This is a genomic window from Labrys sp. F242 (assembly GCF_057813875.1).
In genome coordinates, this window is sequence record NZ_JBVASG010000009.1 from 1 (window position 1) to 57,671 (window position 57,671).

A 57,671-nucleotide genomic window follows, 5' to 3' on the forward strand; every position below is an offset into this window, starting at 1 on the left:
TCTTTCGGCGAGCGGTCTAACCTCGAAGCGAGGAATTTCCAGAGGAGCAGGTCCCAGTTCGCGAACCCGTGTCTCGAAGTCGCGTTTTGACACGACTCCCTACTTCAAGCCGAAGCTGCGCCGCATGCCGGGGATCGCCAGCTCGACGTCGTTCAGCTTGCGCATCAGCGTCTGGCGGGCCACCCGCGGGAAGCGCAGTACCTGCGCCATCTGCATCTTCACATGCACGGCGCGAAACCAGCCGGTGCGCATGATGTTGGCGATCCGCGCGCGTCGTTGCGGTCTGTCTTGTTCGGCATGACGATGCTTGCAATTGCCTCGAGCACGCGGCTTGCCTCGTTCTGCGAGCAATCGTCCCTTTTATTTAATCGGGCGCTGTGATTTATGTTGTTCCCATGAAGATGCGTGGCAAAAAAAGTGAGATATCTCCTGATCTTACGCTGGATGGCGTTGGTGCACCGCACCAGCAGATCGAGCGTGCGATCCGGAGCAAAATCCAGACCGGCGCCTGGCCGCCAGGATATCGAATTCCGCCGGAGGAAGACCTTGCGTTCACACTTGGTGTCTCTCGAGCGCCGCTGAACAAAGTGCTGAACAATTTGGCGAACGCCAAGATCATTGTCCGGAGACGGCGTCTGGGAACTTTTGTCAGTGAACGCACGGACAATCATGCAGTCATCGGCGTCATCGATATTCGTGACAAGATCGAGAGCGCAAACAAGACCTACAGCTTCGAACTGCTCGAACGCGAGGTCGTTGACGCTGCACAGGCCTATGGATGGCAAGAGGCGGTCGAGAACGAACGTCTGCTAAGGCTTGAACTCGTCCATCAGGCCAACGGCACCAACGAGGTGTTCGAGCAACGATTTATCCGCATCTCGGTCATTCCCGAAGTTGAATTCGAAGCGTTCGATGAGGTACTGCCGAACGAATGGCTGTTAGCGCGGCTACCGTGCACGCGGCTGATCAACACGATCCGGGCAACGAATGCAGATCGCCGAATCGCTAAGGCGCTGGGGCTCGCGCCCAACGAACCGCTGCTCGTGTCGGAACGGCGGACATGGGCACACACCGATGCATTAACCTGGGTGAAGCTGTCTTTTCCCGGCTATCGCAACGAGTTCATTGGAGAATTCAGCCCGCTCCAACCTTTCGCAAGTCTAGGCTGACCGGTCAGCCGGCTTCGGGGATTACCACAGTGAACGACGCAGACAGCAACATGGACATGATGGTTCTGGCGACAGAGCTAAGGACCAAGGTGTTCGCGGAAGTGCCGCACGAGGTTGCATTGATCGTGTCCTCCGACACGATCAACAAAAGCTATCTGTCCGGCTATGTGAGCATGGCGCACGATCTGGCCCCAACTTATCGATCCGCAGTGCTTGCTTCTCGCGACGAGGCATCGCTGGTCGCAAGCGCTGCCGATGCAGGCCCTGCGCTCGACGTGCTGGGCGATCCCGGTCTGCTATATCGGTACGGTGTTTTCCATTTCGTATCGGCAACCCTGGGACCGGCGGGCTTTGGCCGACCGGCAAGCGTGGGTTTTGAGGAAGCCCTTGCCGAGGCCCTGAGAGCATTAAGGCCAACGAGCGGCCTCATCGGCGTGGACCGCGCGAATGACGATCTGGTCTGGACCATGTGCCGCGAGATATTCGGTGAACGGTCCGTTATCGACGTCACGCGGGACATTGCACGGGCACGCGCCACGAAAACGGCCGGCGAATTGGCGCGCCTGCGAAAGGCAGCGCGACTGATCGAGAATGGCTTTCGATGGGTGATCGAGAACGCTCGCGCCGGCATGACCGAATTCGACATTGCGGCAGGGCTCACCGGTACTATCGTCACCGGCGGAGGAATTCCGCGCTTTGTTTCCGTGACATCAGGGCCAAGGTCGGCACTGGCGGATGCCTATCCCACCTGGAGGGTGATCGCCAAAGGCGAGATGATCCGTATCGATGCTGGATGCACCGTCGACGGCTATTGGTCCGATATAGCCAGAACTTTCGTTTTCGGCGAACCGGATGCCCGACAGCGCAGGATTTACCAGGCGCTGCGTGTGGGACTGGACGAGGAACTCGCGGCGGTGCGTGCGGGGATCGCAGCCAATGAGCTCTTCGGAGTGGCAGTGGAGGCCGTTCGCACCAACGGCTTGCCCGAGTACAGGCGGCAGCATTGCGGCCATGGCATCGGGCTGCGGTCTTATGACTCGCCGCTGATCAACCCTTCCGACACCACCCCGCTCGTCGAAGGGATGTGCCTCTGCCTGGAAACACCCTATTACGAACTCGGCGTGGACGGCATGATGGTCGAGGACACCGTCCGCGTTACGGCGACGGGACATGAGTCGCTGACCACGATGCCTCGCGAGCTTTTCGTCCTGCCGTGAACGACGCTCAACCGGCGATCCCGGCACACAGACCATACAACGCATCGCCGGTTGCGGTGAGTGCGGGGAATCTCCGGAAGATCACGATGCCGTCGGCACTGAAGCGGAGTTCGAGCGGTTTGGCTAGCGGCAGGCCAAGCGGATGCAGATATCCTGCCGGCTCCCCGCTTTTGACGGGGTTGCCGATCTTTGCGATCGGTTCGAAAAGACCGTCTGAGGGCGCGTAGATCGAGGAGGCGGGCGGCAGCATTTTCAGCCTGCGGGCAGGTTGGGCTTCCGGCGCCGAAATCTCCGGCGCGATCCCCAGTTGGCGCAGAACGCGGCGGATACCGGCCTCCGCCAGGTCGGCGCCGGCCGGCGACAGTCCCGGTCCGCCGCCGAGCTCCGTTGTCAGCGCCGCCAGTCCGTGTGCGACCGCCGAAGCGTAGAGCGTCGCCGCTCCGCCGCCACCCTTGCCATCGGTGAGAATGCTGTTTGGCGCACGGAAGGCATCGAGCAGTTCCTCGATCCGCCGCTCCTGTTGCGGCGTGCGGCCGCGATGTGCGAAGGCCACGGGCATGTAGTCCAGCGAGCTTCCGCCCGAATGAAGGTCGAGCACGTAATCGGTCAGCGGAAAGAGGACCTCGGTCACGTAATGCGCGATCATGGCGGTGGGACCGCCCGTGGCGTCGCCAGGAAACAGCCGGTTGAGGTTTCCTCCATCCAGCGGCGAGTTTCTGCGCCCCGCGATGACCGCCGGACGGTTCAATTCCGGCAGGATGATGACCCGGCCTTTGACTTTCGTCTGCGTAAGGGCGTGGGCGATCCTGCGCAAGGCGATCTGCCCTTCATACTCGTCGCCATGCGTCCCCGACGTCAAAAGAACGGTCGGGCCCTCCCCCCCGTTCACGCAGATCATCGGAACCGGGAGCCAGCCATAGGCTGATGTATCGGATGAGTAGGGAACCCGGGCATAGTCGGATTGAACGCCATGCCTTTCAAAATCGATGGTGGACCAGACCTGACTAGCCATAAAACCTCTCCATTGTCTGTCGGGCGAAGCCGCCGTAACCCCTTGTCCTGTTCCGTTCACGTCCGTTTCAGACGAAACTCCGCCGCCGTGGGAGTCATGCCGGCAAGGATCGCGGCCAGCATGCAGATGACCGCAGTGGCGATGAGAATCGGCGTGATGCCGATGATTGCCGACAAGGGCGCGATCGCCGACAGGCCCAAAGGCGCCAGGCCATAGGATACGATGAAATCCAGCGAGGAGACGCGCGCGAGCTTTTCGCGGGCAATACCGTCCTGGATGGCGGTGAACCAGATGACGTTGAACAATTCCATGCCAAAGCCGGCAAGAGCATAGGCGGCCATCGGAAGCCAGAACGTCTCGGCCGCCAGGAGGCTGAGCGGCACCAGTGCGTAGCTGCCCAAGCCGGCGAGCGCCCACCACCCCCTCTTGGCCGGCTTCCAGCACGAAATCACAATGGCGCCGACCAGCGCACCCGACATGTATGCCGTCACGCTGCACACCAGCAGCGTCACGTCGCCGAACACCTCGGCGCTGATGACGGGCACAAGTACATTGGTGACGGAATAGCCTGTCGCCACGACGGCGCAGAGGGCTGCGAGCGCGGCGAAAAACCAGGGATGGCGCCGCGCTTCGCGATAGCCCTCGGCAAAGTCTGAGGCGAAGAGCCTCAAAAAGGCCGACTGCAGTGTTGACCCGTCAGCCTGCTTGCGAGGCTCCGTCGGCCAGGGCGGCAGCAGGGCGCTGACTGTCCAGAGTACCCCGATCGCGAGGAATGCAGCCGCAACGCCAAACATGGTGGCGATCAGCGTGGCGGTTGCAGGTCCGACCAGAATCGTTCCTCGCACCGAGAGGCTGAGCGCCGCGTTGGCGGTTTGGAGGTCCGCTTCAGGTACGACGCGTGGCATGATCGACTGATAGACAGGCCTGGAAGCGCCCTGCCCGATACCCGACAGGAGCACGCCCGCTCCGGTCAGCAACGAGGCTGCCTGCGCATCCCAGGCAAGCTCGATGCAGATGAGCAGGGTCCCGCCGGCGGCGATCAGGCTTGAGGCAAATATGATCCTGCGGCTTCCGATCCGGTCGGCCATGACACCGCCGATCGGCACCGCGGCAAGAAAGCCGAGCGAGCGGAGCGCGAGGAAAAGGCCGAGATCGATCGCGGACAGAATGTTTTGCGACACGGCGAAGCCGAGCACGAAAGGCAGCGCCCAGGTGGCAATGCCGCAAGCGGTATTGCCGGACCAGAGCCGGAGGAAGGGTAGTGAGCGGACGCTGGACACCGGCTTGCACAGGCCTTTCAGCAAGGGTCGAAGGTGCTTTTTAAAAGCGGGCCTGGCGCTAGGCTCTCCGGATTTCGTCCAGGATGCGGATCCAACTGCGTACGCCTTTGTGAAACCGCTCGATGTCATAGCGCTCGTCAGGCGCGTGTATCGCGTCATCGGGCAGGATGAAGCCGATCACGATGCAATCGATGCCGAGCATGTCCTTGAATTCCTGCGCGAGCGGGATCGATCCGCCGGAGCCCTTCAAGACAGTCGGGCTTTCCCATTCCCTTGCCAATCCGCGGGCCGTTGCTTTCACGAATGGATTGTCCTCGGGCAAGGTAACCGCGCTACTGCCCGGAAACCCTTCGAACTCCACCGTGCATCCCTCCGGCAAACGCGACCGGACATGACGCTGGAAGGTCTGGCGGACATGCTCCGGAGCCTGCCCCTCCACCAGGCGGAAAGACAGCCGCGCGGTGGCGGAACCGGGGATGACGGAGCGCTCCCCGGGTCCTTGGTTTCCGCTGGTGACCCCGTTGAAATCGATCGTGGGCCGGCCCCAGATGGCTTCAAGCGGCGAATAGCCCTGCTCGATGGTCCCGCCCGTCAGATCGACCTTGTCGAAAAGATCGGATTCATCTGAAAGAGCGCGCCATTGGGCGCGAAGCGTCTGCGAAATCTCCTTCACACCATCGTAGAAGCCCTCGATGGTCACGCGCCCGGCCTCGTCGTGGATGCCTGCAAGGATCGAACCGAGGATGCGGATCGGATTTGCCGCGACCGCTCCGAAATAGCCTGAATGCAGGTCGCGGTTCGGCGCGAAGATCGTGACCTTTTCGTGCAGCAGGCCTTTCAGGCGCAGGCTCAGTGCCGGCTGCGTCGGGGACCACATGTCGCTATCGCAGATGAAAGCTATGTCGCAGGCCAGTTCATCCCGATGCGCTTCCAGGAAGGCCGGCAGGCTGTGGGAGCCGGACTCTTCCTCCCCTTCCAGCAGAATGGTCACCTTGCCCGCGAAGCCGCCATGGACGGACTTCCATGCGCGGAGCCCCTCGATGAATGTCCATAGCTGGCTCTTGCTGTCCGAGGCGCCCCGTCCGTAGAAGCGGCGAACCCCGTCTTCCTCGATGATCTTCGGCTCGAATGGCCTATGCCGCCAATCCTCCAATGTGCCGACCGGCTGCACATCATAGTGACCGTAGAAGAGCAATTTCGGCCGGCCGGCCTGGGGGTCGTCCGTCGAGTGGGCCAGCACGAGCGGGTGCCCCTCGGTCTCCACCACGCGTGCGTCGAAGCCCAAGCCGGAAAGCTCGTCGCACAACCAGCGCGCCGCCTGTTCGATGCCGGGCTTTCCTTCCGGATCGCTGGAAACGGATGGGATCGCTATCAGATCAAAGAGCTTGGCGGTCGCGGCCTGCAGATTGCGGTCCGCTTCCAGAAGGGCATTCTCGAGGTTGGACATGGTCTCGCCTGTCTGTTGATTCCGGCTGCCGGTGATGGTCGCCAGGTCGGCTGCGCGGTCCTGCGGATCAGAGCTCGAAGCCGTATTCGCGTTTCAGGTAAGCCCGCAGCGACGCCAGATCCGCTTTCGCCATAGACACCTGCAGGGATGCCGTGGGTTCCTTCAGGCCGGTCGAGCAGCCCATCACGACCACCGGCCCATCGCTCTCGAGATCAGGAATATCCTCAAGAGCGGCAAAGGCGGCGCTCGAAGAGACTTCCTGCCACAGTCCTTGGCGAGCCATGACCGCGTGCGCGGCAAGCGCCGCATCGTCGTCGACCAGCAGCGGGATGCCCTTGCTTTCACGCATTGCGACGACGGATCTGTAGCCATTCACCGTGGTGGCGGTCCCGGATTGTATCGTCGGATTTGCAGCGACCGTCGTCGCCGGCAGGCCTGCCTTGATGGCATGGTAGAGGGGGCCGCGCGCCGCCGGCTCGACCGATACGAGTTGTGGTGTTCGATCAATATGTCCCAGCAGCCGGGCCTCGTTGAAGCCTTTGTAGATGCCGTACAGCATCTCGCCGTAGCCCGTAGGCACCACCACGGCCGCCGGAACCAGCCCATCCAGATCGGCGAGAATTTCATAGGCGATGGTCTTGTAGCCTTCCGGCCCCCACGGGTGCCCGGTGTGCACCGTCGTGAGATTGCTGACGGGGTAAGTTCCGGAAACCTGCTGAAGCAGCCGCATTGCCGGCCAACGGTCTTCCGCCGGCAGGAATATGGGAAATGCGCCATAGCCGAGGATCATGTCCCGAAAGGCCGGGCTGACTTCAGGCATGGTGAGAACGACGCAATTCAGTCCCGCACGTCTGGCCATCGCCGCCGCCGATACGCCGTGATTTCCCGACGAAGCCACGATGATGGTCGATGCTCCTTCATAGAGGGCAGCCGAAACCGTGAAACGGTTCAGCCGGTCCTTATGGCTCCAGGTCGGGTTCCGGCTTTCGTCTTTCACGAACACGCCGCGCGCGCGGAAGCGTTGGGGCGCGACGCCTGACACGTCCACCAGCGGCGTGCCGCCGACCGGCATGGTCATTTTCGGGTGCAGCGGCGGCAGAAGTTCCTGCCAGTCGTTCCAGCCAGAGCCCTTCTTGAAGGAGACGCGGGTCACCGACGCGTAGTCATAGGCCACCTCGAGCGGATACTGCATGTCCTCTTCCGAGGAGACGGGGCATCCTGAAAGCAGTGCCGGCAGCAGGGGGAATACGGGGTTCGTCGGGCCGAGCGAACGTTGCTCCGTCGCCAGCGACAGTGTGTTAGCCACTAGATTCATTTCTTATTGCCTACGAAATTGCTTGGATTCTTGGTCGATCGTCGTGCCCGGCAGGCACCGGGCCGAGACTCAGTGGAGAATCTGCTCCAGAAATTGCTTGGTGCGGGCTTCGCTCGGATTGCCGAAAAACACGAAGGGCGGCGCCTCTTCGACAATCTTCCCCTGATCCATGAAGATGACGCGGTCCGCGATCCTGCGGGCGAACCCCATCTCATGGGTGACGCAGATGATGGTGATCCCGTCATTTGCGAGATCGGCGAGCGTCTCCAGCACCTCCTTCACCATCTCGGGATCAAGGGAGGATGTCGGCTCGTCGCAGAGCAGGATTTTCGGCCTTGCGCACAGCGATCGCGCGATCGCCACACGTTGTTGCTGGCCTCCCGACAGTTGGCGCGGGTACTTGCCCGCCTGTTCAGGAATTCTGACCCGTGCCAGATAGTGCTTCGCAAGATCTTCGGCTTCCTGGCCCGGCATTTTGTGGACCCACCTTAGCGCCAGAGTACAGTTTTCGAGGACCGTGAGATGGGGAAACAGGTTGAACTGCTGGAAGACCATGCCGACATTCCTGCGGACGGCATCGAGCACCCTTGACTTTTGCGACAAGGCGATACCGTTCACCCTGACCGCTCCGCCCTGGAATGGTTCCAGCCCGTTGATGCAGCGGATCATCGTCGACTTTCCCGACCCCGAAGGCCCGCAGACGACGATTTTCTCGCCCTCCTTCACGATCAGATTGATATCGGTCAGGACCTGGAAATCACCGAACCACTTGCTCATGCCTTCGATTTCGACAGATCTTGCATAATCGTTCTCGGCCATTGCCGGATTCCTCTCATGTGGAGCATCGTTCGAGCGCGCCATCACAGCGCCCCGATCCGATCGCGGCCGGAAACGGCGACCAGCGAAAAGACCGCCGAAAGAGCGACGCGGGTAATGATGGTGATGCAGATGTAGATTGCGCCGGCGCTGAGCAGCGGCTCATAGACGTCGAGCGTGCGCGAGCGGATCTCGTTGGCGAACCCCATGACGTCCATCACCGTAACGGTGAAGGCCAGCGCCGTAGACTTGCAAAGCATGATGACTTCGGTGGTGTAGGCGGCAAAGCCGTTTCGCAGCATGGCTGGAAGAATTGCCACGCGGAATGTCTGGAAGCCGCTCAGGCCGAGCGATTTGGCGGCTTCGAGCTGCTCCCTCGGGGTTTGAAAATAAGACCCCCGCATGATCTCGGACGTGTAGGCCATCTCGACGACGGACAGGCACAAGACAGCGCACCAGAACGGACTTGAGAACACGTCCCAGAGAAATGTGTCTCTGATGATCGGGAGCACCGGGAAGCCGTAATAGATAACGTAAAGAACGAGCAGCATGGGCACGCCGCGAATGCAGAACATGAGGTTCCACACGCCCCTCGACAGCAGCCCGCCGAAATAGATCTGGATGAAGGCGGAGGCAGCAGCGAGCAGGAAGCCGATGACGAGCGAGATGATGAACAGCGCAAGGGTCGTCGATAGTCCGCCCAGGATTTCCTTGCCGTAGGTGATGATGAGGTCCATCAGATCTCTCCCATGGACCGGCGCGAGCGCTTTTCCAGCCTGTGGAACAGCTTGGCCGAGGCGAAGGCGAAAACGATGAAGATGGCGATCGCGATGCCGTAGAAGGTGAATGGCGCTCCAGTGGAGCGGGCCCCGATGGAGGCGGTGCGAACGATGTCTGAAATGCCGATGATGCTCAGGAGAGCGGTTTCCTTCATGCTGATCAGCCAAAGTGAACTCAGATACGGAATCATCTTCCGGTAAACCTGAGGGAGAATGATCAGGGCAAGAGATTGGAAAGCAGAGAGGCTCAGCGCGCGTCCCGCTTCATTTTGTCCGGGTGGAATATCTGCCCAACTAGCCTTGAAGAGTTCGGTCGAATAGGCGCCGAGAACAATGGAGGTCGACATGATGCCGGGGACCAGTGGGTTCACGGTGAGGTGGGACATGCCCGGGATGGTTGCCAATGCACCGTTGATGATCCCATCCACTGTGTAAAAGATCAGGAGCAGTAGGAGGATGTCGGGCAGGCTTCTGAAAATGTAGGTGTAGAGCTTAATGATCGCAGCCGCGCCCCAAAGCCTAGATCTCGCGGTGATCGTAAGCGCAATCCCGATGAGGATGCAGAATGCGAAGCTAAGAACCGCGACTGTCAGGCTGACGCCAAAAGCTCTAGCGAATTGCCAGCCCCAACCCGCTTTCAAATACTCAAGCATCCAGAACTACCTTTAGGAATTGATCAGACGAAGATCCCTGCGCCGCAAACGGAACGAGCGGCTTTCGCGCCGTTGTTCCGGATGCCGGGCTGGCGGGGGATCGATGTTTGCGGGAGCCGATTGAGGGTCGTCCGCCGTGCTTCGAGCAGCGGATGGCCGTCTTGAAGCCTGACGCCGTTGTGAGGATGTCCGGCGACGCTTACTTGATCGGCGGGCCCCATTTCTTGGCAAGCTCGGCCCACGTGCCGTTGTCGCGCAGTGTCTGCAACGCCCGGTTGAACTCATCGCGCAATGCGGCGTCGTCGGGGCGGAACGCCATGCCGATGCCTTCGGAGACCTCTACTGGGTCGCCGATATTGACCATCTTCGGCGTTTCGCCGCCCTTTGCGAGGAATGGCTCGATATCGCCCAATACGACGTCGACGCGCCCTGCTTTCAGGTCGGACACCAATGCATCCATGGACGGATAGCGCCGAATTTCGATGCCGGGATATGTTCTTTCGACATAGGCGGCATTGGTCGTCCCTTGCTGGACGCCGATCACTTTGCCTTTCATGGTTTCGGAGGTGATGTTGAATTCCTTGCCTTCCACCACTCCGAAATATGAATAGGTGCGAGCATAGGGTGCGCTGAAGATGACGCGCTTTTTTCGCTCTTCCGTGATGCCCATGCCGCCTATTATGACATCGAATTTCTTAGCCAGTAGGGCGGGAATGATGCCGCTCCATTCGTTCGTCACGAAGCTGCACTTCGCCTTCATGATCTCGCACATTGCGTTGCCAAGATCGATGTCGAAACCCTGAAGCGTTCCATCCGCAGCCGTCATGTTGAAAGGAGGGAATCCACCCTCGTTTGCAATTGCGATCTCCCGTTGTGACTGTGCTTGTGCGCCGGTCAACGACGCAATCAGCAGCGTTGTCGCGAGAACGCGGGATGAAAGCGATCTCATTGATTCCCCTCATTTTCATTTGTAATTACAAATGAACGGTACTTGAGAGGTCGGCGGATTGTCAACGGGCAAAATCGCCGCCGCGCTAAACTCCGCAGCCCGGACCGTATGAGCCGCGCTAGGATTGCCAGAGGTCTTTTGGTTTGAGTCACGTCGCGATGGCAAATTTGACTTTCTCAAGCCCGGCAACGGGCTTCGGCCGGCCACCCCGGGCGCGACGCCGAGCGGTGTTTGAGTGGCAAACCAGTTGGGTCGACCAGTGTGGAAGGCCATCAACACCTTGCACTTGCGCAGTCTCCATGAGACGGACAAACCAGCGGGCCGGGCCGTATCGCATTGTTGATCGTTGGCGACGATGAAGCCGACAAGGCAAAAGCCATCCGGCTCTTCGACGACTTCGGATTTGATAGCATCAGCGCTGGCTGGCTTGATGAGTCCTGGCGTTAGCAGCCTGGCCGGCCGCTATACGCTGCCAATCCCGATGCAGGAGGTGTCTGCAGGGCGCGTTCTGAGGAAAGCCCCGAGCGCAAGCCGGAGGTGCGTGGGACTCCGAGCCGCAGCCCCGGCAAGGGGCGTACTCCAAAAAGAGCGGACTCATAAAAAACCGCCCTGATGTTCAAATCAGGACGGTAATTGATTTATGACAGAATTGGTTGCGGGGGACCGCCACCAAGCCTTACGCCGTGACGCGCCACAGTGTCCGAAACCGGTATTTCTCGCGAGGGACTACGATGTTGGTGATTGGCGAACCCCTCCATGCCAAGCCTGGCTTCATGCCTCCTATGCCGAGTATCTCATGTGGTTCGAGCCACATGTGATAGGCTACGGCTAACTCTTCTCCGCAGGAGTATAAAAGTGCAGGAATAGGTCGATGCCTGTTTCGATCTGGATGTCGATCTCTCGCCGGCTGGGTTGGATCTCCGGCAGTAGCAGGCCCCGAATGTCGAGGTCGCCTCTTACAGTGCTGAGGAATTGGTTCGCGGCGAGAGCCGGATTCTGAACATTGAGCAGGCCCTTTTGGTGTGCCTCAGTCAGGAACTTCGCCAAACGCTCTGTCATGGCCTTAGGTCCCGCGTTGAACATGGCCTCACCGATCGAGGGGAATCGAGGCACCACCCCGACGATGGCGCGTCGCAAGAACATGGCGCGTTCCGACAGAAAGATCTCGACGAACTTTTGCGCAACGTGCCTGAGGACGCCCCGAACATCGTCGTTATCTGGCGCAATCTGCCATATTTCCGCAGATATGAGGTTCGCTTCATCCACCATGACCGCAGTGAACAATTCCTCCTTGCTCGCAAAATGCGCGTAGAGCGTCGCCTTCGATACCTGGGCCTGTCGCGCGACCATATCCATCGTGATCGTATCGAATCCATGATCCAGGAACAGCTCACGGGCGGCGGCCAGGATAGACGCGATCTTGCGATCTCGCTGCGTTGACGCACGACCTCCCGCATTTTCCTGCGTTGCTTCCTTTGCCCGCGGCGGACTCATAGCTATCCATACCCCAAAAACTGAACCGTTCAGTTTGAACTTGACACGAGCGGCCATATTCAGCAAATAAAAAAACTGAACGGTTCAGTTTAGTTTTAAGAATGGATGACCGATGCGGAGGCCGCTTCGTTTCCCTCGACAATCAACCCCTTTCCTTTTCAGCGTGCTCGCCCTGGCATTGAGCGGATGCGGCGACAAGGAAAGTTCCCCCGTACCCGCGCCGATTCCCGTGAAGGCTGAGATCGTGACCGCGTCGCAACACATCCAATCAGTTGCCCTGACTGGAGAACTCAAGGCGCGTGTTCAAAGCGACCTCGCGTTCCGGGTCACAGGCAGGCTCGCCGAGCGCTTTGTCGAAGTCGGCGATCATGTCGAAGCCGGCCAGATGCTGGCGAAACTGGAGCCTCAGGAACAAGAGGCGGATGTTGCCAGCGCGATAGCGGGCGTTCAGTCCGCCGAAGCGACCTTGCGCCAGACAACCGCTGCCTTCGATCGCCAAAGGACCCTGCTCGCCAATGGCTTCACGACCCAGGGCAGTTACGACAATGCCTTGCAAGCCCTTCAAGCGGCTCGCGCGACCCTCGACTCCGTTCGCTCCAATCTCGGAACAGCGAAGGAACAGCTTGGCTACACGACGCTGACCGCCAGCGCGTCGGGCATCGTGGTCTCGCGAGGTGCGGAGGCGGGGCAGGTCGTCGATGCAGCGCAGTCGGTCTTCACTATCGCACGCGATGGGGAGCGCGATGCTGTCTTCGAAGTCAACGAAGGACTTCTGTCGCACCGGCCGGCTGACGGCTCGATCGCGATCGCCCTGATCTCCGATCCCACAGTCACCGCGATCGGCCATATCCGCGAGATTGCCCCTGCAATTGATCCTTCGACCGGCACAGTGCGGGTCAAATTCTCGATCGATGCTCCGCCCGCCGCAATGACTCTCGGCGCCGCCGTCACAGGGACGGGTCGGTTCCAGCCCGGCCAAGCATTCGCTCTCCCATCAAGTGCGTTCTTTACGCAAAACGGCAATCCCGCCGTTTGGACAGTCGACCCGCAAACCCATGTTGCGACGATCAAGCCGATTACCGTCGATCGCTACCGAACCGATGAAGTGCTGGTCAAAGACGGTCTGCAAAGCGGCGATATCGTGGTGACGGGCGGAACACAATTGCTTCATCCCGGCCAGACGGTGACCCCGCTGATGCCGGCAATACAGGTCAGCGGGGAGGCCGCGAAATGAGGCGGGCTCCGTTGTTTGTCACGGCCGCCGTCCTGGCTGGCGCGCTGGCGGGTTGCAATTCCAACGGCGAGGATACCCAGGCACCTGCGCCTCCAAGACCCGTCGTCACCATTCTGGCCAAACCTCTCGAGGACCAGTCGGCCGGGTTCGCCGGCACCATCCAGCCCCGTTTTCAAACAGATCGGGGGTTTCGTGTCCTCGGTCGCCTGGTTTCCAGGAATGTCGAGGTCGGGGACGTCGTATCCCGAGGGCAAATTCTGGCTCAGATCGACCCGCAATTGCTGGACCTTGCAGTGCGGGCGAGTGAGGCCGATCTGGCCAAGGCTCAGGCGGCCCTCGCGAATACTTCCGCTGCGCAGAGCAGGATTGGCGCGCTGTTGGCCAAGCGAGTCGCCAACCAGGCTGATTTCGACACTGTTCAGCAGGCGCGTGAAGCGGCTGCCGCCACGGTGAAACAGGCCCAGGCCAGCCTTGCCAAGGCCCGTGAGCAGCGCAGCTACGCCACTTTAACGGCGGACGAGGCTGGCGTCGTCACGAGCGTGGATGCGCAAACCGGCCAGACTGTGATTGCCGGCAACAAGGTCATGACGATCGCCCGAACCGACATCAGGGAAGCCGTCGTCGATGTTCCCGATGAGACGGCGAGAAGCCTCAAGCAGGATCAATCATTTACGATCCGGCTCCAGGCGGATTCCTCTGTCATTGCCACCGGAAAACTCCGCGAGATCGCACCGCAGGCCGATCCGTCGACACGCACGCGCCGAGTGAAGATCACACTCGATCAGGCCGTCGATGCCTTCCGGCTCGGCGCGATGATCACTGTGTTCCCGAAACAGCAAACGACGTCCCAGCAGGCGTTCGAGATCCCCGCCTCCGCGCTGCTCGACCGCAGCGGCGCTGCCGTCGTCTGGCTGCTCGACACGCAGACCAAAACCGTACGCACCGTCTCTGTCGAAGTCACGGTCCGAGGCAAAACCAAAGTGCAGGTCGCGGGCCAGGCGCTGGCCGGTGTCCGGATCGTGACTGCCGGCGTCCATAGCTTGTCCGAAGGGCAAAAAGTCGAGTTTGATGAAAGGATCTCCCCGTGACGCGCTTCAATCTTTCCGACTGGGCGCTCCGGCACCGCTCCCTCGTCTGGTATTTCATGCTGGTGGCGTCCCTGGCCGGGCTGCTCTCCTATTTCAACCTCGGCAGGGCCGAAGATCCTGACTTCACCATCAAGACGATGATCATCCAGGCACGCTGGCCGGGCTCCACCGTCGAGGACATGACCGCCCAGGTCACGGATCGGATCGAAAAGAAACTCGAGGAACTGGACAGTTTCGACTACGCCAAGAGCCTCAACACGCCGGGCATGACGACGATCTTCGTCAATCTGAAGGATACGACCCAGGCCAAGGACATTCCCGCGACCTGGGTCAAGGTTCGTAACATGATCGGCGATATCAAGGACCAGTTCCCCGATGGGGTGATCGGCCCGACATTCAACGACAGCTTTGGCGATGTCTATGGCAACATCTACGCCCTCACGGCCGATGGCTACAGCCAGCGCCAGTTGCGCGATTACGCGGAAACCATCCGCGCCAAGATCCTGGCGGTGCCGGATATTGGAAAGGTCGATCTGATCGGAGCGCAGGATGAGGTCATCTACCTCGAATTTTCGACACGCCAGGTTGCAGCGCTTGGCCTGACGCAGCAGTTGATCGTCGACAGGCTGCGGGCGCAGAACGCGATCGCTCCCTCGGGTACGCTCGAAGCGCAGGCTGAACGCATCAGTGTGCGTGTCGGCGGTCAGTTCACCTCCGAAGAGAGCCTGCGGACCATCAACCTGCAAATCAACGATCGTTTCTTTCGCCTGGGTGACGTGGCCACCATCAGCCGCGGCTACATCGATCCACCGACCGCGCTTTTCCGCGTCGGCGGAAAACCGGCGATCGGGCTGGCGATCGGCATGAAACCAAAAGCCAATCTGCTTCATTTCGGCGAGGCGCTGAAGAAGCAGATGGCGAAGATCGAGTCCGAGCTTCCGATCGGGATCCGTGTGCATCAGGTCTCCGATCAGCCTGCCATCGTGGAGGAGGCCGTCGGCGGTTTCACCAAGGCACTGGCCGAGGCCGTCGCCATCGTGCTGGTCGTCAGCTTCATCAGCCTCGGCCTGCGGGCGGGGCTGGTGGTGGCCATCACGATTCCGATCGTCCTCGCCATTACCTTCATCGCGATGGAGCTTGCCGGCATTTCGCTGCAGCGAATCTCCCTGGGTGCGCTGATCATTGCCCTTGGCCTATTGGTCGATGACGCGATGATTGCGGTCGAGATGATGGTGGCGCGGCTGGAAGTGGGCGACACGCTTCGCAAGGCTGCGACCTATGTCTATACCTCGACGGCCTTCCCGATGCTGACCGGCACACTGGTGACGGTCGCCAGCTTCATCCCTGTCGGGTTGAACAACAGCGCGGCGGGTGAATTCACCTTCACGCTGTTCGTCGTCATCGCAGTCTCGCTTTTGGTATCCTGGGTTGTCGCGGTCCTGTTCGTTCCGCTCCTTGGGGTAACGCTGCTACCGAAGACGATGAAGCAACATCACGGGGAACCTGGCCGGTTCACCCGCCTGTTCGGGCGTCTGCTACGCTTTTGCGTGCGTTGGAAGTGGCTGACCATCGCCGTTACGGTGCTCGCATTTGGCCTCTCCGTCGGAGGAATGCGCTTCGTTCAGCAACAGTTCTTCCCATCATCCGATCGGCGCGAATTGATTATCGACTGGACCGTTGCGCAGAACGCCTCGATCACCGAGACGCGCGCTCAAATGGATCGCTTCGAAAAGCTCGCTCTCGAAGGCGATCCCGATGCCGAACACTGGTCTTCCTATGTCGGCCAGGGCGCGATCCGTTTCGTGCTGTCCTATGACGTGCAGCCGTCCAGTCCCAACTTCGGTCAAATCGTCATCGTGGCCAAAGACATCGAAGCGCGCGACCGGCTTCATGCGAAGTTGCGCGCGGTCATTGCGCAAGACTTCACAGGCACCGATGCCTATGTCCACCTGCTCGACATCGGCCCTCCCGCCGGTCGCCCGGTGCAGTACCGCATCAGCGGCCCGGACCTGCAGATCGTGCGGAATTTGGCGCAGAAGGTTGCGGCTACGCTCTCAGCCAATACCAATCTCAGGGATATCGTCTATGACTGGAACGAGCCCGGCCGCGTGGTGAAGATCGACGTCCTGCAGGACAAGGCCGCACAGCTCGGCATCACCTCCGAGACCATTGCCACCGCACTCAACGGCATTGTTGGCGGCTCGACCGCAACGCAGGTTCGCGACAATATCTATCTGGTGAATGTCATCGGCCGAGCCCGCGGCGGGGAGCGCTCCTCCATCGAGACCCTGCAGAATTTGCAGATTCAGACGAGTGCCGGCAAATCAGTTCCCCTCGCAGCGGTCGCCAACTTCCGCTACGAGTCCGAGCAACCTTCAGTCTGGCGGCGCGGTCGACTGCCGACGATTACCGTCAAAGCTGCGATCGCCACCTCCGTTCAGCCAGCCACCGTCGTTGAAGAGCTGGCCCCTCAGATAGGCGAGGTCACCAGCACACTGCCGGCCGGCTATGGCATCGTCGTGGGTGGATCCGTCGAGGAAAGCGCCAAGGGTCAGGCCCCCATCATCGCCATTGTGCCGGTCATGCTGTTTGCCATGGCGACGATCTTGATGATCCAGCTCCAGAGTTTCCAACGCCTGTTCCTCGTTGTGGTTGTCGCGCCTTTGGGATTGATCGGCGTAGTGGCGGCGCTCGTCCCGAGTGGAGCGCCGCTCGGCTTCGTCGCCATCCTCGGCGTGCTGGCGCTGATCGGCATCCTGATCCGCAATTCCGTCATCCTCGTCATCCAGATCGAGCAACTCCGCAGCGAGGGGAAGGACGGATGGACGGCGGTGGTCGAAGCGACGGAGCATCGCATGCGTCCGATCATGCTGACAGCGGCCGCTGCAAGTCTGGCGCTGATCCCCATCGCCCGCGAGATCTTCTGGGGACCGATGGCGTATGCGATGATGGGCGGCATCATCGTGGGAACGGTGCTGACGCTCCTGTTCCTGCCCGCGCTCTACACCGCCTGGTTTCGTTTCGAAGAACCGAAACATGAGGCTGAGCTGCCAGCCGCGCAAATCCCGGCGACCTAGAGCAAAATGCGTTCGAGTTGAACCGTTCGTTCGGCGTAACACACTGGGAACATAAGCATTTTGCGATTCCTGGTGATTCGACTCGAAGGTAAAACGCTCTAGCAAAACCTTACGTCGCCGGGGCTGAAGTGCTTTGCTCCAGATCCCGGCGCCTTCTCCTCAAGGTCATGGGCGCAGATCGAGATGATCGACCTCTTTGTTGCCGTCGGTTCTCGACGGATTTTCGCAAGGCACGACTGCGGCAAGGCGGCCATTCGCGATCTGCGCCCGGCACGAGTGCTGTTGCTCTTGATCCCTCTTCTGCTCTCGACCGCCTGCGCGACAAGGCCGGAAGAAGTGCTTCGGCCCGTGCCGACGAAAGCGCCAGGTACTAGCCAGATCAACATGCTCGTCGTCACAACGCGCCAGGCCGTCCAGGATCCAGGCCAACTTTATTCGGGCGAACGCGGGCAAGCGATTTCCTTCGACAGCATTGAAGTCTCGATCCCGCCGGATCGCAACCGCAGGATCGGAGAGATCCAATGGCCGAGACATCTCAAGGCAAATCCCGAACGGGAATTTGCCGTCCTCGGTATTCGGAAAGCGGCCTCCGAGCGAGAAGTCCTTGAATGGTTTCGTGGAAACCGCAATTCGAAGAGGCAGGCGGTCATCTTCATCCACGGCTTCAACAACACCTACGCCGATGCCGTGTTTCGCTTCGCCCAGCTCAAGCACGATGCGGGTATCACTGCGGCACCGATTCTCTTCACCTGGCCCTCTCGCGGGAGCGTTTTCGACTACCTCTATGACAAGGAGAGCGCCAATTACTCACGACGTGCCCTGGAAGACCTGATCATTCAGGCGGCAAAGAGCCCGGATGTCGGTGAGATCACGATCGTCGCTCATTCCATGGGAACCTGGCTGGCCATGGAGGCTCTACGCGGCGTAACCATGCGCCAAGGCAGTGTTCCCGGAAAGGTCAACGATGTCATTCTTGCGTCTCCGGATATCGACGTCGACGTGTTTCGTCGGCAGATGATCGAAATGGGACCGAAGCTCCCCCGTTTCACGATAATCGTGTCAACCGCAGATAAGGCTCTTGCGATGTCTCGCTGGCTTTCGGGCGGTATCAATCGCGTCGGCGGAGCGGATCCAACGCCCTATGCCGATATTCTCAAGCGTCTGGGTATCACGGTGATCAACACCAACGGTCTCGAGTCCAAGGACGCGCTCGGTCACAATGCTTTCGCCGACAGCCCCGAAATCGTGGGCTTGCTGGGTCGCCAGGTTGCCGGCCAGTCGCTGCGGCCCAATCAAACAGGCTTGGCCAATCGAATAGAAGGATTCGCCAATTTTGCCGGCTCAGCAACCCGGGCGGCCATTTCGCTTCCGGTCGCCATAATCGATCACGAGACGCCCAATGTGTTGAGCCCAGAATCGACAGGGACAAAGCCTAAGATCACGGGTGGCCAAATTGCCTACTGAGCAGCTCCTGGCTTTAGATAGAGACAGGCTGGCGCCTGCAATGCCTGCGGTATGTCGATCCACTCTTCCCGAACTTCCGCCCGGAACAGCGTAAGCGGCAATTGGATATCGCCTGTCCAGGGCAACGGAGCATCATAGACTTCCGTCGTTTTCAGCGTCCTTTCCAGTTGGGTGCGCTACAGCATCCTGGCCGGCGCCACCCTCGCCTTCATCGCTTCTTTCGATGAAGTGGTGATCGCCATCTTTGTCTCAGGCTCCCATGCCACGACATTGCCGAAGATGATGTGGGATGGTGCCACCAATGAGGTAAATCCGACCATCTCGACGGTTTCGGTCATCATGATCATGATTTCGCTTGCAGCCCTCGCCCTCGGAAGTGTGGCCACTCGCCGCGTTAAACGGCCTCGATGATCCGTCTGGCGCAGGAGGAGAGTGTCACTCTGCAAAAAAATGGTGGCGAAAACCCGCTGACGGCAGGATCCCCACCCTGACTGAGCCATTGGACGCCCGGCAGGTATGGCACGAACGCCTCAGCTGCCATGTGGGGTAATGGGCCGGATTTCCTGACTTGCTGCGGACCGCCAACCAATCATTATATAAAATCTATGGACTTTATTTAATCATTTAGTACTGTGGTTAGCGCCATACAACATAGAATGAATGTATTTATGAGTTCCCTGCAGCCAATTCCGCTGGGCATCGTGCTCTATCCTTCGGGCCACCATGTCGCGGCGTGGGCAGATCCACGCACCCCGGCCGATGCCGCGGTCGATCCAGGCCATTACATCCGCAGCGCCCGGCAGGCGGAAGCCGCCAAGCTCGACTTCGTCTTCGTCTCCGATCGCCTTGGCATCCCCGATGCTGCTCCGGATGCTCTGGCAAGGGTCGATGAGTGGTCACACGGCTTCGAAGCTCTGACACTCACAGCCGCGCTTGCAGCCGCAACAAGCCGGATCGGCCTGATCGCGACGGCTTCGACGAGCTTTACAGAACCCTATTTTCTTGCCCGCCAGATCGCCTCGCTGGATTTGATCTCAGCTGGGCGCGCCGGCTGGAATCTCGTCACTTCGTCCTTGCCGGCCGAGGCTCTCAACTTCTCATCGAGCCTGTCGTTCGATCATGCCGCCCGCTATGAACGTGCCGAAGAGTTCCTCGACGTCCTGCTCGGCCTGTGGGACAGCTGGGAAGAAGGTGCATTCCTGCGCGATCGTGACAGCGGCTTGGTGTTCGATCCCGCACGCCTCCATAGGCTCGATCACGATGGCAACTATTTTCGGTCCCGTGGCCCCCTCAATGTACCGCCATCGGCCCAACGGCGGCCCGTGATCGTTCAGGCCGGTTCGTCCGATCCCGGCATTCGGCTGGCTGCACGGGCTGGCGAAATCGTCTTTACGGCCCAGCCCGACCTTGCCAAGGCCAAGCTTTTTCGAGCGGAAATCAAGGCGCAGGCCCGTGCCTTCGGCCGCAACGCTGATGACGTCCTGGTGCTGCCGGGGATCTTCCCGGTGATCGGCAGCACCGACGCCGAGGCCCGGGACGTCTTCGAAGAGCTCCAATCCCGTATCTCTCCCCAGGTCGGCCTGTCGCTGCTGGAAACCTATCTGGGCGACGTCGATCTTTCCGGCGCCGATCTCGATAGCCCCTTGCCGCCTCTGGCCGAGTCCAATTCGATCAAAAGCCGCCAGGGCCTGCTGGTCGCGCTGGCCACCCGCGAAAACCTCACGATCCGGCAGTTGATCAAGCGTGTCGCCGGCGCCCGAGGTCATTGGCAGATCGTGGGGACCGCCCAATCCATTGCCGACCAGATGGAAGAGTGGGTGCGCGAGGGAGCTGCAGACGGGTTTGCCGTCTTGCCGCCGACCTTCCCGCAGGGCCTCTCGGCTTTCGTCAACGAGGTCGTGCCGGAACTGCGGCGCCGCGGACGCGTGCGTGAAGACTATGCCGGCGCCACCCTGCGCGAGCATCTGGGTCTGGCACGCCCCCTCTCCCGCCATAGCCCCGAAACGCTCAGGCATTCGGCCTAGGCAATCCCATCCTACCAACGGAAGATCGACCATGCATAGTTTCAACGTTGCCAGCCTCGCACTATCGGCAATCCTTGTCGCCGGAGCCGGGGCACAGGCCGCCACCATCACCATCGCCGACCCTGGCTATGCGACCGCACAGGCAACGGCTTTTGTCGTGAAGGCCGTGCTGGAGGACAGGCTGGGCACGGACGTCAAGATCGTCAATGCCGCCTCCGTTCCGGTGATCTGGGAGGCCCTCGCCCGCAACACCGGCGACATCGACGTCTGGACGGACGTATGGCTGCCGAACCAGGCCGCCCCCGTCGAGCAATATGTCACCAAGGCCGGCGCGGCCAAGCTCTCGCCTCTCTTCTATGCCGGCACGCAGGGCTATTGCGTGACAAAGAGCGCTGCTGAGCAGGGTGTCAAATCGGTCTATGATCTTGCCGATCCGGACAAGGCCAAGCTCTTCGATGCCAAGGGCGATGGCAAGGGCCAGATCTGGCTTGGGGCCTCCGGCTGGCTGTCGACCCAGATAGAAAAGGTCCGGGCTCGGGACTACGGCTTTGCCGACTTCTTCGACCTGGAGACGACCGACGAAGCCGTAGCGACTGCTTCCCTCGACAAGGCCTCCAAGGATGGAAAGGGCTGGATCGGTTATTGCTACGGCCCGCACCAGAATTTTGCGCGCTACGAGCTGGTCCATCTGCAGGAGCCTGCCCATGACGACAAGACCTTCACCTTTGTGAACCCGAAGGATGATCCCGCCTGGTTCGAGAAGTCCGCGGTCAAGTCGGCCTATAAAGATGCCGAGATCCATATTGCCTACAGCAAATCGGTCGCCGACCGCGCCCCCGAGGTCGCCAAGCTGCTCGAACGCGTTCAATTTGACACCCAGACGGTGAGCCAGCTCGCCTTCGAGATCGCCGTCAAGAAGAAGACGCCCGACGAGGCCGCCCGCGCATGGGTGAAGGCCCACCCCGATCTCGTGGCCAAGTGGCAGGCGCCTTGAAGCGCAGATGATCGAACTCAGGAACCTCTGGAAGATCTTCGCCGCGCGGCCAGAGCAAGTCCTCGCGGCCGCCCGCGAGGGCAGCGCGACGAAGGATGAACTTCGCCAGCGCTTCGATGCGGTGATCGGGGTGGCCGATGCGACTTTCCGCATCGAGCGTGGCGAGATCTTCTGCGTCATGGGCCTGTCGGGAAGCGGCAAGTCGACGCTGGTGCGCCTGATCAACCGGCTCATCGAGCCGACCGATGGCGATGTCCTGATCGATGGCGTCAATGTGGGCAGGCTGTCGGCCACGGACCTGCGGCAACTGCGCGCCCGTACCATCGGGATGGTGTTCCAGGCCAATGCGCTGCTGCCCCATCGCTCGGTACGGGACAATGTCGCGATGCCGCTGGAGATCCAGCATGTGGCGCGCTATGCGCGGGAGGATCGGGCCGAGGAAGCGCTTGCAAAGGTCGGCCTCGCCGGCTGGGGCGACCGCTCGGTACAGGACCTGTCCGGCGGCATGCAGCAACGCGTCGGCCTTGCCCGGGCCATCGCTGCCGATCCCGGCATTCTGCTCATGGACGAGCCGTTCAGTGCCCTTGATCCCCTCATCCGGCGCCAGTTGCAGGACGAGTTCCTCAGACTGTCGCGCGATATCGGCAAGACCACCGTGTTCATCACGCATGACCTTCAGGAGGCCATACGGATCGGCGATCGCATCGCGATCATGCGGGACGGCGGCGTCATCCAGATCGGCACGCCTTTCGAAATCCTGCATGAGCCGGCCGATGACTATGTCAGGGATTTCGTCGCCCATATTGCCGAGCCGCTCGCTCCGACGCCGGTAGCGAACGGCATCCGCGAAGTTGCCGATGTGAGCGCCGCGCCATGAACAATCGGATCACCAACGACTTGCCTTCGACCGCCGATACCCAGCGCAGGCAGGCGATAAAAGCTTTCACCGAGCGCAATGCGGCCTATTACGAGCGCGCCTTCGCCCGTCTCGGCAGCAGCGGCCGGCTCCGGCTGACTTGGAACTGGGCGGCTGCGATATTCGGCCCGATCTGGCTCGGCGCCCGCAGATTGTGGGGGAGCTTCTGGCCCTTCCTCCTGGCCGAACTGCTGGGCTGGATCCTGTTCGCCCAGGGGCTGGCGGGAGGGGCTGGCAGCGAAGCGGCCGCACGCGCAAAGCGCCTTGGTGAACTCGCCGCCAATCGGCTCGAGGAAGCACGCCACGCCGTGACCAACGGTGATCCTCTGGCTCAGTCGCTGCAGCAATCGGCAGCCTCCCTGGCCAAGGCAGCCGAGCAGGCGCAATCCAGCCTCGCTCAGGCCAGCGGCAAAGGCCCGATCCTGCTGGCACTCGGCATCGGCCTGATCATTGCCATTCGCAGCGTACTTGGCCTTCTCGGCTCGAGCCTGCTGGAGCGGCGTTTTCGCCGGTGGCGACGCATACCGGCTGCGCCGGCCGGCCTCAGCCTGCCAGGCGCGGCCGCGGCCGTCGTGCTGATCCTGCTCATCGTTCCCGTGACTCTCTATGCCTTCACCGCGGCCCGGATTCCATCAGGCCTCGTCAGCGTGCCGACTATCCCGTCCTGGCACGAGGGGACCGCCGCATGGCTCGACGCTTCGATCGCCGGGCTCAGCGCGGCCATCGCGCCGCTGGCGCTCGGCATCACGCGTTCGATCAATGCCACCCTCGATCTCCTGGAAACCTGCCTCGTGCGCACCCCTTGGCCAGTGGTGATGGTGGTGATCCTTGCACTGGCCTATCAATTGGCGGGGATACGCGTATTCGTGCTCACCTTGGTGGCCCTCGCCTATCTCGGCCTGCTCGGCTACTGGGCGAAGGCCATGGAGACGGTGGCGCTGCTCGGCACCGCCGCCTTCGTATCCGTGCTGGTCGGCCTCCCCCTCGGCGTGTGGTGTGGCTACAACGCCCGAGTAGCAAGGATCGTCCGCCCAATTCTCGATTTCATGCAGACAATGCCGGCATTCGTCTATCTAATCCCCGTCATTGCCCTTTTCGGCATCGGCAAGCCGTCCGGCATCATCGCCACCGTGATCTTTGGCACACCCCCCGTCGTTCGCCTTACAACGCTGGGCATCCAGGGCGTTCCGAAAACCGTGCGCGAAGCGGCGCTGGCATTCGGGGCAACGCGTGCCTTCCTGACCTGGAAGGTCGATCTGCCGCTGGCCCTTCCCTCCATCATGATCGGCATCAACCAGACCATCCTCATGTGCCTCTCCATGGTCGTCATCGCCTCGCTGATCGGGGCCAAGGGCCTTGGCGAGGACGTGCTGACATCGCTGCAATATGCAGCACAGGGAGAGGGCATCCTGGCCGGCGTGGCGATCCTGGCCTGCGCGATCGTGCTTGACCGTATCGTGCAAGGGAGGGCCAGCGACGGGCCGCGCTAGCTCCCGAAGGCCGCCGGTTTGCCGACCAGACTCCTTGGAGCGATCCGGCGGCTTCCCACCCTTCGCCCGGCAGGAAATTTTCGCAGAGGTGACAATGCATCAATCTGTTCGAACCCTGTTCATCGCAGCAGCCGCACTGGCGGACATCGCCGTATCTGCGGCCCATTCCGCAGATTTCGATCTCAGCCCGGAACAGCCGGGCCGGATTCGAGTCGAAAAGGTCGATCAAGCCATCGCCGCCATTCCCAAGGGCTTCAGATTCGTCACGCCCGGTACGTTCACGGTGGCCATCAGCCCGGGCAGTCCGCCGCTCGCCGCTTATGCGACGGATGCAAGAACCGTCGTGGGCGCCGATCCCGACTATGCGCTGGCGATTGCCGACAGTTTGGGCCTGACGCTCGATCTTGTTCCCGTCGCCTGGGCCGACTGGCCGCTCGGCCTGGCCTCCGGCAAATATGACGCGGTGATCTCCAATGTCGGCGTGACGGAGCAGCGCAAGGAGAAATTCGATTTTTCGACCTATCGCCAGGGCTTGCACGGCTTTTCGGTCAACAAGGACAGCGCCATCGGCGCCATCAGGGAGCCGAGGGACGTCGCCGGCCTGAGGATCATCGTCGGCGCCGGGACCAATCAGGAGCGCATTCTGCTCAAGTGGAACGAGCTGAATGTTGCGGCGGGCTTGAAGCCTGTAGAACTGCAATATTACGACGATGATGCGGCCAGCCTGCTGGCTTTGCGATCCGGGCGTGCCGACGTCATCGTCCAACCGCATGCGCAGCTTGTCTTCATCGCGGCTCGCGACAACGACATCAAAAGCGTTGGGACCCTTAGTGCCGGCTGGCCCGACCGTTCCGATGTGGCGATCACCACCCGCAAAGACAGTGGCTTGGCCAATGCCTTGACGATTGCCACCAATGCACTGATCGCCAACGGTTCCTATGCCCGGATTCTTCAGCGCTGGCAGCTTTCCCGCGAGGCCTTGAGCAAGTCGGAGACCAATCCTCCGGGGCTCCCCAAATTATGACTGCAGACAGTGTCTAGACTACCCCTCCTGGGGGTTTGGTGTTCTTCGCCTTCCTAGCCGCGCCTTGCGAGCTAGCTCCCGAAAGAAATAACCAACAGATCGATTGCGGCGATTCTGGTGGAATGATGAAAGGAAATGGAATGCCCACGGGTACCGTCAAATGGTACAGCGCTGAAAAGGGATATGGCTTCATTCGGCCAGATGACGGCGCAGGCGATATTTTTCTCCATATCAGGGAGGTCGAGGCGGCCGGCATCGATATCCTCCGGGAGGGACAGAAAATAAGCTATGAGCCGGTATCGGACCGTAAAACCGGAAGGATAAAAGCCGGCCGGCTGCAGCTTCAAGACTGAAGGCAATAGGTCGTCATGAACTCGCTGCCTCGTATTCGACAAGCAAACCCGCCAATTCGCTGGCCTGGCGGGCGATATCGACGACGGCCGTGCTTTCCCACCATAGACCGCGCAGCGGGGGGCCGATTGCAAGGAGCTTTCGAAAAGCTTCTCCGTGACGATCGATAACGCGGAATTGCGTCGTCACATCGATTCCCAGCCCCAGCGGACCGGGGCGCACCCATCCGCGCTGCAGAAGATTTCGGGGAAGAGGCTGATCGACGCGGCGCCAGTCATATTCGACACCGCTCGAAACGATGACGGCGTCGTAGGTGCCATTCTCCACGCCAGTGCTTCCTCGCAACCGCATTGTCAACCGCGGCTTTCGCTGGCTGGTGTCGACCGCCTGGACGTCAGCTGCGATGTGACGCAATCGTCCCTCCGCGACGAGCCGGTCGAGGAGGAGAGCGGCCTGCGGCGGCGAACGATGATGATGGCTCTCCCAAAAAGGCCGGACAAGGCGGACGAAGCGGCGGCGCTGCAGGTCGCTGGCCGCATGCCAGAACCGGGCGATATGAGCACGCACCATATCGAGAGGGGCCTGCCAGTCTATTCCCAGCCTCAAGGCTGCCCGGCACTCCCGTCGTACTTTCCGTGTCAGGGCTCCCAAGGAAATCCCACCTACCTCCTCAGCCAGGAAATCGGGCCACTCGGGGGGAAGACGGCGGGGGTGAGGTTTCAGCCCACGTCGGGAGATCACGTCGATGGAGCCTCGATGCCCCGCATGCTGGAGCGAGACGACAGCATCCACCATCGTCAAACCTGCACCGACGATGGCAATGCGAGCATCGGCCCCGCCGGTCGCTTCGAGTGCAGGACGCCACGGATCGAGCATGCCCCGCCGCTGGTTGGCTGATTCACGAACGCTAAGCCTGGAATAGTTCCCCGTGGCCAGGACCACGACCGAGGCTGACAAGGGAGCCCCCTCGTGAAAGTGCACTTCGAGGCTACCTTCCGCATCTCTCACATCGACAACGCGCAAAGATAGCCATTGAAAGCGTCTGCCATGGCGCGCATTGGTGGTCACCGCGTCGGCAAGCAGTTCCTGTATATAGAGCCCATAGATCGATCGAGGCGCAAACATATCGGATACAGGAATATCCGGCGCCTCGGGCCACCCTCCTCTTCGAACGAAGCGGGCAAGCCAGTTTGTGAAATGCTCGGCATCGTCGGGATCGGCACTCATCCGGCCTGCATTGGCGTTCACCAGATGGATGCGCCCTGCGGTCGAATAGGCAAGGCCCCGCCCCGGTGGGCCTGCGTCGTCGATCACGACGACCTGTCGCTTGCCTGGAATTCCGAGCAAGCGGGCAGCAAGTAGAGCCCCGCTGACGCCGCCACCGACGATGACGATCGGCCCTTCCGAGAATGGCTGCCCAGATGCGTCAGGCATTGGGCGAAGGACCGAAGAAGGGAATCTTGTAATGCGCCTTGTACTCGGCCTTCACAATTTCCCACTCACCGTTGTTCTTCGCTTCGAGATAAGGCTTGGGATAGGCCCATCCCTCCGGCTTGGGCAACCCGGCCCACTCCACGTCAATGTCGAGCGGCGTGATTTCGCCTTGTGGATCCCAATCGGTGGGATGAGCGATCTTTGACATCTTTCGATAGTCGAAAGGCAGGACATCGCCATTGTCGACATAGCGTTTAATGTAGACGTCGACATTCTCTCGTGTGGTCGTCACCGAATGCCAGTTGAGCATGCGCTCCGACGCACGAGGTTTCCAGCCATTCAGCACGTCATAGAGATAGGCAGTGAAGAAGCCTGCCTGGAAGGCAGGGCAATTGGCGCTCGTGGCAAGCTGTACACCGCTCTTGATGGCGCGAGCCCCTTCGGCTGTACCGTCGGCGCCAACCACCAGCACATCTTCGCCGGCACGCAGCCCGGCATTGCGCAACGCCGCGATCACGCCCTGGGCCACATCGTCGTTCTGGGCCACTACCCCGACGATGTCGCTATGACGCGCGAGCAAGGCCTGGGTCGCCTTGAGCGAGTCCTCGCGGTTGAACAGGCCGGGCAGTTGATCGACGAGCTGCGTCTTGGGGAAGGCTTTGAAGGCTTCGTCACGCCCGCGGCTGCGAACCGAGTCCGTCGAGAAACCAGGCACGCCGGTAACTCCGAGTATTTTGCCGCCTCCGAGCCTCTCGGTCACCGTCTTCAGCAGCACCTCGGTGACGGCACGGTGGGCCGAAAACTCCTCCGGCACTGCATAAAGCGCATAATATTCGCTGGCGTCGAACGGCGTGAACCATGGCAGCGTTGCCCAGACATTGGAAAAATAGGCCTTGTTCTGCTCGGCAAGCTGGGCAATGCGCTTGACGGCGCTGCCATCGGGCGCATGGAGGATGACGGCGTTTGCGCCCATGTTGAACTGCTCTTCAGCCTGGTTCAGCTGACGCTGGCTATCGACCTGCCCATCGAGATAGCTATAGCCCAGGCCGAAAGCCTGGGCAGCAGCCTGGGTGGCCCTACTCGCCTGCACCATGAACTCAACGCGGCTGGTCCAGGCGAGATAGGCCAGCTTGCCCGACGGAGCGGCGACCGCGACGGATGGACTGCCGAGCAGGCCCGCAGCCGCGCCAGCCGCAACGCCAGCAGAGGCCAGCGCGAGGAAATCACGACGCGATACGCCATGGGTGTCCAGGCGATCGAGATGTCGGCCGACAAGGCGCTTGTCAGTCAGATCGCCAAAGGCAAAAGCATTCTTCTTGAAGGGCACGAAGGCCTCCTGTTGCGATGGGGCAGATGTTGGCGGTGCAAGGGCCGGTCCTATTCGGCGGCCTGGAGCCGGCTCGGCGGCAAGAGGGTTGCCGGCGCAAGGCCGAGATGATCGCGCAGCGTCGTGCCCTCGTAACGCGTGCGCACAAGGCCGCGCCTTTGCAGCTCGGGCACGACGAAATCCGAAAACTCCTCGAAGGAACCGGGCAAGTAGGCGGCCGAAACAATGAAACCGTCCGCCTCCTCGTTATGGATGCTCGCTTCGAGTTGGTCGGCGATCTGGCTGGGTGTGCCTGCGATCTGCGGGAGCAGCACACCCTGGGCATAGAGCTTGCCAAGGTCACGAAGGGTGAGATTGTCTTTGGCGGTGACGCGCTGGGCAACGTCAAACAAGCCGTGATTGCCACCCACCGCGACGTTGCGGATCGGCTCGTCCTGCGAATAGCGCGAGAAGTCGTGATCGAAATGGGCCGACAGCGTGATCAAGCCTGCTACCGGATCGGCGAGCTCGTTGTGGAAGGCCTGCTTTTCCCGCGCGATCGTCTCCGTTTCACCCACGAAGGGGATGAAGGAGGGAAAGATCTTCACATCATCTGGCTGACGGCCATAACGGGCCAGGCGGGCCTTGACATCGGCATAATAGGCCTTGCGTCCTTCCGGCGTCGGGTCAATCTCGAAGATGATCTCGGCCCAGCGCGCCGCAAATTCCTTGCCGCGGCTGGAGGAACCAGCCTGCATGATTGCCGGACGTTTCTGGGGCGAGGACGGCACGGTGAGCGGGCCGGCGGTATCGAACCAGTGCCCGCGGTGTGCGGTGCGATGAACCTTGGAAGGATCTGCAAACAGCCCCTGCTTGTCGAGAATGAGAGCATCGGGCTCCCAGCTTGCCCACAGGCCGAAAGTCGCCTCCAGGAATTCGTCGGCGCGCTCGTAGCGGCTCTCATGTTCGAGATGCTGGCGGAAGCCGAAATTCTGGGCTTCGGCATCGGCATTGGACGTTACCACGTTCCAGGCGATGCGTCCGCCGGTCAGGTGATCCAGTGTACCGAAGGCCCGCGCAATGTCATAGGGTGCGTAGTAGGTGGTCGAGCGTGTGACACCCAGCCCGAGATGACGAGTGGCCGACGCCATGGACAGCGCCACATAGGACGGGTCGAGCGCCGCCGCGGTCTGAGCGCCCGCCGCAAGCGCCTGCCTGAAATCGTCGCCATAGCGCCCTGGCACAGCCAGCACGTCGGCAAAGAAGACGAAGTCGAAGAAGCCTCTTTCGGCGGCACGAGCGATCGCTGCGTAGAAGTCCGGCTGCAGGAAGTTCAGGGCGCCCCTAGGATGACGCCACATGGCGTGGCTGTGCGTTACCGGGGAAGCCATCAGGAAGCCGGCCAGATGCATCTTTTTCGACATGGATCCTCTACTCGATCATGGGGAAATCGCGCACCTGCTTCCACATGCGCGGCTGGCCAGCCTCGTCAGGCCGGGAAGAACTTCTCATCGGGCACCACGCCCAGCGAAATGAAGATCCGGTTGGTGTGGTTGAACCAGGAACTCGTTTCGACCGCCTCGAGAATCTCGGCATCGGAAAGGCCCGCTTCCCGCAACCGGCCGAAATCCTCCTGCCCGACCGATTTGGGTGTCAGGGTGATCTTGCGGGCGAGATCGGCCAGCGCCCTCTCCCGTTTGGAGAGCGACACGAGATGGTCGTCCAGGGCGATACGCTGGGCACGTGCATGATCGTCCAGCACATCGCCGAGCGCGCGGGTATGATGGATGGTGCATAGGCCGCAACCATTGGCAGCCGAGACGATCACGGCAATAAGTTCGCGCTCTTGCAGCGGCAAGTGGCCGCGCGGCGAAAACAAGCTTTCGAAATAGCCGGCAAAGCGGCCCACCGTCTCGCCATTGACCGAGAGAGCGCGCACCCAGTTTTCCTGATGGTGCGCATCGACGACCTTTCGGACGTTCTCAGGCAAATCCCCGGTCTCGGGGATGGGCAAGCGGGAAATCGGATGCTCGAAAGTCTGTTGCAACAAGGCGGTCATGATCTTTCTCCTCTGAAGCAGGCTATTCGGCGGCCTGGCTGTGCCGCTGGCGGAATCTCGTCGCCGGGTGACTTCCGGTTAGGAGTGCGGGACGCCCCGGGAAAAGGCGCTCGCGCAAGGTGCCGGATGCGTATTCGCGCTGGGCAAGCCCGCGCTGGCGCAGTTCGGGCATCACATGCTCGATGAATTCGACGAAGGAACCGGGCGTGGTCTGATAGGCGACATTGACGCCATCTATGCCGGCGTCCCGCCAGGCCTCGAGGTGATCGGCGATCTGCTCGGGCGTGCCAACGATGCGACCATTGTAGGACATGGCCGTCACCAGATCGATCAGCCGCGCCTTCCTGCCCGGATTGGCTTCTTCGAAGAACTGGGTGAAACCCTGCAATCCTTCGATCTGATAGTCCGCCACAGGCTTGTTCGGATCGAGCAGACCGAAATCAATGCCAAGATCGCGCCCGACATGTGCGGCAAGGCCATCGGTACTTACATATTCGTCGATCGCACGGGACTTGCGCCAGGCCTCTTCTTCCGTACTCCCCACCACGAAGGACAGGCCCTGGAAAAACAGAAGATCCTCGGGACGCCGACCTGCCCGGACGAGTTCGGTCCGGATATCCCCGATCGCGGTCCTTGCGGCCTCAGGCGTCAGGCAGACGAGGAAGGTTGCTTCGGCGTTTCGCGCCGCAAAAGCCCGGCCTGCGTGGGAGGAACCGGCCTGGATCAGCACGGGTGTGCGCTGCGGGGAGGGCGTGGTCAGATGAGGCCCGGCGACGCGATAGCGCGATCCCGCATGATCGATAGGGCGAATGCGGTGCGGATCGGCGTAGACCCGCCCGTCCCGATCGAGCAGCACGGCATTATCGTCCCACGACCCCTCCCACAGCTTGTAGGCAATTTCGACATACTCATCCGCCCAGCGATACCGTTCGTCATGCGGCACAGGCTCGGTGAAACCGAAATTGGCCGCGGCGTTGCGGCTGGTGGAGGTGACGATGTTCCAGCCGATACGCCCACCGCTGAGATGGTCGAGGGTCGACACACGGCGTGCAAAATCGAAAGGATGCGCCTGCAGGATCGAACTGGTGAACATCAATCCGAGTTGGTTGGTCGCGCCGATCAGTGCGGCCGCCAGCACCGACGGATCGTTGGCCGGAAAGTGGATCCCCTCTTTGAGATAGATGTCCCAGCTTCCATTGTGACCCTTGTCGACGCCGATGACATCGGCAAGGAACAGGGCATCAAAGCGGCCCCGTTCGAGCGTGTGTGCCAAGTCCACCCAGGTGGAAAGCTGGTTGAGCTCGGTCTGACGCGTTGCTGAATGCCGCCACAGCCCGTGATAGACATGGGAAACAGCGTTCATCGAAAAGGCGTTGAAGATGAGCCGCTTGCGCATCTTTCCCCCTAGGCCGCAGGCTGGTTGCGTTCGGACGTGCCGGTGAAAGCGCCCCGATAGCGGCTGGCCGGATGGCGATTGGGCAGGCGTGCCGTGCCTTCGGCAAACAAACGCTCGCGGAAACTGCCCTCGGCATATTCGGTCTGCGCCAGCCCGCGTTTCTGCAGGACGGGCGTGACGTTTTCGATGAAGTCGACGAAGGACCCCGGCGTGGTGTGATAGATTAGGTTGATGCCGTCGATCCCGACTTCCTGCCACTCGGACAGCTGGTCGGCGATGGTCTCGGGCGTGCCGATCACCTGGCTGCTCAGCGCGTAGGCGCGGCCGAGATCGGCCACCGTCGCCCGTTTGCCGGGATTACCCTCCTCGAAGGCCCGGATGATGCCTTGCACGCCCTCGATTTCGAGTTCGTCAACCGGCCGGTCGGGATCGAGCAGGCCGAGATCGATACCAAGATCGCGGCTGATATGGGCCAGCAGACCGTCCACGCTGATATCTTGCGCCAGGTCCTGGGCCTTGCGCTGCGCCTCCTCCTCGCTGCCCCCGACCACGAAGGACATGCCCTGGATAAACAGAAGATCGCCGGCATCGCGACCCGACGCCTGCACCAGCGCCCGGGTTTCCTCGATCTGGCGGCGCGCGCCGTGCGGATTGACGGCGGCAATGAAAGTGCCTTCGGCGTGGCGCGCGGCAAAGGCACGGCCAGCCCGCGAGGAGCCCGCCTGAAACAGCACGGGAGTGCGCTGGCGAGAGGGCTGGCTCAGATGGGGCCCAAGAACCTTGTAGCGCTTGCCGTAGTGGTGGATGCGATGGATCTTGGCCGGGTCGGCATAGAGATTGCCGGCCCTGTCGTTCACGACCGCGTCCTCGTCCCAGGACCCCTCCCAGAGCTTGTAGACGACATCGACATATTCTTCCGCCCAGCGATAGCGTTCGTCATGGGGAACGATGCGGTCGAAGCCGAAATTCTGCGCCGCATTGTGGCTGACGCTGGTGACGATGTTCCAGCCGACCCGCCCCTTGCTGAGATGATCGAGGGTCGAGAGCTTGCGCGCGAAATTGAAGGGATGCTCCTGGAGGATGGAGCTGGTGAGCGTCAGGCCAAGATGTTCGGTCGACTGGATCAGGGCGCCGGCAAGCACCCCGGAATCGTTGATCGGGATCTGCACTGCTTCCCTGACATAGGTGTCCCACGATCCCTTGTAGACCGCGTCCACGCCCAGAATGTCGGCGACGAAGAGCGCATCGAACTTGCCCTTCTCCAGGAGTTTCGCCAGCTCAACCCAGGTCTCCAGCTCGTTGAAACGGGTCTGTGCTGTCAACGGATGGCGCCAGAGCCCGTGATAGACGTGGGAGACGGCATTCATGGAAAAGCCGTTGAAGATCAATCGCTTTTTCATGATTCACCTATTTGACCACGCCTGTACGGGAACGATCGCGGCTGACCAGAACGGCCGCGATCACTACGAGGCCCTTCACCACCATCTGCGAATATTGAGAGACCCCCATCAGGTTCAGGCCATTGTCGAGAATGGCGATGATAAGGACGCCGATGAGCGTGCGGTGCGCCCCTCCCACGCCGCCCGACAGCGATGTGCCGCCAACGACGATCGCGGCGAGGCTGTTGAGCAGGAGGTCGGATCCGAGCGAGGGACCCGCCGCTCCCAGCCTGGCGACGGACAGAACGGCACCGATCGCGGCGAGCACGCCCGAAAGCACGAAAGCATAGATCTTGTAGCGCTCGACCGGGATGCCGGCGGTGCGGGCTACGGTCTCGCCTCCCCCGATCAGGTACATGTAGCGGCCGAAGCGCGTACGCGCACCGATGAACACGGCCACCAGCCAGGCCGCGAGTGCGCAGAGCGCAATATTAGGCAGCCGGGGAATGAGCTGTCCGATGGCGATCTGCTCGAAGCCGGCAAGGTCAAACTGAATCGCGCGTCCGTCGAGAATGGTCAAGGCGATGCCACTGAAGACGGAGAGCGTACCGAGGGTGGCAATGAAGGAAGGAATCCGTCCCACCGTGTAGATGACGCCGTTCACAAGGCCCAGGAGCCCGCCGATCAGGGCGACCGCCGGCAGCACGGCAAAGCCCAGCGGCGTCGTGTTCAGGAGAGTCACCCCGACTGCACCCGCAAGCAGCACGACCGCTCCCACCGAAAGATCGATACTACCCATGAGCACCACGAAAGTGCCGCCCAGGCAGGCAATGAGCAGGGTGCCGGCCTGGCCGCTCACGGCCGTAAAATTTCGCAGCGTTGCGAAAGAATCGGTCGCCACCGAAAAGAAGGCGAACAGAAAGACGACGACGCCGACGGGAAACCACAGGCTGGTGTCGACCGACTTGAGGTCGAAGGACCAGCGCGGGCGACGGCGCGGTGAAGAGTGGAGCGGAACTGTCGTCATGGTACGATCTCGAGGTTCGCGAGCGGCTTGGGAGGGTCGGCCTTGTCGCTGCTCTGGGGCAGCATCCAGGCCACCACCTCCCGCTCACTGGGTTTGGCGTCGACGGGGGCATCGATTTCGGTGACGATCCGCCCGCGTTGCATGATGAGCAGGCGGTTGGAGAGCCCGATCAGTTCGAGAAGCTCATCGGTGATCAGCAGAATGCCGACACCGGCAGCCGTCAGGTCGCGGATCAGGCGATAGATCTCTTCCTTGGCGCCCGCATCGACGCCGCGCGTAGGATTGTCGAGTACGAGAATGTTGGGATTGCGGGCGAGCCAGCGGGCCAGGACGACCTTCTGTTGGTTTCCGCCGGAGAGCCTGGCGCTGCTCAAATTCGGCGTGGCCGACTTGATCGACAATTGCTGGGCATAATTCTGCGCGACCTCGATCTCCTTATGTCGGCGCCAGATGCCGAACCGGTTGGAGAAAAGGTCTGCGCCGCTAGCGAGCGAGATGTTCCAGGCCACGCTGAAGGGTGCAATCATTCCCTCGGCCAGCCGTTCGGCAGGAACATAGCCCAATCCCTTGCGCACGAAGTGGCTGATGCGCGGCGGGACCGCCTTGCCTCCCCGAAGAGAAACAGTGCCCGAGGCTGCCGGGATCACCCCAGCGATTGCCTTGCCCACCGCACTCTTGCCTGAATCGAGCAGGCCTCCGATGCCCACCACTTCACCGGGCCGGACCGTCAGGGAAACTTCCTCGAACTGTCCTGGGTCGGTCAGGCGGTCGGCCTGGATCACGTAATCCGACCCCTCGATCCGGCGTTGGCGGCGCTCATGATAATAGTCCGCCGCCCGTTCGCGCCCGACCATGAGGGCATGGAGCTGCTGTTCGTCGGTCCGGCGCGGATCGAGGCGAGCAACGAGTTCCCCATCCTTCAGGACATAGATGATGTCGGAAATTTCCAGCACTTCGGTCAGGCGGTGAGAGACGAAAAGCAGGGAACCCCGTTGCTTGATGCGGGCCACCAGCCGAAAGAACGCCTCCTCGTCTCGCCGGTCGAGAGCCGAAGTCGGTTCGTCCAACAGGATGAAGGGGGTGGTGATCCCGGCCAGATGCGTCGTGGCGAGGCAGGCACGGGCGATCTCGATCGACTGGCGCTTGGAAAAGTCGTAGTCGCTGGTCCGGCGGCGCACATCGACGTCAATGCCGGCTTCCTCGACGATGCGCTCTGCAGCGGCGATCATCGCCCGCTTGTCGATCAACTGTCCCGCTCGCGTGAAGCGGCGCTCATATCCCAGGAGGAGATTTTCGTAGACCGGGATGTTGGCCACGAGGGATTGTTCCTGGAAGACGCGCGACACCCCTTTTGCAACGGCCTCGCCATAGCTGCGTACCCCGAAGGAACGCCCGGCGAGGCGCATCGCCCCCTGGTCCGGCTTCACCAGGCCGCTGAGGATGTTGAACAGGGTCGATTTGCCGGCCCCATTTTCACCCACGAAGGTCACCACTCTGTTGGAAGGGACCTCGAAGCTGACATCGTTCAGAACGACGGCCCGTCCATAGGATTTGGCCAGGCCTTTCGCCTCGAAGAGGAGAGGCTGTGCATCGGGCAGGACGGCCGGAGCCGCCGGATGCCGGCGCACCTCACTGAATGTGGTCATCGGGGCCTCGCAAATGCGGGGGACAGCGGAGGGAATACGGACGGACTGCCGCCGCTAAGCCTTCGCATTGGGCGAAGCGCCGTCGAACTTGATCTTGTAGTGATCGGCGTATTCCGCTCGGACTTTCTCGAATTCGCCGGACGAGCGCGCATCCTGATAGGCCTGCGGATAGGTCCACCCCTCCGGCTTGGCGATGCCTTCCCAGTGCTTGTCGATATCGAGGGGGTGCACTTCTGCCTGCGGATCCCAATCATCGGGATGCAGCACCTTGGAAATCTTGCGATAATCGAAGGGCTTGACGCCGTCATTGTCGACGAAGCGCTTGAGATAGGTGCCAATATTGTTCTTGGTGGCGATGAGCGAACGCCAGTTCAGCAGCCGTTCCGAGGCACGGGGCTGCCAGCCATGGGTCACGTCATAGATGCGGCCTGCGAACAGAGCCGCGGCATAGGCCGGGCTGTTGGCACTCGTTGCCAGCTGCGTGCCGCGTTCGATTGATTTCACGCCGCCGCTGGTGCCGTCGGCACCGACGACCAGAACGTCCTCTCCCGGGCGCAGTCCGGCTGCGTTCAACGCCGCGATCACGCCCTGGGCCACGTCATCATTCTGGGCCACCACACCGACGACGTTCTTATGACGGCTAAGCAGATCCTCGGTGGCCTTGAGCGCATCCTCGCGATTCCATTTGCCGGGCAATTGGTCGACGAGGCGAGTCTTGGGATAAGCCTTGAATGCAGCGTCGCGGCCGCGGCTGCGCGCGACGTCAGTCCAGTTGCCCGGTGAACCGGTGACACCGATGATGTCACCGCCACCGAACTTTTCGGTGACGGCCTTGAGCAATTCCTCGGTGACGGCGCGATGTGCCACGAATTCCTCAGGAACGGCATAAAGCGTGTAATAGTCGCCGGCCTCAAAGGGCGTGAACCAGGACAAGGTGTCCCAGACATTGCCGACATAAACCTTGTTTTCTTGTGCGCCCTTCGTAATGCGACGCAGGGGGCTGCCGTCGGCAAGGTTGAAGATGGCGGACTGGATGCCGGCGGCTTCTTGCTGCTCGAACTGGTTCAGCTGAAGCTGGCTGTCAAAATTGCCGTCCAGAGCCGTATAGCCGCCGAAACCCAGCTCCTTGGTGGCATCGGCAAAAGCCTTGTCGAGAATGATGTTGTACTCATTGCGATAGAAAGCCGTCAGGAAGGCCAGCTTGCCATTGGGCGAGGCCACGGCAACCGAGGGCAATCCCATGGCGGCAGCGGTGGCAGCTGCTGCAGCGCCTGCAGAGGCAAGGGCGAGGAAGTCACGCCGACTCACTCCCTTCGCGTCAAGGCGGTCCAAATGGCGATCGATAAGCGTCTTTTGCGAGAAATCCGGAAATTTCGAAATAAATCGATCCACCATCTTCGCCTCCTGAAATTTTCTGGGATGTTCCTGGTTGCTCGCCAAACCGACAGCATCCCGGTCCTTGCAAAGCTCCATTAGTCTACTATTTATATATATTATATAAAGTAAATATGCAAAAAGGGTATGGCTGACATGCGGTATTAAGATGCGTTGTCTTCCTAGCTCCGGCGACTGGGAGCCAGGATTGCTGCAACGCGATTTCAGCTTCGCGGATCGCCTTCAGGCCTATCTCAGGGCGTTTTCCTTCTGCGCAAAAAGCCTGACCGGCCATCGGCGACGTGGCTCTCCTGCCTGCAGCGCATGACCATGAGGTTATATTTTACCGCAATCGCTTGCCCATAGGGCTCAAACCCCACTTCTTCATAGGCAACACGAGTGGCTGGCAAAATACTCGTCCTTGACCTCTTCCCAGGTCGATAGCCGTCGACGAACGACGCAGCCGCGAGATCGCAGATCAATTCCCATGACGAAAAAGTGCTGCAGGATGGCTGGCGTGCAGACGTGGGCGACCACCCAATTTTTCACGCAGCGTGCCAGCGCGATAGTCGCGCTTGTAGATACCGCGTTTTTGTAGCTCCGGCACGACGATATCGACAAAATCCACATAGGTCTCGGGAGCGACCGCACTCACCAGATTAAAGCCGTCGATATCCGCTTCTTCCAGCCAGGATTGCATCTCATCGACAATGTCGCTGGCCGTTCCGAGCAAGAGCGGTGCCCCGCCGCCCAATGTCGCTGCCTCCGCCAGTTGGCGAACCGAACGCGGATCCGGTGCTCGATCGCTCCGATCATGGGCCTGGGTCACCGTCTCGCGCACTGAAGACAATGGGTTGTCGAGAGGCACCGCGCCGAAGTCGATCCCCTGCCAGCCCGATTGCAGGACAAGAGCGCCCTCGATGTCACCATAGGCGCGGTAGTCGTCGAGCTTGAATTGGGCTTCCGCGCGCGATCGGCCGGCGATTGCGATTGCGCTCAGAAACACCGTGATGTCGCGCGGGTCCCGTCCATGGCCGACCGCAGCCTGCCGTATTTCCGAAACGAGCCGCGCGATCTCCGTTTTCGAATTCCCGGCAATGAAGACACATTCGGCGTGGCGAGCTGCAAAGGCACGTCCGCGCGTGGATGATCCAGCCTGAAAGAGAACGGGCGTGCGCTGGGGCGAGGGTTCGCTCAGGTGATAACCTTCCAGGCGATAATATTCCCCCTCATGCACGATCTTATGGATGCGGCCGGGATCGGCGAAGATGCCGCTGTCGCGATCACGCAAAACGGCATCGTCCTGCCAGCTTCCTTCCCACAACTTGTAGACCACCTCCATATATTCATCCGCAACGGCATAGCGTTGATCGTGTCCGTGCTGCTTGCTGAGGCCGCTCGCCCGGGCCGCGCTGTCGAGATAGCCGGTCACGACGTTCCAGCCGATGCGTCCCTTGGTGAGGTGGTCGAGCGTCGACATTCTCCGCGCGAAGGCATAGGGCTGGTCATAGGACAGGATGCTGGTAACCCCGAAGCCGAGATGCCTTGTCTGGTGGGCAAGCGTGGGAACCAGGAGCATCGGATCATTGACGGGAACCTGCACCGCGCCACGCAGGGCAGCGTCCGCATTTCGGCCGTAGATGTCGTAGACCCCGAGGACATCGGCGAGGAACAGGGCATCGAAACAGCCGCGCTCCAGGGTACGTGCGAGTTCGACCCAGTAGTCGAGGTCCGTATAGCGCTGGGTCTGGTCGCGCGGATGTCGCCACATTCCAGGTGACTGGTGCGTGATGCAGTTCATGTAGAAGGCATTCAGACGCAGTTCTTTGGGTCTTGCGGCGATGGTCATCATCAAAATCTTTCTTCGGCCGGCTGCGCCACGGCCCCGGCCTCTCCGTTTGATACAAATTGCGGGACGGTGAAACGCGCGTCAGGCCGCCGACCTGGCATAGGCGCTGGGCGGGCGCGACAACCCCAGATTGTCGCGCAGCGTCTCGCGCGCATATTGGCGCTGGACCAGCCCGCGACGCTGCAATTCGGGTACGACCAGGCGAGCAAAAGCCTCGAAGCCGCCGGGAAGATGGGCGGGCGCGATGTTGTAGCCATCGCATGCTCCTGCCGCGAACCATTCTTCCAGCTGATCGGCAACATCCAGCGGCGCGCCATAGACGAGGCGATGGCCGCTGGTCAGCGCGATGGACCGATAAACCTCGCGCAGTGTCTGCCCCTTGCGCCGCGCCTTCTCCAGCACAACCTGCTGGCGGCCCTTCGGCCCTTCGGTCGGCGGCAGGGCCGGCAGGAGGTCGTCGAGCGAGAAACCCGACAAATCGGTCTCCCCGATCAGACCGGATAGAAACGCCAGGCCGGCCGATGCCGGAAGCAGGCGATCGAGGGCCGCGATCTGGTCCTCCGCCTCGGCCCGGCTTGCCGCCACGATCGTGACGGCACCCGGCATGATGCTGAGCTCCTCTGGGCACCGACGATGGCGGGCCACCCTGGCTTTGACGTCGTCATGGAAAGCCTTGGCCGCGGCTAGCTCCGATTGCGCGGTAAACAGGATCTCTCCGGTTTCGGCCGCAAGCTCGCGGCCGGCCTCGGAAAGCCCGGCCTGCACCATTACCGGATGACCCTGTACCGGCCTTGGAATATTGAGTGGACCACGCACCTGGAAGTTCTGCCCCTGGTGATCAAGCCTGCGTACCCTGCGCGGATCGAAGCAAACGCCGTTTCGCTGATCATACTGATAGGCCGCGTCGTCGAAGCCATCCCACAGGCCCGTGACCACCTCGACGAATTCCCGGGCCCGGACGTAGCGATCCCCATGATGGGGATGGCTATCCCTTGAAAAATTAGCCGCCTCGGCCGCCGTGGCGGATGTGACGAGGTTCCACCCAGCCCGCCCCGCACTGATATGGTCGAGAGAGGCGAACCGGCGGGCCAGACTGAACGGATCGTTGTAGGTCGTGCTCGCCGTTCCCACCAGGCCGATCCGGCTGGTCACCATCGCCAGCGCGGACAGAACGGTGAGCGGCTCGAATTTAGCGCCCCAGGTGGTCTGCCCGACGGCCTCCAAATTCTCGTCCCATATGGCGTTCGTATCGGCCAGGAAGAAGAAATCGAAACAGGCCGCTTCCGCCAATTGCGCCATTTCGACGTGATGCCGCAGATTGATGCCGCCATCCGGCTGAGCGCCGGGGAAACGCCAGCCAGCGATATGATAACCCGCCGGATAGAAGGAAAGACCAAGCTTGAGGCGACGGGAATAGGTCATTGAAGACTCGACAGGAAAGAACAGGGGCTGGCGGCCATAGACGAGATGTCGGTGTCGGCCGGGTGAGGTCAGGAAAGGGATCGAGCAAGACTCGGCACCGCTTCGATGAGGTTGGCCGTATAAGGGTGACGCGGTCGCTCATAGAGCTCGGGTATCGCCGTATCCTCGCAGAGGGTGCCGCGGAACAGGACGACCGCCCGGTCCGCAAACCAGCGAGCCAGAGCCAGATCGTGGGTGATGAAAAGCATCGAAACGCCGGTGCGCTTTTGAACGTCCTTGAGCAAGCTCAAAAGGGCAGCTTGCACCGACACGTCCAGGGCCGATGTGACTTCATCGCAGATCAGAAGGTCGGGCTCCGCGGCCAAGGCCCGGGCGATCGCCACGCGTTGGCGCTCGCCGCCGCTCAACTCCGAAGGATAGCGCCCGCCATAGTGGCCGGGCAGCCGAACCTCGCCGAGGAGGGTCTCGACGCGGTCCGCCAACGCGGCGCCGCCCATACCGAAGAAATGCCGAAGGGGGCGGCCTATGATGGTGGAGACACGATGGCGCGGGTTCAACGAGCCACCCGGATTTTGAAAGATGATCTGAACCTTGCGCAACAGATCGGGGGACCTGTGTTCCACCGTTCCTGCAAGATTCTCGCCACGCAATCGGATCGTTCCTCGCGTCGCAGGCAAGAGGCCCGCCAGTATCCGGGCCAAAGTCGATTTGCCGCTGCCGCTTTCTCCGATCACCGCAAGTGTTTCGCCAGCTCCGATCCGAAACGACACGCCGTCGAGAGCTGGTTGTGCCGACGGATTGGAGCCATAGACGTGAGTAACGCCCTCGAGTGTCACCAAGGATGGCTGCCCCAGCAGGGATTGAATGGGCACCGCCATCAGATCACCCAGCCACGATCGTGCATCTCCACACCCCTTCCGGCCGACTTCTGGCCCTGGGCAGCCACTGCTGCCGACCGCCGCGTGTAGTCGCTGTCAAGGCGGGGCAGGGCTTCGAGCAGCGAACGCGTGTAGGGATGGCTGGGCGTAGCGAAGACTTGCCGCACCGTACCGGTCTCGACGATCCGTCCGGCACGCATCACGGCGACCACCTCGCAAAGCTCCGCGACCGTGGCCAGATCGTGCGAGACGAAGAGCATGGCCATCTCGTGCTCAAGGCAGAGACGCCGCAGCATCGTCACCACCGAACGCCGGATGATCGGATCCAGGCCCGTCGTCGGTTCGTCGAGCACGAGTAATCGGGGCTGGCAGCTGATCGCCAGGGCTAGGGCGATACGCTGCTGCTGCCCGCCGCTGAATTGGTGGGGATAGAGTGTCAACGCCGTTTCGACATCCACGAGGCCGACGTCGCGCAGCAGGCCCAGGATCGTCTCTCGCCTGGCGGCCGAGCTCGATCTCGGCCCGTGATATCCGAGGGTTTCGGCAAAGATCCTGCCGATACGCATAGTCGGCGTCAGCGACGCGCCGTAATTTTGAGGCAGGTAGGCGATCTCAGCGCCGCGCAACCGGTTCACCGCGATGGAAGGCGCGGAGAAGAGATCGACCCCACAAAAGGATATGAAGCCGCGCGCAATGCGCCGGTCGTCGCGACGTTCACCAAGCAAGAGGGCCGCCAGGGTCGACTTGCCGCTGCCTGACTCGCCGACCAGGCCCATCGTCTGGCCCGCCCGGATCTCGATATTGACGTCATGCAGGACACGCTGCCAGCTGGAGCCACGCCGATAGTCCGCCTGCAGCGAATTGACCTGAAGCAAGGAAGCGCCGCGAACGATCATGCGATTGCGCCTCGAGTTGAAGGAGAGCCAAAGCCCCGCATAAGTGCGTCCGTCAGGAGGTTCACGCTGGTGACGAGCATTGCTATGCCGAGCGCCGGTGCCAGAACGGGCCAGATCGCCGATTCCAGCGAAGAGCGCCCTTCATTGATCATCAGCCCCCAATCGGGTTCCGGTGGGGCAACGCCAAAGCCGAGGAATCCCAGGCCGCCGATGAACAGCACTGCAAATCCGGTCCGTATCGAGAATTCGACCACCAGAGTGCCGAGAACATTGGGCAGCAACTCCCGGATGCTGATGGACAACATCCTCTCACCTCTTGCCCTTGCGGCGGCGATGAAGTCCTCGGCAACAAAGCCCGAGGTCGCGGCACGAACGACCCGGGCCACATTCGGAACCGAAAGCAGACCGACGGTGAGAATGATCGTCGAGCGGTCGGAGCCAACCAGTCCGACGATCAGGAGGGCAAATACAATCGAGGGAATGCTCATGATGATTTCGAGCACCCTCATCGCGATCTCGTCGACGATACCGCCGCGCAGTCCCAGCAGGATCCCGATGAGGCCCCCGAGAATGGTGGCGAGAGCTGCGGCACCGGCGGCTGTTGCGAGCACCGTCCTGCCGCCATAGAGAAACCGGCTGGCGACATCGCGTCCAAGCGCATCCGTTCCAAGCCAGAGCTCGGCCGATGGCGGTTCGAACGGCCCTGCAATGAAGACATCGGTCGGCGAATGGGCCGCCAGCTCCGGGGCAGCAAACGCGATCAGGACGTAGCCGAGAAGAACGACAAGCGCGCAATATCCCGTCCAGGGAAGACGGGCAGCTTGCGAGAGCACCAATCCCTTCTTGCGCCGCAGCTGCCCTGGACCAAGCCCTGCCGGGGTCGACAATTCCGTCATGCCAATGCCGTCCGCTGTTTGGGATTGAACAGAGCCGTCACGACATCGGCGATGAGATTGATGACGATATAGGCGGCGGACAGTGCCATTGCCGCGCCCTGCACCATGGGGACATCGCGATTGCCGATCGCCTCGACCAGCAGCCTGCCCAGGCCTGGATAGTTGAATACGGCCTCAACGACGACGATGCCGCCGATCAGCCACCCCGCGTTGAGGGCGATTGCATTGACCGCCGGGCCGACGGCGCTGGGGAGTGCATGGCGCAACAACACGCGGCTTCTTGGCAGACCACGCAGCATCGCTGCCCGAACGAAATCGGACTGCATGATCTCGATCATCGACGACCGCGTCTGCCGCACCACATAGGCCGTCATGAGGCAGTTCAGCGTCAGCACCGGCAAGGCCAGCACGCTCGCCAATTGCCCGATGGAATGAGCCTGGTCGATCAGTGCAAGCGGCGGAAACCAATTCCACGCAGTGGAAAGCCAGGTTACCAGACCAATCCCGATCACGAATTCGGGTACCGACATGCCAAGCAGGACGAAGGCTGCGATCAGCGTATCGGCGATACCATCGCGTCGCGAACTGGCAGCAACCAACCCCAGACCGATGCTGAGGGGAATATGGATGGCCAGCGCAGCGCTGGCCAAAAGCAGTGTATTTGCCAAATGGCCTGCAACGTAAGGCAAGACAGGCCTGTCCGCAGCCAAGGATGACCCAAGGTCCCCCTGGATGAGGTCGGCCAGCCACCTGACATAGCGAAGCAAGGCCGGATCGTTGAGTTGCAGGCGCATTCTGAGTGCATCCAGGGCCTCCGGCGTCGCATCCCGTCCCAGGATGCGCTGAGCCGCGTCACCCGGCAGAAGGTCGATCGCCCAGAAAACGATCGTCGCCACGACCAGCAGCGAGAACGCTGCAAATGCCAGCCTGCGCGCGACCAGTCGGCCTAGGGGGCTAATGCGCGGGAACAGCCGTGCCATCGCGCCATCACCCGTCGATGGAGACGCCGGAAAAGTCGGTGGGAAACTTCTGGGGATGAACCTTGTAGCCACTGACATTTGCGCGGGTCGCGCCGACCGTGTCGGCATAGACCAGGATGACGGCGCCGCCATCATCCTGAATCAGACGCTGGGCCTGATGATAAAGCTGCGTCCGCTGCGCCTCGTCGAGCGTCGTGCGCGCCCGGGCGACGAGCGCATCGAATTCGCTGTTGCGCCAATGGGTCTCGTTCCACTGCGCGCTCGACAGGAATTCCAGAGCCAGGGCCTCGTCGGTCGAGCGCCCGTTCCAGGACGTGGTCACGAAGGGCTTCTTGAGCCAGATATTGGTCCAGTAATCGGCCGCGGGAGCCTGGACGATGGTCACGCGAATATCGGCCGCCGCAGCCTGCGCCTTGAACAGGGTTGCGGTCTGGATCAGGCCGACATCACCGGCCGAGGTATGAAGTTCCAGATCGAGGCCGTTGGGATGGCCTGCTTCCGTCAACAGCCTCTTGGCCTCGGCAATGTTCTGCTTGAGGGGCTCCTGCGGCAACCCATAGGACTGCCATGGCGGAATGGGCGTGTCATAGGCAATGGCCCCTCGCCCACCGACCAAAGCCTTCAGATATTGGTCCCGATTGACCACCAGCTTGAGGGCCTTGCGTACCCTTGCATCATTGAACGGCGCCACGTCCGAGAAGACGGCAAGCCCTTGCCATGCCGAGGTGCGCACGGATTGGATCTTGATATCAGGATTGTTTTCCAGTCGCTGCAGCCCCAAAGACGGTAGCTCGGCCACGACATCGACCTGGTCGGCAAGCAAAGCGGCGATGCGCGAGGAGGGCTCGGCGATCGCCCTCAGCTCAACGCGATCCAGCAGGGGACGCCCAGGCTGCCAATAATGCTCACTGCGGGCGAATATGCTTGGTTCTTCGCCGGGGACGAATTTCTCCACCCGGAAAGGACCGGTACCGATGCCGGCCGTACGCAGCTGCTCCGCGGTCTGACCCGCGCGAACGATATAGGTGAAGCGATTGGCAATCAGGAGTGGAAACTCCACGACCGGCGTGCGCAGGCGGAATTGCACCGTATGATCGTCGAGGGCCTTTATGCCGTCAGGATCGATCTGCCCGAGAACCGCAGCGGCGGGCGAGGCCGTTTTCGGGTCGATCAGCCGCTTGAAGGTGAAGACGACATCATTGGCTGTGAAAGGCGATCCGTCCTGGAATTTGACGCCCTGACGAAGGGCGAATGTCCAGACCTGGCCTGACGCGTCCGGTTTCCAGCTCAACGCCAACTGAGGCTGCGGCGCAAAGGCCTCGTCAGGAACGACCAGGCGTTCATAGACGAGGCTGGCACGCGCGCCGTCATTGTCATTGTTGCCAAAGGCCGGATCGAGCGTCCCCTTCACGCCGTCGGCCTCGCCCGTTGCCAGGCGCAGCGTCTTCGTATTCGCGGCAACACCACGTCCCGGCCGACCCACAACGGCCATGCTTCCCAAGGCCACGGCGCCCAGCAAGGCCTGCCGCCTGGAGGGGTGGAAACTTCGACTATCGACCATCACCAAATTCCAACTGAGTACCACGCGCTCGCAGCGGCAGCGCGGATGCCACCGTACCCTCACGATGGCATGCCGAATCCATTTAATCAATTAAATCCATAAATTTTATATATTATAATTTTACCACCTGCCAATGTGACGCCCGGGCCTTGCTGCGCGAAGCGATGGATGGAATTTCCCTCCCAGGAATGTCAAATATATACTTGTTTTATGGATTATATGGACTAAAGATGCACGCCCCTTCTCCAACTGGCAAGAGCACATGACGTCGGCAGTCCTGGTTCAGCAATTGGCCAAGCGCTTCGGCTCCACGATCGCACTCGACGGCATCGATCTGGAGATTGCCCATGGCAAAATCGTTGCGTTGATGGGCGCCAACGGCGCGGGCAAATCGACGCTCGTCAAGATCTTGTGCGGTATCCACCAACCCGATGGTGGAGCAACCTTGATCGACGGCAAGCGGGTCCAGCTCCGCTCTCCCGCCCAGGCTCGGAGCGAGGGCATTGCTGTGGTTCACCAGACCATTGCCGATACAGGGGTGCCCAACCTGTCTGTCCTCGACAATCTGCTGCTCGACCAGTACTGCGCCAACGAGGGACCGTTGGTGACGGGTGGCCGGCGGGGCCGGCAGGCAGCGCAAGCCATTGCGGATGCTGTCGCTCTTGATGTCGATCTCGATCGACGCCTGGACGATCTTTCGATTGCCGAACGCCAGCTCGTGGCAATAGCGCGCGCCGTTGCGCTGGAACCCAAGATCCTGGTCCTGGATGAACCGACCGCTTCCTTGTCGGCGCGCGAAGCCGAGCGTCTTTTTGAAGTGATCGAGCGCTTGCGTCGGCGAAACGTCGCAATTCTCTATATTTCGCACAAGATCGGCGATCTTCGCCGCCTGGCAGACCGGGTGATCGTCCTGCGGGACGGACGCATCACGGCGAGTTTCGATGCCCCGGTCGACTATGGCGCGGCCATCGGTGCGATGATTGGTCGACAGACACGCCATATCTCGAAATCTGCCGAAGCCAAAGAACGGCAGGTCGTCCTGCGTCTCGAAAACGCAAGGCTCCGCCGCTCCGCCGCGTCGTTCGATCTGCTCGTCCACGCCGGCGAAGTCGTTGCGATCACGGGCCCGGTAGGCGCCGGCAAGACGGCCCTCGCCGGCGCAATCTTCGGGCTATGGCCTCTGGAAAGCGGCGAGGTCGAGATCGACGGCGTGCCCTTTGCGCCGTCCGGTCCGGCCGAATCGATCGCAAGGGGCGTCTTCCTGGCCGGAGAGGACCGCTGGCGCACGTCGTTTTTTCCAAGCACGGTGCCCTTTGCCAATATTGCGGGAACGATCAGCTTTCCCTTCCTCAAGGCTTGGTCGAAGCGCGGGATGGTCCAGAGCGGGCGCGAGCAGGACAGGGCCCAGCGGCTGATCCGCGATTTCGGGATCAAAGCAGGCGGCCCATTCGACCGGCTCGGCGTGCTGTCGGGCGGCAATCAGCAAAAGGTCGTGCTTGCACGCTGGCATGCCGAGACGGCGCGGGTCCTTCTCCTCGACGAGCCATTCCAGGGTGTCGATGTCGGGGCTCGAGAGGACATCATTCGCACGATCCGCGCGCGCTCGGTCGATCGGGCCACACTCGTCTTCGTCAATGACCTGGAAGAGGCACTGGAAGTGGCGGACCGGGTGCTGGTCATCGTCGACAACGTCATCGTGGGCGATGCCGCCGGCAGCCTGGAGGAAGCGGCCCTGTTGCTCGCCACCGCCGGCACATCTTTCTCAACCCCGGCATTGCCCGCCAATTAAGGCCTTTCCCTTCATGTCATCAACCTCATCCCTTGCCCCCGCGGTTCGTTCCCAAAGCCTCTCGGTTCGCGACATTGCTGTGCGATGGGGAATATTCCTGCTCCTCGCCGCGATGGTCGTGATCTTCGCGGTGCGGGAGCCTGCCTTCATCAGAGTCGCCAACCTTTTCAGCATCCTGCAGGCCGTCGCAATCGTTGCCCTGCTCGGCGTCGGCGTCACCATCTCCACGATCGTCGGCGGTTTCGATGTCTCGGTCGGCGGACTTGCGGCGTTCTCGCAGATGGCGGCTGCCTATATTCTCATCGTGCTGAACGGTTCGAGCGAAGTTGCTGTTGCCGGATGCCTGCTCATCGGCGTCCTCGTCGGCCTGTTCAACGCCCTGCTCATCGTGGTCATTCGCATTCCCGACTTGCTGGCGACGCTAGGCACATTGTTCCTGCTCGCCGGCCTGCAGCTCATTCCCACCGGCGGGCGTTCGATCGCGCCGGGCATGACGCTGCTCGACGGCACGCGGGCACCCGGCGTTTTTCCCGATAGCTTCCTTGCACTTGGACGCTACAGAATTGAGGGGATCGTCCCCCTTCCCGTCGTCGTCCTGGGGATCGTCGCATTGCTCATGTGGTTCGTGATGGAGCGGACACGGTACGGGCGCGTCTTCTATGCCGTCGGGGGGAGCGAAATTGCCGCACGCCTGGCGGGCGCCCCGACCAGGCTCTACCGCGTCCTGGCCTATGTCCTTTCTTCCTCGATTGCATCCGTTGGCGGCGTCCTGCTTGCCGGCCGGATCGGGCGTGGCGACGTCAGTGCCGGCAACGGCCTCATGCTCGACGCCGTCGCGGCGGCGCTGATCGGCTATGCGGTTCTGGGGGTGAATCGCCCCAATATTTTCGGCACCATCATCGGCGCCATCTTCGTGGGCGTCCTACTCAACGGCCTGACGATGCTGAATGCGCCCTACTACCTGCAGGACTTCATCAAAGGTGCGGTCCTCATCGGTGCTTTGACCGTTACCTTCGGCCTGACCAGGCGGCCGAGCTGAGATACATCATTCAAGGAGAGACGAAGATGATGCTACGCCGCGCCTTGCGCGCAGCAGGCCTTGCGCTTGCAACGAGCGTTCTTGTTACCGCATCGACCGCATGTGCGGATGGCCTGGCAGGCGCCCCCGCACCTTTCGACAAGGGCGGCGTCAAAATTGCGCTCGTGGCCTATCTGTCGGGTGGTGATTATTTCGAGGCGGCCGAAGCCGGCGCCATCCGGCAGGCCAAGGCCCTGGGCATCGACTTGCGGATATTTCCCGGCCGCCAGAAACCCGACGAGCAACGTGAACAAATCCGTCAGGCCGTCGCCTTGGGTGTGCAAGGCATCATCGTCAGCGGCGGAAAGGCCGAGGCCGTCGACGATGTCGTCAAGGAGGCTCTCGCCAACGGCATCAAGATCGTGGCGGGCAACATCTATCTGACCGAACCTGAGGTCGTGATCGTCGACCAGGATGAAGATCGCCAGCTCAATCTCGTCCTCGAGCAGGTGCTCAAAGACAATGGGGAGAATTTCAAGGCTGGCTACATCTACGTCGAAGGTTTCCCCGCCCTCGATCGTAGAGACAAGGCCTGGTCCGCCTTCAAGGCCAAGCATCCCGGCGTGCAGCAGGTCGCGCAATGGGGCACGGTCGATGATACGACGGCTGCCTCGGTGGCCAACCAGACCGCCGCGGTTCTGCGTGCCAATCCGGACATCACCGTCATCATAGCGCCCTATGACGAGTTTGCCCGGGGTGCCGCCCTCGCCGTTGCCGAGGCCGGACTTTCCGACAAGATCAAGATCTACAGCGTGGATGTCTCCACCTCCGATATCCAGGCCATCCGAGATCCCGCCGGTCCCTGGGTGGCAACCGCCGCCACGAGTGCGGGAGGGTTGGGAGAAGTGCAGGTCCGGGCCCTCGCTTTGTCGATTGCCGGCAAGCTCGACACAAAGAAAATCTACGGCTCTCCGACCTTGATCACCCGCCAATTGCTGCACGACAACGACATCAAAAACGAAGAGGACCTTGTGGGAAAGCTGCCGGCATTTCTGGCGCGCGACGTCGCCTCCGCGCCATGGATCCCCAAGGCCAACTGAAACCTGCTGGAAGCTGGGATCATCGGCTCGCCAACCGGCACGGCCGATGATCCGCGAGGTGAGGATCGATGAGCTCGGAAATTCACATCAATGCGTTCGCAATGAACTGCCCCGGGCATCTCTCGCCCGGGCTCTGGACGCACCCGCACGACCGCTCGACACATTACAACACATTGGAATATTGGACCGATCTGGCCAAACTGCTCGAAGGAGGCCTGATCGACGGGCTGTTTCTCGCCGACGTGCTGGGCCTCTACGACGTCTATGGGGGAAGCCCCGAAGCAGCGCTGCGAAACGCAACGCAAGTTCCGGTCAACGATGCGCTTCTGGTCATCCCGGCGATGGCCGCCGTCACCAGACATCTTTGTTTTGCCGCGACCGCCATCCTGTCTTTCGAACCGCCCTATACGTTCGCCCGCCGCATGTCGACGCTCGATCACCTTACCCGCGGCCGCATCGGCTGGAACATCGTGACCGGCTATCTCGACAGCGCCGCCCGAGGCGCCGGCCAGGAGCGACAGGTCTCGCATGACATCCGCTATGACGTTGCCCAGGACTACATGGATGCCGTCTACAAGCTGTGGGAAGGATCCTGGGACGACGACGCCGTCGTCAAGGATGTGGCGCGAGGCATCTATGCCGACCCGAGCCATGTCCGGCCCGCCCGGCACAAGGGGCCCTATTATCAGCTCAATGCCGTTCATCTCAGCGAGCCCTCCCCTCAACGCACACCCCTGCTTTTTCAGGCCGGGTCTTCAAGCAAGGGACGCGATTTTGCGGCCAGGCACGCCGAGTGCGTTTTTCTGAACGGACGTTCCAAGGCTCTCGTCGCCTCTCGCGTGACCGACATTCGCCGGCGCGCCGCTGCTGCTGGCAGACGCCCGTCCTGCGTGAAGGCCTTCGTCGAACTCAATATAATCGTGGCCAAGACCGAGGCCGCCGCCCGCGCGAAATATGACGAGTATCTCAAATATGGCAGCCTCGAGGGTGCGCTGGCACTGCTGTCAGGCTGGCTCGGGATTGATTTGGCGGCCCATGGCCTCGACCGACCGTTGGAATATGTCGAGAACGACGCCATCCGGTCCGCCATCGAGGCCCTGACGGTGGACAATCCCGACAAACGCGTTTGGACAGCGCGCGATCTGGCGCAAAGCACCATCGTCGGCGGCTCAACCACCACGCTCGTCGGCACCCCCGAAACCATCGCCGACAATCTGCAGGAATGGGTCCGCGACACCGGCGTCGACGGCTTCAATATCTCCTATGCGGTCATGCCGGAGACCTTTGTCGATTTCGTCGATCTGGTCGTACCGGAGCTTCAGCGGCGCGGTGTGTTCAAGCAGGAATATGCCGAAGGAACCTTCCGTGAAAAACTGTTCGGCCGAGGGCATGCACGCCTGGAGCAACCACATCCGGCTGCGGGCTTCCGCCACCAGCCATCCACGACATGAACACTGATCACACGGCCCCGACATCCACGCATTTGTCGCGATGAAGGCCATCTGCCCGGCCAGCCGCGTCATCACCAGCCGGCGGCAGCCACGCCGGCGATGAGCGGTCGGGGGCCCGCGATCACCTCCCTCAGGCCCCAGCCGACCAGGAGGAACATGCGGAACCCCAAGGGCAGTCCTGCACGGAAGGCCGGCGGGTCACGCAGTTCCCGTCTTTTCCAGGAGGTGGAGCAGGTCGGGATGATGCTTGGCGGCAACGTCCGGATGGGAGCGCAGGCGGCTTTTGAGATGGTTGATGCCCACCTCCCGGAAGATGGGATTGAGTGGGTCGACCGTTACGCCGCGCTCGCTGCGCTTGAGCTCTTCGGGCAGCGGGATAACCGGTATCCTGGCGTGATAGCGGGCACCGAGGAAGAAGGCGACCGAAAAGCGCTCCGTGCCGCGCGGCGGCGTCACGACGTCGTGAACGTCGGCGCGCACGAAGCCGTTCGTCGCCATTTCCAGAAGTTCACCGCTGTTGATGACGAAGGTGCCGGCTACGGGCGGAGCATCGATCCACACGCCTTCTTCGGTGCGAATGCGCAGGCCCGGCGTCGTATCCTGCAGCAACACGGTGACGAAGCCGCCATCCTTGTGCGCGCCGACCCCCTGGTCGCTGCCGGCGGCCTCGCGGCCGGGGTAACGGATGATCTTGAGAAGCTGCGAGGGCGAGGGTTCATAGATCTCGGCAAAGGCGTTCTCAGGTTGGCCGAGCGCAAGCGCCATCGCCTTCAGCACGTCGATGCCGATGCGCGTGACCTCCGCCTGATAGCGCAAGAGCAGCGGCTTCAGCTCCGGCAGTGCTTCCGGCCATTGGTTCGGACCATAAAGCCGGTTCCACGGCGTGTCGGGCCCCGCCTCGACAGGCTCGCCTTCGGTGTTGATGTCGAGCTGCTCGCGCCAGTCCTGTTCACCGCGCGTGCGCTCGTAGCCGGCCCGGTTATAGCCGCGGAAATGCGGAGACCTCACCATCTCGATCTTCAGCTTCTCCTCCTCAGGCAGTGCGAAGAAACGCTTTGAGGCAGCGAGCACATCATCGATCAGGCTCTGGGGCACGCCATGGCCGGTCATGTAGAAGAAGCCATGGTCATGCAGAACGCTGGTCAATTCCTTGATGAAGGCTTCCCGTTCGGCCGGAGCACCGTAAAAGCGCGAGAAATCGACTGTCGGCAAATGGGCCGCTTGAGGGCGGGTCGTCATGTCATAGCTCCTGGAAGGCAGGTCTGGTCGTCGTGGCGGTGGCCGGCACGATAGTCGTCGTTGAGCGGATCGTCATGTCGGCGATGGGCGGGATTGAACGCTAGGGGGACAGAATGACCACCCGGGAACGACAACGGCGACATTGTCCTGTTCTCGGCCGGAGCGGTTTCGATGATGCGGTCAGCGGCGATGTTCAAGGGCCCGGACCAGACGGTCGCCGAGCGTCTGGAGCAACTGCACCAGAACGACGAGCACGACGATGGTGGCAAACATCACCTGGTTGTTGAAACGTTGGTAGCCGTAGCGGATGGCGAGGTCGCCAAGCCCGCCTCCGCCGACGACGCCGGCCATGGCCGAAAAACCCACCAGCATGACCACGGTCAGGGTCACCCCTGCCAGGATTGCCGGCAACGCTTCCGGCAGAAGAACCTTCTCGATCACATGCCGCAAGGTGCCGCCCATTGCGAGCACGGCCTCGATCCTGCCCCTCTCCACCTCCGCCAACGCCGCTTCGACGATGCGGGCGAAGAACGGCACGGCGCCAATGGTCAGCGGCACGACCGCCGCCGTGCTGCCCAGGCTGGTGCCGACGATCAGCCGGGTCAACGGTATCAGGGCGATCAACAAAATGACGAAAGGCAGCGAGCGCCCGACATTGACCACCAGGCCGATCAAGCTGCTGAGCCAAGGCGAGACGACCAGCCCGCCCTGTCGGGTCACGAACAGTAACACGCCGAGTGGCAGTCCGACGGCTATGGTCACCAGCGCGGAAAGCGCGACCATGTAGAGCGTTTCGCCGGTCGCATTCACCACGAGCATCAACAGTTCTGTCCAACTCTGGGGTGTCATATCAGCTCCGCTCGAACGCCGCGCTCATTCAGGAAATCGAGGACGCCCGCAAGATCGAGTCCTCCTTCAGGGCGATGGAAGCCAACCCGCAAGCGGCCCACTCGCTGTCCCGCGATGGTTTCGACGCCGCCGCCCAGCAATGTCACGCCGATGGAATGCTGTTGAGCCAAGGTGCTGAGCACCGGCGAGGCCTCGACCGCATCGACGAATGTCAGTTCCGCAATGGCTTCGTCGCTCCTGTCGGCCAATGCGCAGTCGGGCAGCAGAGCGCGGCCGAGCAACGATGCGGGATCGGCGACGAGCTTGGTGAGCGAGCCCGATTCGACCACCCGCCCCGCATTCAGTAACGCAGCGGAATCGCAGATGGCCTTCACGACACCGAGTTCATGGGTAATCAGCACGATGGTGACGCCAAGCCTTGCATTGACGTCTCGCAGCAGGTTCAGGATGGATCCGGTGGTTTCGGTATCGAGCGCGCTGGTCGCCTCATCCGACAGCAGGACGTCCGGTTCGGCGGCCAAGGCCCGCGCTATCCCGACGCGCTGCTTCTGGCCGCCGGAAAGTTGGGAGGGGAACGCCCTGGCCTTGTCCGCCAGACCAACCAGGTCGAGAAGCTCTTCAACCCTGCGTCGACGGACCTCGCGCTCGATACCGAGAATTTCCAGCGGCACTGCGACATTGTCGGCAACATTGCGCGAGTGCAGCAAATGAAAATGCTGGAAGATCGTGCCAATGCGCCGGCGTTGTCGCCGCAATTCGCTCGGCGGTAAGGCGGTCAGGTCGTGGCCGCCAACGATGATGCGACCGACTGTCGGCCGCTCTAGCAAATTCAGGCATCGGATCAGCGTGCTCTTGCCAGCCCCGCTACGCCCAAGAACACCGAAGACCGCTCCCTTCGGAATATCGAGCGTAACATCATCCAACGCCACGAACTCGCGGCTGCCCTGCGAGTAGACCTTACGCAGCTTCTCAATACGGATCATGATGGTTTCCGATCGCCACGGCAAAGCCCCGCCGCGATCGGGCGGGGCCTCGGCCCAATAGGGCCAGACCGTGTCAATTGTTCACGGGAATGACGGAGCCCTGATAGTGCTCACGGATGAACTTGGCGACTTCTGGCGAGGTCAGCAGCTTGGACAAGCGGGCGATCCTTGGATCGTCCGCCAGCTTCGGCGTGGTGACCAGAACATTGGCGTAGGGATTCCCTTCCGCTTTCTCCAGCCCGAGAGCGTCCTTGGCCGGGCTGAGGCCCGCTTCCAGGGCATAATTGCCATTGATCACGGCAAGGTCGACGTCATCCAGCGAGCGGGGCAACTGCGCCGCCTCGACTTCCAGTATTTTGAGATGCTTTGGATTGTCCCCGATGTCCTGTGGCGTGGCGGATTGCTTATCCGGCGCGTCGAAGCCCGCTTTCAGCTTGATCAGCCCCTGCGCCTGCAGCAGATAGAGTGCCCGGCTGAGATTGGTGGCGTTGTTGGGTACGGCCACGGAAGCGCCGTCCGGTACCGCATCGAAGCTCTTGTCCTTGCGGGAATAAACGCCGAGCGGCTCGATATGCACCGTCGCAGCGACCGCGAATTTCTGGCCCAGCGCCTGTTCCTGCGACCGCAAATAGGGAACGTGCTGAAAATAATTGGCGTCGACGTCGCCGCTGGCAAGCAACTCGTTCGGGTTCACCCCTTGGCTCAACTCGACGATCTTGAACTGGAAATCGGGCGCCAGCTTCTGGACAAACGCCAATATCTCCGTATGGGGGACAGGATCAGCCGCAATGCGGAGGGGGGCGTCGGCGGCGAACGCTGACAGGCTCAGCGCCACGGGCATAACCGCGATCGCTGCGATCTTTGCAAGACGCGTCGTCAAGATACGGAGCATTGAAGACCATTCCTTTTGCTGGTTGGGTTTAGTGGAAACGAGCAATTTCAACCTCTGCGGCCCCAAAGGGGTGCGAGAAGTTTGCCGTGAGCAAAGCCATGTGAGGCCTGCCCGCGTCACGAGTTCCGCCGATATTCGTGTCCCAGGCGGATGGCCGACCAAAGGCGCGCGGAAGATCCGGAATAGGGCGGGATGAATGAGCATCGAGACAGGCAAGTATAATGGCGTGAGGCGACATGCACCGCGCTGCGAATGCACGCCTTCCCGGGGGTGCGGCAGTCGAGTCGGGACGCGCCGGTCTTTTGTATATAAAATCTATTAAATTAATAGACAAATAAAATTCTTCATGGGAAGAGGGAGCCTCAATCACAAGCCGGTCGCCATGCAGCGCTCTGGCAAGAGAGCCGAAGGACAATGACATTGCTTCCCGAGAACCACGGCAAGGCCCGGCTGGGCGTGCCTGCAATCGCCCTGGCCCTGGCGGCCTGCTGGACCCTGCCGACCTGGGCCGGAGAGACCCTGGATCGCGTCAGGAAATCCGGACAGGTCGTCGACGTCCTGGTCAACGATTATCCGCCCTTCGGATTCATCAATGCCCAGAACGAACTCGACGGCTTTGACGTCGATGTCGCCCGCGCCTTTGTCGACAAGCTCGGCGCCAAGCTCAAGCTGGAGACACCGGGCTGGGAAGCCATCATCAGCGGCAAGTGGTCCGGGCGCTGGGACGTGGCGATCTCATCGGCCACGCCGACCGAGGAAAGGGCCAAGGTCGTCGACTTCCCCGTCATCTACTACAGCGCGCCAGCCGTGCTGGTGGTACACCAGGACGAGAAGACCATTCGGTCGGTCGCCGAAATCTCCGGCAAGAAGGTCGGCGTTGGCACCGGCTCGTCCTATGAAGCCTATGTCAATCGTAACTTCGCCATTCCCGGGCACAAGGCGATCGCCTTTCCTTTCAAGGATGCACTTGCCGTTCCGGGCGATGAAACCGTGAATTTTCAGAACCTGGCCCTCGGCCCGGGGGTTCGCCTCGACGCCATCGTCGCCTCGCTGGCAACGGCCAGGGGTGGCATCGAGACCACCAAGAAGCTGAAAATCGTCGGCGACCCGCTGTTCGCCGAGCCCAACGCAGTCGTGACCGACAAGGGCGACCCGGAGTGGAATGCCGAGGTCAAGCGCGTGTTCGGCGAACTGAAGACAGACGGCACGCTGGCCAGGATTTCCAACAAGTGGTTCGGCGCGGACATAACCAAAGATGTCGATTGAAGAAGCGACGGCCGAAGCCGGCCGGCGCATTCGGCCCGTGTCCGTTCCCGGGATAGGCCGCCTTGGGTTCCGGCAAAAGGTCTGGCTGGCCTGGGCCTGCATGCTGGCCATTCTGGCGTGCGGCTTTTTCGCGCTGGGATTGGATCTTGCGCTGATCCGGCAGAAGCTGCCCTTCCTGCTCGGCCTCAGGCTGACTGCCGACGGCTTTCTTCAAGGTGCCGCCCTCACCGTCTTCATCACCGCCATCTCAATGGTGCTAGCGCTGATCGTCGCCATCCTGGCGGCGCTTGGCCGCCTCTCCACAAATCCCCTCGCCTTCGCGGCGGCGACTTTCTACGCCTCGCTTTTTCGCGGCACGCCCCTGCTCGTGCAGGTCCTGATCATCTATCTGGCGCTGCCGCAACTCGGCATCGTGCTGTCGGCGCTGACCTCGGGCGTCATGGCCCTGGCGCTGAACTATGGCGCCTATCTTGCCGAGATCATCCGCTCGGGGATCGCAGCGATCCCGCGCGGACAGACCGAGGCGGCCATGGCACTGGGCCTTCGACGCTTGCAAATCGGCATCAAGATCGTCGCGCCACAGGCCATGCGCATCATCATACCGCCAGCGGGAACGCAGTTCGTCTCCATGCTGAAGGATTCCTCGCTGGTCTCGCTCATGGGCCTGTGGGAGTTGAACTTCCTGGCCCAATCCTATGGGCGCTCGACCTTCCACTATATGGAGATGCTGACGGCAGCAGCGGCGATCTACTGGCTGCTTTCGATCGGATTGGAGCTTGTCCAATATCGCCTGGAGCTGAAATTCGGCCGGGCCAGCGCAACCGCCCGCCCTTGAAGGTCAACGCAACATGAACAGTAAAATCGAAGGTATTACCATTCTCGATGGCGGCATGGGACGACTGCTGGAGCGCCTCGGCGCGCCATTTCGCCTGCCCGAATGGTCGGCCCTGCCTCTGATCGAGGCGCCGCATTTCGTTACCAAGGCGCACAGTCTCTATGTCGAGAGCGGTGCCGATATCATCACCACCAACTCCTACGGCATCGTGCCCCACATGATCGGTGAAGAGCGCTTCACCGCACAAGGCGCCAGCCTGGCCGCACGCACCGGCAACCTGGCTCGCGCCGTGGCCGACCAGGCCCATCGTCCGGTTCGGGTCGCCGGATCCTTGCCGCCGCTTTTCGAGAGCT

At 61.6% G+C, this 57,671-nt stretch carries 50 protein-coding genes (1 of these 50 running past the window's edge); 19 read left to right on the top strand and 31 right to left on the bottom strand.

Annotated features, from left to right (window positions below; all coding sequences use genetic code 11):
* Positions 1-99: 99 nt before the first annotated feature.
* Positions 100-252, bottom strand: coding sequence for a hypothetical protein (locus ACZYTC_RS32325; RefSeq protein WP_488991673.1), 153 nt, complete (start codon positions 250-252; stop codon positions 100-102).
* Positions 253-395: 143 nt separating this feature from the next.
* On the opposite strand from ACZYTC_RS32325, the gene ACZYTC_RS32330 reads away from it, so the two are divergent.
* Entirely contained in the window at positions 396-1,169 is a 774-nt protein-coding gene (locus ACZYTC_RS32330) for a GntR family transcriptional regulator (protein WP_488991510.1), read from the top strand.
* Between the two features lie 29 nt (positions 1,170-1,198).
* Positions 1,199-2,386, top strand: coding sequence for a M24 family metallopeptidase (locus ACZYTC_RS32335; protein WP_488991511.1), 1,188 nt, complete (start codon positions 1,199-1,201; stop codon positions 2,384-2,386).
* Positions 2,387-2,393: 7 nt separating this feature from the next.
* Here the strand turns inward: ACZYTC_RS32335 and ACZYTC_RS32340 are convergent, their stop codons facing one another.
* From ACZYTC_RS32340 to ACZYTC_RS32380, 9 genes are all read right to left on the bottom strand, one after another.
* Positions 2,394-3,398, bottom strand: a complete 1,005-nt coding sequence (locus tag ACZYTC_RS32340) for a succinylglutamate desuccinylase/aspartoacylase family protein (protein ID WP_488991512.1) — start codon at positions 3,396-3,398, stop codon at positions 2,394-2,396.
* Positions 3,399-3,454: 56 nt separating this feature from the next.
* Entirely contained in the window at positions 3,455-4,678 is a 1,224-nt protein-coding gene (locus ACZYTC_RS32345) for an MFS transporter (protein ID WP_488991513.1), read from the bottom strand.
* 58 nt (positions 4,679-4,736) lie between these two features.
* Positions 4,737-6,125: a M20/M25/M40 family metallo-hydrolase gene (locus ACZYTC_RS32350; protein WP_488991514.1), complete on the bottom strand. Its 1,389-nt coding sequence runs from the start codon at positions 6,123-6,125 to the stop codon at positions 4,737-4,739.
* Between the two features lie 67 nt (positions 6,126-6,192).
* Positions 6,193-7,317: a threonine synthase gene (locus ACZYTC_RS32355; protein ID WP_488991515.1), complete on the bottom strand. Its 1,125-nt coding sequence runs from the start codon at positions 7,315-7,317 to the stop codon at positions 6,193-6,195.
* Positions 7,318-7,509: 192 nt separating this feature from the next.
* Complete coding sequence (locus ACZYTC_RS32360; RefSeq protein ID WP_488991516.1) at positions 7,510-8,259, bottom strand: amino acid ABC transporter ATP-binding protein; 750 nt, start codon at positions 8,257-8,259, stop codon at positions 7,510-7,512.
* 41 nt (positions 8,260-8,300) lie between these two features.
* Positions 8,301-8,993 (bottom strand): ABC transporter permease subunit, encoded by a 693-nt coding sequence (locus ACZYTC_RS32365; RefSeq protein WP_488991517.1) that lies wholly within the window; start codon positions 8,991-8,993, stop codon positions 8,301-8,303.
* Entirely contained in the window at positions 8,993-9,688 is a 696-nt protein-coding gene (locus ACZYTC_RS32370; RefSeq protein WP_488991518.1) for an ABC transporter permease subunit, read from the bottom strand. Before ACZYTC_RS32370 ends, ACZYTC_RS32365 begins: the two co-directional genes overlap by 1 nt.
* A 199-nt stretch (positions 9,689-9,887) precedes the next feature.
* On the bottom strand, positions 9,888-10,637 hold the full coding sequence (locus ACZYTC_RS32375; RefSeq protein ID WP_488991519.1) for a transporter substrate-binding domain-containing protein: 750 nt from the start codon (positions 10,635-10,637) through the stop codon (positions 9,888-9,890).
* 828 nt (positions 10,638-11,465) lie between these two features.
* Positions 11,466-12,188: a TetR/AcrR family transcriptional regulator gene (locus ACZYTC_RS32380; protein WP_488991520.1), complete on the bottom strand. Its 723-nt coding sequence runs from the start codon at positions 12,186-12,188 to the stop codon at positions 11,466-11,468.
* A 55-nt stretch (positions 12,189-12,243) separates the two neighbouring features.
* On the opposite strand from ACZYTC_RS32380, the gene ACZYTC_RS32385 reads away from it, so the two are divergent.
* The 4 genes from ACZYTC_RS32385 to ACZYTC_RS32400 all read left to right on the top strand — a co-directional run bounded on the left by ACZYTC_RS32385 (position 12,244) and on the right by ACZYTC_RS32400 (position 18,994).
* Entirely contained in the window at positions 12,244-13,365 is a 1,122-nt protein-coding gene (locus tag ACZYTC_RS32385) for an efflux RND transporter periplasmic adaptor subunit (protein WP_488991521.1), read from the top strand.
* 11 nt (positions 13,366-13,376) lie between these two features.
* On the top strand, positions 13,377-14,453 hold the full coding sequence (locus ACZYTC_RS32390) for an efflux RND transporter periplasmic adaptor subunit (protein WP_488991522.1): 1,077 nt from the start codon (positions 13,377-13,379) through the stop codon (positions 14,451-14,453).
* Positions 14,450-17,530, top strand: coding sequence for an efflux RND transporter permease subunit (locus tag ACZYTC_RS32395; protein WP_488991523.1), 3,081 nt, complete (start codon positions 14,450-14,452; stop codon positions 17,528-17,530). The genes ACZYTC_RS32390 and ACZYTC_RS32395 overlap by 4 nt, the downstream gene beginning before the upstream one ends.
* Positions 17,531-17,713: 183 nt before the next feature.
* Positions 17,714-18,994: an alpha/beta hydrolase gene (locus ACZYTC_RS32400; protein ID WP_488991524.1), complete on the top strand. Its 1,281-nt coding sequence runs from the start codon at positions 17,714-17,716 to the stop codon at positions 18,992-18,994.
* A gap of 176 nt (positions 18,995-19,170) precedes the next feature.
* On the opposite strand, the gene ACZYTC_RS32405 is transcribed toward ACZYTC_RS32400, so the two are convergent.
* On the bottom strand, positions 19,171-19,341 hold the full coding sequence (locus ACZYTC_RS32405; protein WP_488991525.1) for a hypothetical protein: 171 nt from the start codon (positions 19,339-19,341) through the stop codon (positions 19,171-19,173).
* 321 nt (positions 19,342-19,662) lie between these two features.
* Between ACZYTC_RS32405 and ACZYTC_RS32410 the strand changes: the two genes are divergently transcribed.
* The 6 genes from ACZYTC_RS32410 to ACZYTC_RS32435 all read left to right on the top strand — a co-directional run bounded on the left by ACZYTC_RS32410 (position 19,663) and on the right by ACZYTC_RS32435 (position 25,795).
* Entirely contained in the window at positions 19,663-21,018 is a 1,356-nt protein-coding gene (locus ACZYTC_RS32410) for an LLM class flavin-dependent oxidoreductase (protein WP_434960238.1), read from the top strand.
* A gap of 31 nt (positions 21,019-21,049) precedes the next feature.
* Positions 21,050-22,012 carry an ABC transporter substrate-binding protein gene (locus ACZYTC_RS32415; protein ID WP_434960237.1) on the top strand — a complete coding sequence of 321 codons (963 nt, stop codon included), beginning with the start codon at positions 21,050-21,052 and terminating at the stop codon, positions 22,010-22,012.
* A 7-nt stretch (positions 22,013-22,019) separates the two neighbouring features.
* Positions 22,020-22,889 (top strand): quaternary amine ABC transporter ATP-binding protein, encoded by an 870-nt coding sequence (locus ACZYTC_RS32420; protein ID WP_434960236.1) that lies wholly within the window; start codon positions 22,020-22,022, stop codon positions 22,887-22,889.
* Entirely contained in the window at positions 22,886-24,418 is a 1,533-nt protein-coding gene (locus ACZYTC_RS32425; protein WP_434960235.1) for an ABC transporter permease, read from the top strand. Before ACZYTC_RS32420 ends, ACZYTC_RS32425 begins: the two co-directional genes overlap by 4 nt.
* 94 nt (positions 24,419-24,512) lie before the next feature.
* Entirely contained in the window at positions 24,513-25,442 is a 930-nt protein-coding gene (locus ACZYTC_RS32430; protein WP_488991526.1) for an ABC transporter substrate-binding protein, read from the top strand.
* 140 nt (positions 25,443-25,582) lie between these two features.
* Entirely contained in the window at positions 25,583-25,795 is a 213-nt protein-coding gene (locus ACZYTC_RS32435) for a cold-shock protein (RefSeq protein WP_434960234.1), read from the top strand.
* A 13-nt stretch (positions 25,796-25,808) separates the two neighbouring features.
* Here the strand turns inward: ACZYTC_RS32435 and ACZYTC_RS32440 are convergent, their stop codons facing one another.
* The 16 genes from ACZYTC_RS32440 to ACZYTC_RS32515 all read right to left on the bottom strand — a co-directional run bounded on the left by ACZYTC_RS32440 (position 25,809) and on the right by ACZYTC_RS32515 (position 45,896).
* On the bottom strand, positions 25,809-27,227 hold the full coding sequence (locus tag ACZYTC_RS32440; RefSeq protein ID WP_488991527.1) for an FAD/NAD(P)-binding protein: 1,419 nt from the start codon (positions 27,225-27,227) through the stop codon (positions 25,809-25,811).
* Positions 27,220-28,554, bottom strand: coding sequence for a sugar ABC transporter substrate-binding protein (locus ACZYTC_RS32445; RefSeq protein ID WP_488991528.1), 1,335 nt, complete (start codon positions 28,552-28,554; stop codon positions 27,220-27,222). Before ACZYTC_RS32445 ends, ACZYTC_RS32440 begins: the two co-directional genes overlap by 8 nt.
* 50 nt (positions 28,555-28,604) lie before the next feature.
* Positions 28,605-29,957: an LLM class flavin-dependent oxidoreductase gene (locus ACZYTC_RS32450; RefSeq protein ID WP_488991529.1), complete on the bottom strand. Its 1,353-nt coding sequence runs from the start codon at positions 29,955-29,957 to the stop codon at positions 28,605-28,607.
* Between the two features lie 65 nt (positions 29,958-30,022).
* On the bottom strand, positions 30,023-30,592 hold the full coding sequence (locus tag ACZYTC_RS32455) for a peroxidase-related enzyme (protein WP_434960228.1): 570 nt from the start codon (positions 30,590-30,592) through the stop codon (positions 30,023-30,025).
* A gap of 22 nt (positions 30,593-30,614) precedes the next feature.
* Positions 30,615-31,988 (bottom strand): NtaA/DmoA family FMN-dependent monooxygenase, encoded by a 1,374-nt coding sequence (locus tag ACZYTC_RS32460; protein ID WP_488991530.1) that lies wholly within the window; start codon positions 31,986-31,988, stop codon positions 30,615-30,617.
* Positions 31,989-31,996: 8 nt separating this feature from the next.
* Positions 31,997-33,388 carry an LLM class flavin-dependent oxidoreductase gene (locus ACZYTC_RS32465; protein WP_488991531.1) on the bottom strand — a complete coding sequence of 464 codons (1,392 nt, stop codon included), beginning with the start codon at positions 33,386-33,388 and terminating at the stop codon, positions 31,997-31,999.
* 7 nt (positions 33,389-33,395) lie between these two features.
* Positions 33,396-34,394: an ABC transporter permease gene (locus ACZYTC_RS32470; RefSeq protein ID WP_488991532.1), complete on the bottom strand. Its 999-nt coding sequence runs from the start codon at positions 34,392-34,394 to the stop codon at positions 33,396-33,398.
* On the bottom strand, positions 34,391-36,040 hold the full coding sequence (locus ACZYTC_RS32475; protein WP_488991533.1) for a sugar ABC transporter ATP-binding protein: 1,650 nt from the start codon (positions 36,038-36,040) through the stop codon (positions 34,391-34,393). Before ACZYTC_RS32475 ends, ACZYTC_RS32470 begins: the two co-directional genes overlap by 4 nt.
* A gap of 54 nt (positions 36,041-36,094) precedes the next feature.
* Positions 36,095-37,348 (bottom strand): sugar ABC transporter substrate-binding protein, encoded by a 1,254-nt coding sequence (locus tag ACZYTC_RS32480; protein WP_488991534.1) that lies wholly within the window; start codon positions 37,346-37,348, stop codon positions 36,095-36,097.
* A gap of 544 nt (positions 37,349-37,892) precedes the next feature.
* A complete protein-coding gene (locus tag ACZYTC_RS32485) occupies positions 37,893-39,266 on the bottom strand; it encodes an LLM class flavin-dependent oxidoreductase (RefSeq protein ID WP_488991535.1) in 1,374 nt (457 codons plus the stop codon).
* A gap of 78 nt (positions 39,267-39,344) precedes the next feature.
* A complete protein-coding gene (locus ACZYTC_RS32490) occupies positions 39,345-40,685 on the bottom strand; it encodes an LLM class flavin-dependent oxidoreductase (protein ID WP_488991536.1) in 1,341 nt (446 codons plus the stop codon).
* 68 nt (positions 40,686-40,753) lie between these two features.
* Positions 40,754-41,563 (bottom strand): ABC transporter ATP-binding protein, encoded by an 810-nt coding sequence (locus ACZYTC_RS32495; protein ID WP_434960220.1) that lies wholly within the window; start codon positions 41,561-41,563, stop codon positions 40,754-40,756.
* The gene (locus ACZYTC_RS32500) at positions 41,563-42,459 is read right to left on the bottom strand and encodes an ABC transporter ATP-binding protein (RefSeq protein ID WP_488991537.1); all 897 of its coding nucleotides are present in this window, start codon (positions 42,457-42,459) and stop codon (positions 41,563-41,565) included. Before ACZYTC_RS32500 ends, ACZYTC_RS32495 begins: the two co-directional genes overlap by 1 nt.
* A complete protein-coding gene (locus ACZYTC_RS32505) occupies positions 42,456-43,355 on the bottom strand; it encodes an ABC transporter permease (protein ID WP_488991538.1) in 900 nt (299 codons plus the stop codon). The genes ACZYTC_RS32500 and ACZYTC_RS32505 overlap by 4 nt, the downstream gene beginning before the upstream one ends.
* A complete protein-coding gene (locus ACZYTC_RS32510; RefSeq protein ID WP_434960217.1) occupies positions 43,352-44,335 on the bottom strand; it encodes an ABC transporter permease in 984 nt (327 codons plus the stop codon). Before ACZYTC_RS32510 ends, ACZYTC_RS32505 begins: the two co-directional genes overlap by 4 nt.
* Before the next feature lie 7 nt (positions 44,336-44,342).
* Positions 44,343-45,896 (bottom strand): ABC transporter substrate-binding protein, encoded by a 1,554-nt coding sequence (locus tag ACZYTC_RS32515; protein ID WP_434960216.1) that lies wholly within the window; start codon positions 45,894-45,896, stop codon positions 44,343-44,345.
* A 262-nt stretch (positions 45,897-46,158) separates the two neighbouring features.
* On the opposite strand from ACZYTC_RS32515, the gene ACZYTC_RS32520 reads away from it, so the two are divergent.
* The 4 genes from ACZYTC_RS32520 to ACZYTC_RS32535 all read left to right on the top strand — a co-directional run bounded on the left by ACZYTC_RS32520 (position 46,159) and on the right by ACZYTC_RS32535 (position 51,254).
* Entirely contained in the window at positions 46,159-47,685 is a 1,527-nt protein-coding gene (locus tag ACZYTC_RS32520; protein ID WP_434960215.1) for a sugar ABC transporter ATP-binding protein, read from the top strand.
* Positions 47,686-47,698: 13 nt separating this feature from the next.
* Positions 47,699-48,724, top strand: coding sequence for an ABC transporter permease (locus ACZYTC_RS32525; RefSeq protein ID WP_488991539.1), 1,026 nt, complete (start codon positions 47,699-47,701; stop codon positions 48,722-48,724).
* A gap of 26 nt (positions 48,725-48,750) precedes the next feature.
* Entirely contained in the window at positions 48,751-49,803 is a 1,053-nt protein-coding gene (locus tag ACZYTC_RS32530; protein WP_434960213.1) for a substrate-binding domain-containing protein, read from the top strand.
* Positions 49,804-49,871: 68 nt separating this feature from the next.
* Positions 49,872-51,254: an LLM class flavin-dependent oxidoreductase gene (locus ACZYTC_RS32535; protein WP_488991540.1), complete on the top strand. Its 1,383-nt coding sequence runs from the start codon at positions 49,872-49,874 to the stop codon at positions 51,252-51,254.
* Between the two features lie 198 nt (positions 51,255-51,452).
* Here the strand turns inward: ACZYTC_RS32535 and ACZYTC_RS32540 are convergent, their stop codons facing one another.
* The 4 genes from ACZYTC_RS32540 to ACZYTC_RS32555 form a co-directional block, all read right to left on the bottom strand.
* Positions 51,453-52,493, bottom strand: coding sequence for an isopenicillin N synthase family dioxygenase (locus ACZYTC_RS32540; RefSeq protein WP_434960211.1), 1,041 nt, complete (start codon positions 52,491-52,493; stop codon positions 51,453-51,455).
* A gap of 180 nt (positions 52,494-52,673) precedes the next feature.
* Complete coding sequence (locus tag ACZYTC_RS32545; RefSeq protein ID WP_488991541.1) at positions 52,674-53,342, bottom strand: methionine ABC transporter permease; 669 nt, start codon at positions 53,340-53,342, stop codon at positions 52,674-52,676.
* On the bottom strand, positions 53,339-54,325 hold the full coding sequence (locus tag ACZYTC_RS32550) for a methionine ABC transporter ATP-binding protein (protein WP_488991542.1): 987 nt from the start codon (positions 54,323-54,325) through the stop codon (positions 53,339-53,341). Before ACZYTC_RS32550 ends, ACZYTC_RS32545 begins: the two co-directional genes overlap by 4 nt.
* A gap of 73 nt (positions 54,326-54,398) precedes the next feature.
* Entirely contained in the window at positions 54,399-55,421 is a 1,023-nt protein-coding gene (locus ACZYTC_RS32555) for a MetQ/NlpA family ABC transporter substrate-binding protein (RefSeq protein WP_488991543.1), read from the bottom strand.
* A 210-nt stretch (positions 55,422-55,631) separates the two neighbouring features.
* Between ACZYTC_RS32555 and ACZYTC_RS32560 the strand changes: the two genes are divergently transcribed.
* The 3 genes in view from ACZYTC_RS32560 to ACZYTC_RS32570 are tightly spaced (at most 13 nt apart) and all read left to right on the top strand, a layout consistent with a single transcriptional unit that may run on beyond the window.
* Positions 55,632-56,483 (top strand): transporter substrate-binding domain-containing protein, encoded by an 852-nt coding sequence (locus ACZYTC_RS32560; protein WP_488991544.1) that lies wholly within the window; start codon positions 55,632-55,634, stop codon positions 56,481-56,483.
* Complete coding sequence (locus ACZYTC_RS32565; RefSeq protein WP_488991545.1) at positions 56,473-57,318, top strand: amino acid ABC transporter permease; 846 nt, start codon at positions 56,473-56,475, stop codon at positions 57,316-57,318. The genes ACZYTC_RS32560 and ACZYTC_RS32565 overlap by 11 nt, the downstream gene beginning before the upstream one ends.
* A 13-nt stretch (positions 57,319-57,331) precedes the next feature.
* Positions 57,332-57,671: the beginning of a homocysteine S-methyltransferase family protein gene (locus ACZYTC_RS32570; RefSeq protein ID WP_434960206.1), read on the top strand. It continues 590 nt past the right edge of the window; only the first 340 of its 930 coding nucleotides appear in the window; the start codon lies at positions 57,332-57,334; its stop codon lies beyond the right edge, outside the window.

Bases quoted from the DNA above. Each gene is read 5' to 3' on its own strand.
- ACZYTC_RS32325 (WP_488991673.1), bottom strand. From the start codon at position 252: ATGCGCACCGGCTGGTTTCGCGCCGTGCATGTGAAGATGCAGATGGCG.
- ACZYTC_RS32330 (WP_488991510.1), top strand. From the start codon at position 396: ATGAAGATGCGTGGCAAAAAAAGTGAGATATCTCCTGATCTTACGCTG.
- ACZYTC_RS32340 (WP_488991512.1), bottom strand. From the start codon at position 3,398: ATGGCTAGTCAGGTCTGGTCCACCATCGATTTTGAAAGGCATGGCGTT.
- ACZYTC_RS32350 (WP_488991514.1), bottom strand. From the start codon at position 6,125: ATGTCCAACCTCGAGAATGCCCTTCTGGAAGCGGACCGCAATCTGCAG.
- ACZYTC_RS32355 (WP_488991515.1), bottom strand. From the start codon at position 7,317: ATGCAGTATCCGCTCGAGGTGGCCTATGACTACGCGTCGGTGACCCGC.
- ACZYTC_RS32360 (WP_488991516.1), bottom strand. From the start codon at position 8,259: ATGGCCGAGAACGATTATGCAAGATCTGTCGAAATCGAAGGCATGAGC.
- ACZYTC_RS32365 (WP_488991517.1), bottom strand. From the start codon at position 8,993: ATGGACCTCATCATCACCTACGGCAAGGAAATCCTGGGCGGACTATCG.
- ACZYTC_RS32370 (WP_488991518.1), bottom strand. From the start codon at position 9,688: ATGCTTGAGTATTTGAAAGCGGGTTGGGGCTGGCAATTCGCTAGAGCT.
- ACZYTC_RS32375 (WP_488991519.1), bottom strand. From the start codon at position 10,637: ATGAGATCGCTTTCATCCCGCGTTCTCGCGACAACGCTGCTGATTGCG.
- ACZYTC_RS32380 (WP_488991520.1), bottom strand. From the start codon at position 12,188: ATGGCCGCTCGTGTCAAGTTCAAACTGAACGGTTCAGTTTTTGGGGTA.
- ACZYTC_RS32385 (WP_488991521.1), top strand. From the start codon at position 12,244: ATGCGGAGGCCGCTTCGTTTCCCTCGACAATCAACCCCTTTCCTTTTC.
- ACZYTC_RS32400 (WP_488991524.1), top strand. From the start codon at position 17,714: ATGATCGACCTCTTTGTTGCCGTCGGTTCTCGACGGATTTTCGCAAGG.
- ACZYTC_RS32405 (WP_488991525.1), bottom strand. From the start codon at position 19,341: ATGATCATGATGACCGAAACCGTCGAGATGGTCGGATTTACCTCATTG.
- ACZYTC_RS32410 (WP_434960238.1), top strand. From the start codon at position 19,663: ATGAGTTCCCTGCAGCCAATTCCGCTGGGCATCGTGCTCTATCCTTCG.
- ACZYTC_RS32415 (WP_434960237.1), top strand. From the start codon at position 21,050: ATGCATAGTTTCAACGTTGCCAGCCTCGCACTATCGGCAATCCTTGTC.
- ACZYTC_RS32420 (WP_434960236.1), top strand. From the start codon at position 22,020: ATGATCGAACTCAGGAACCTCTGGAAGATCTTCGCCGCGCGGCCAGAG.
- ACZYTC_RS32425 (WP_434960235.1), top strand. From the start codon at position 22,886: ATGAACAATCGGATCACCAACGACTTGCCTTCGACCGCCGATACCCAG.
- ACZYTC_RS32430 (WP_488991526.1), top strand. From the start codon at position 24,513: ATGCATCAATCTGTTCGAACCCTGTTCATCGCAGCAGCCGCACTGGCG.
- ACZYTC_RS32435 (WP_434960234.1), top strand. From the start codon at position 25,583: ATGCCCACGGGTACCGTCAAATGGTACAGCGCTGAAAAGGGATATGGC.
- ACZYTC_RS32440 (WP_488991527.1), bottom strand. From the start codon at position 27,227: ATGCCTGACGCATCTGGGCAGCCATTCTCGGAAGGGCCGATCGTCATC.
- ACZYTC_RS32450 (WP_488991529.1), bottom strand. From the start codon at position 29,957: ATGTCGAAAAAGATGCATCTGGCCGGCTTCCTGATGGCTTCCCCGGTA.
- ACZYTC_RS32455 (WP_434960228.1), bottom strand. From the start codon at position 30,592: ATGACCGCCTTGTTGCAACAGACTTTCGAGCATCCGATTTCCCGCTTG.
- ACZYTC_RS32460 (WP_488991530.1), bottom strand. From the start codon at position 31,988: ATGCGCAAGCGGCTCATCTTCAACGCCTTTTCGATGAACGCTGTTTCC.
- ACZYTC_RS32465 (WP_488991531.1), bottom strand. From the start codon at position 33,388: ATGAAAAAGCGATTGATCTTCAACGGCTTTTCCATGAATGCCGTCTCC.
- ACZYTC_RS32470 (WP_488991532.1), bottom strand. From the start codon at position 34,394: ATGACGACAGTTCCGCTCCACTCTTCACCGCGCCGTCGCCCGCGCTGG.
- ACZYTC_RS32475 (WP_488991533.1), bottom strand. From the start codon at position 36,040: ATGACCACATTCAGTGAGGTGCGCCGGCATCCGGCGGCTCCGGCCGTC.
- ACZYTC_RS32485 (WP_488991535.1), bottom strand. From the start codon at position 39,266: ATGATGACCATCGCCGCAAGACCCAAAGAACTGCGTCTGAATGCCTTC.
- ACZYTC_RS32490 (WP_488991536.1), bottom strand. From the start codon at position 40,685: ATGACCTATTCCCGTCGCCTCAAGCTTGGTCTTTCCTTCTATCCGGCG.
- ACZYTC_RS32495 (WP_434960220.1), bottom strand. From the start codon at position 41,563: ATGGCGGTGCCCATTCAATCCCTGCTGGGGCAGCCATCCTTGGTGACA.
- ACZYTC_RS32500 (WP_488991537.1), bottom strand. From the start codon at position 42,459: ATGATCGTTCGCGGCGCTTCCTTGCTTCAGGTCAATTCGCTGCAGGCG.
- ACZYTC_RS32505 (WP_488991538.1), bottom strand. From the start codon at position 43,355: ATGACGGAATTGTCGACCCCGGCAGGGCTTGGTCCAGGGCAGCTGCGG.
- ACZYTC_RS32510 (WP_434960217.1), bottom strand. From the start codon at position 44,335: ATGGCACGGCTGTTCCCGCGCATTAGCCCCCTAGGCCGACTGGTCGCG.
- ACZYTC_RS32515 (WP_434960216.1), bottom strand. From the start codon at position 45,896: ATGGTCGATAGTCGAAGTTTCCACCCCTCCAGGCGGCAGGCCTTGCTG.
- ACZYTC_RS32520 (WP_434960215.1), top strand. From the start codon at position 46,159: ATGACGTCGGCAGTCCTGGTTCAGCAATTGGCCAAGCGCTTCGGCTCC.
- ACZYTC_RS32525 (WP_488991539.1), top strand. From the start codon at position 47,699: ATGTCATCAACCTCATCCCTTGCCCCCGCGGTTCGTTCCCAAAGCCTC.
- ACZYTC_RS32530 (WP_434960213.1), top strand. From the start codon at position 48,751: ATGATGCTACGCCGCGCCTTGCGCGCAGCAGGCCTTGCGCTTGCAACG.
- ACZYTC_RS32535 (WP_488991540.1), top strand. From the start codon at position 49,872: ATGAGCTCGGAAATTCACATCAATGCGTTCGCAATGAACTGCCCCGGG.
- ACZYTC_RS32540 (WP_434960211.1), bottom strand. From the start codon at position 52,493: ATGACGACCCGCCCTCAAGCGGCCCATTTGCCGACAGTCGATTTCTCG.
- ACZYTC_RS32545 (WP_488991541.1), bottom strand. From the start codon at position 53,342: ATGACACCCCAGAGTTGGACAGAACTGTTGATGCTCGTGGTGAATGCG.
- ACZYTC_RS32550 (WP_488991542.1), bottom strand. From the start codon at position 54,325: ATGATCCGTATTGAGAAGCTGCGTAAGGTCTACTCGCAGGGCAGCCGC.
- ACZYTC_RS32555 (WP_488991543.1), bottom strand. From the start codon at position 55,421: ATGCTCATTCATCCCGCCCTATTCCGGATCTTCCGCGCGCCTTTGGTC.
- ACZYTC_RS32560 (WP_488991544.1), top strand. From the start codon at position 55,632: ATGACATTGCTTCCCGAGAACCACGGCAAGGCCCGGCTGGGCGTGCCT.
- ACZYTC_RS32565 (WP_488991545.1), top strand. From the start codon at position 56,473: ATGTCGATTGAAGAAGCGACGGCCGAAGCCGGCCGGCGCATTCGGCCC.